Source organism: Pseudomonas kulmbachensis (genome assembly GCF_963681935.1).
GTDB lineage: Bacteria > Pseudomonadota > Gammaproteobacteria > Pseudomonadales > Pseudomonadaceae > Aquipseudomonas > Aquipseudomonas kulmbachensis.
The window spans coordinates 4,398,190-4,440,000 of record NZ_OY817088.1; the positions used below are offsets into that span (position 1 = coordinate 4,398,190).

General features: G+C 55.4%; 25 protein-coding genes, 1 tRNA gene and 5 rRNA genes (1 of these 31 only partly in view). 13 read left to right on the forward strand and 18 right to left on the reverse strand.

The genetic code is table 11. The annotated features are described in order from the left end of the window. Window positions 1-63: 63 nt before the first annotated feature. Together U5A05_RS20390 and U5A05_RS20395 are read left to right on the forward strand one after the other, a co-directional pair. Entirely contained in the window at window positions 64-759 is a 696-nt protein-coding gene (locus tag U5A05_RS20390) for a glutathione S-transferase N-terminal domain-containing protein (protein WP_321834535.1), read from the forward strand. Window positions 760-1,277: 518 nt separating this feature from the next. Continuing rightward, a complete protein-coding gene (locus tag U5A05_RS20395) occupies window positions 1,278-2,504 on the forward strand; it encodes an MFS transporter (protein ID WP_321834536.1) in 1,227 nt (408 codons plus the stop codon). A gap of 435 nt (window positions 2,505-2,939) precedes the next feature. On the opposite strand, the gene U5A05_RS20400 is transcribed toward U5A05_RS20395, so the two are convergent. Together U5A05_RS20400 and U5A05_RS20405 are read right to left on the reverse strand one after the other, a co-directional pair. After that, window positions 2,940-3,015 (reverse strand) — tRNA-Phe (locus U5A05_RS20400). 119 nt (window positions 3,016-3,134) lie between these two features. After that, the gene (locus U5A05_RS20405) at window positions 3,135-4,535 is read right to left on the reverse strand and encodes an FAD-binding oxidoreductase (protein WP_321834537.1); all 1,401 of its coding nucleotides are present in this window, start codon (window positions 4,533-4,535) and stop codon (window positions 3,135-3,137) included. Between the two features lie 134 nt (window positions 4,536-4,669). Between U5A05_RS20405 and U5A05_RS20410 the strand changes: the two genes are divergently transcribed. The 6 genes from U5A05_RS20410 (at window position 4,670) to U5A05_RS20435 (ending at window position 11,805) form a co-directional block, all read left to right on the forward strand. After that, window positions 4,670-5,386, forward strand: a complete 717-nt coding sequence (locus U5A05_RS20410; RefSeq protein ID WP_261739680.1) for a GntR family transcriptional regulator — start codon at window positions 4,670-4,672, stop codon at window positions 5,384-5,386. A 283-nt stretch (window positions 5,387-5,669) separates the two neighbouring features. Next, window positions 5,670-6,197: a fimbrial protein gene (locus tag U5A05_RS20415; RefSeq protein WP_261739681.1), complete on the forward strand. Its 528-nt coding sequence runs from the start codon at window positions 5,670-5,672 to the stop codon at window positions 6,195-6,197. Window positions 6,198-6,296: 99 nt separating this feature from the next. Next, complete coding sequence (locus tag U5A05_RS20420) at window positions 6,297-7,037, forward strand: fimbrial biogenesis chaperone (protein WP_261739682.1); 741 nt, start codon at window positions 6,297-6,299, stop codon at window positions 7,035-7,037. Window positions 7,038-7,054: 17 nt separating this feature from the next. Continuing rightward, window positions 7,055-9,667 carry a fimbria/pilus outer membrane usher protein gene (locus U5A05_RS20425; RefSeq protein ID WP_321834539.1) on the forward strand — a complete coding sequence of 871 codons (2,613 nt, stop codon included), beginning with the start codon at window positions 7,055-7,057 and terminating at the stop codon, window positions 9,665-9,667. 60 nt (window positions 9,668-9,727) lie between these two features. Beyond that, window positions 9,728-11,041 carry a fimbrial protein gene (locus tag U5A05_RS20430; RefSeq protein WP_261739684.1) on the forward strand — a complete coding sequence of 438 codons (1,314 nt, stop codon included), beginning with the start codon at window positions 9,728-9,730 and terminating at the stop codon, window positions 11,039-11,041. 2 nt (window positions 11,042-11,043) lie between these two features. Further along, window positions 11,044-11,805, forward strand: coding sequence for a fimbrial biogenesis chaperone (locus U5A05_RS20435; protein WP_261739685.1), 762 nt, complete (start codon window positions 11,044-11,046; stop codon window positions 11,803-11,805). A gap of 11 nt (window positions 11,806-11,816) precedes the next feature. Here U5A05_RS20435 and U5A05_RS20440 read toward each other — a convergent pair whose 3' ends face one another. The 5 genes from U5A05_RS20440 to U5A05_RS20460 all read right to left on the reverse strand — a co-directional run bounded on the left by U5A05_RS20440 (window position 11,817) and on the right by U5A05_RS20460 (window position 20,916). Beyond that, entirely contained in the window at window positions 11,817-12,464 is a 648-nt protein-coding gene (locus tag U5A05_RS20440; protein ID WP_261739686.1) for a response regulator, read from the reverse strand. Between the two features lie 67 nt (window positions 12,465-12,531). Continuing rightward, entirely contained in the window at window positions 12,532-15,753 is a 3,222-nt protein-coding gene (locus U5A05_RS20445; protein WP_321834540.1) for an ATP-binding protein, read from the reverse strand. A 174-nt stretch (window positions 15,754-15,927) separates the two neighbouring features. Further along, window positions 15,928-17,118 (reverse strand): response regulator cyclic di-GMP phosphodiesterase PvrR, encoded by a 1,191-nt coding sequence (gene pvrR / locus U5A05_RS20450; protein ID WP_261739688.1) that lies wholly within the window; start codon window positions 17,116-17,118, stop codon window positions 15,928-15,930. Next, on the reverse strand, window positions 17,108-19,939 hold the full coding sequence (locus tag U5A05_RS20455; protein ID WP_321834543.1) for an ATP-binding protein: 2,832 nt from the start codon (window positions 19,937-19,939) through the stop codon (window positions 17,108-17,110). The genes pvrR and U5A05_RS20455 overlap by 11 nt, the downstream gene beginning before the upstream one ends. 92 nt (window positions 19,940-20,031) lie before the next feature. Further along, window positions 20,032-20,916, reverse strand: coding sequence for a Dyp-type peroxidase (locus U5A05_RS20460; protein ID WP_261739690.1), 885 nt, complete (start codon window positions 20,914-20,916; stop codon window positions 20,032-20,034). Window positions 20,917-21,130: 214 nt separating this feature from the next. Between U5A05_RS20460 and U5A05_RS20465 the strand changes: the two genes are divergently transcribed. After that, complete coding sequence (locus tag U5A05_RS20465; RefSeq protein WP_321834544.1) at window positions 21,131-22,549, forward strand: short-chain fatty acid transporter; 1,419 nt, start codon at window positions 21,131-21,133, stop codon at window positions 22,547-22,549. A gap of 120 nt (window positions 22,550-22,669) precedes the next feature. Here U5A05_RS20465 and can read toward each other — a convergent pair whose 3' ends face one another. Continuing rightward, on the reverse strand, window positions 22,670-23,314 hold the full coding sequence (gene can / locus U5A05_RS20470) for a carbonate dehydratase (RefSeq protein WP_261739692.1): 645 nt from the start codon (window positions 23,312-23,314) through the stop codon (window positions 22,670-22,672). A gap of 151 nt (window positions 23,315-23,465) precedes the next feature. Between can and U5A05_RS20475 the strand changes: the two genes are divergently transcribed. Next, window positions 23,466-23,849 (forward strand): serine kinase/phosphatase, encoded by a 384-nt coding sequence (locus U5A05_RS20475; protein WP_321834547.1) that lies wholly within the window; start codon window positions 23,466-23,468, stop codon window positions 23,847-23,849. A 129-nt stretch (window positions 23,850-23,978) separates the two neighbouring features. Here the strand turns inward: U5A05_RS20475 and rimI are convergent, their stop codons facing one another. Further along, a complete protein-coding gene (gene rimI, locus U5A05_RS20480) occupies window positions 23,979-24,431 on the reverse strand; it encodes a ribosomal protein S18-alanine N-acetyltransferase (RefSeq protein WP_261739694.1) in 453 nt (150 codons plus the stop codon). Continuing rightward, on the reverse strand, window positions 24,424-25,200 hold the full coding sequence (locus U5A05_RS20485) for an energy transducer TonB (protein ID WP_321834549.1): 777 nt from the start codon (window positions 25,198-25,200) through the stop codon (window positions 24,424-24,426). Before U5A05_RS20485 ends, rimI begins: the two co-directional genes overlap by 8 nt. 144 nt (window positions 25,201-25,344) lie before the next feature. Here U5A05_RS20485 and mksB point away from each other — a divergent pair, with 144 nt between their 5' ends. Genes mksB through mksF form a run of 3 tightly spaced genes read left to right on the forward strand, consistent with a single transcriptional unit; the run spans window position 25,345 to window position 30,099 of the window. Next, entirely contained in the window at window positions 25,345-26,622 is a 1,278-nt protein-coding gene (mksB, locus tag U5A05_RS20490; RefSeq protein ID WP_261739696.1) for an Mks condensin complex protein MksB, read from the forward strand. Next, window positions 26,612-27,262: an Mks condensin complex protein MksE gene (gene mksE / locus U5A05_RS20495; protein ID WP_321834551.1), complete on the forward strand. Its 651-nt coding sequence runs from the start codon at window positions 26,612-26,614 to the stop codon at window positions 27,260-27,262. Before mksB ends, mksE begins: the two co-directional genes overlap by 11 nt. After that, window positions 27,259-30,099 carry an Mks condensin complex protein MksF gene (gene mksF / locus U5A05_RS20500; protein ID WP_261739698.1) on the forward strand — a complete coding sequence of 947 codons (2,841 nt, stop codon included), beginning with the start codon at window positions 27,259-27,261 and terminating at the stop codon, window positions 30,097-30,099. Before mksE ends, mksF begins: the two co-directional genes overlap by 4 nt. A gap of 56 nt (window positions 30,100-30,155) precedes the next feature. On the opposite strand, the gene U5A05_RS20505 is transcribed toward mksF, so the two are convergent. The 8 genes from U5A05_RS20505 to U5A05_RS20540 form a co-directional block, all read right to left on the reverse strand. Beyond that, on the reverse strand, window positions 30,156-32,459 hold the full coding sequence (locus U5A05_RS20505) for a PqiB family protein (protein ID WP_261739699.1): 2,304 nt from the start codon (window positions 32,457-32,459) through the stop codon (window positions 30,156-30,158). Beyond that, on the reverse strand, window positions 32,452-33,075 hold the full coding sequence (locus tag U5A05_RS20510) for a paraquat-inducible protein A (RefSeq protein WP_261739700.1): 624 nt from the start codon (window positions 33,073-33,075) through the stop codon (window positions 32,452-32,454). The genes U5A05_RS20505 and U5A05_RS20510 overlap by 8 nt, the downstream gene beginning before the upstream one ends. Continuing rightward, window positions 33,062-33,721: a paraquat-inducible protein A gene (locus U5A05_RS20515; protein WP_261739701.1), complete on the reverse strand. Its 660-nt coding sequence runs from the start codon at window positions 33,719-33,721 to the stop codon at window positions 33,062-33,064. Before U5A05_RS20515 ends, U5A05_RS20510 begins: the two co-directional genes overlap by 14 nt. Before the next feature lie 186 nt (window positions 33,722-33,907). Continuing rightward, a 5S ribosomal RNA gene (gene rrf / locus U5A05_RS20520) occupies window positions 33,908-34,023 on the reverse strand. Window positions 34,024-34,184: 161 nt separating this feature from the next. After that, window positions 34,185-37,076: ribosomal RNA gene (locus U5A05_RS20525) — 23S ribosomal RNA — on the reverse strand. A gap of 327 nt (window positions 37,077-37,403) precedes the next feature. Continuing rightward, window positions 37,404-38,940: ribosomal RNA gene (locus tag U5A05_RS20530) — 16S ribosomal RNA — on the reverse strand. A gap of 470 nt (window positions 38,941-39,410) precedes the next feature. After that, a 5S ribosomal RNA gene (gene rrf / locus U5A05_RS20535) occupies window positions 39,411-39,526 on the reverse strand. Between the two features lie 161 nt (window positions 39,527-39,687). After that, a 23S ribosomal RNA gene (locus U5A05_RS20540) occupies window positions 39,688-41,811 on the reverse strand (it continues 767 nt past the right edge of the window). The 16S, 23S and 5S rRNA genes sit together here, the layout of an rRNA operon.

The following is a 41,811-nucleotide window of genomic DNA, read 5'->3' on the forward strand; positions in this document are numbered from 1 at the left end:
CGCATTTTATCGGCTCTTGATGCTTGAGAAGATGACATCGTCATTACTTAGGAGCGATCTACGATGTTGACCTTATTCTATGCTGCTGGCGCGAGTTCCATGGCGCCGCATATCCTGCTTCATGAGGCTGGCGTGCCGTTTCGAGCCGAACGGGTCGACCTGGCATCCAAAACGTGGACTGACGGCGATTACAACCTGATCAACCCGAAATCTTACGTCCCAGCCCTGCGCCTGGAGGACGGTGACATGCTGACGGAATGCCTAGTCATTCTCACTTATATTGCTGACCTTGCCCCCGCAAAAACATTGCTTGCGCCACCAGGCGATGTCCGGCGTCACCATGAAATGGAATGGCTCAGTTTTATCGCAACCGAGCTGCACAAGAATTTCATCACGCCTGAGCGTCACGGCGGCGTAGCCGCCAACTTTCTGTCGAAGACGGTCGAGGGGCAAGCTGCGACCCAAGTTCACGTATCACCGCGCCTCGACTATGTTGACCGCTGCCTGGAAGGCCGTTGCTTCCTGATGGGTGAGACGTTTACAGCGCCGGACGCTTATCTATTCGTAATGCTGAGTTGGGCGCGTCGCATCGGTCTTGATCTTGCACCATGGCCAAACCTCGAAGTATTCGCGACGAGGGTGACATCGATGGATTCGGTGCAAAAAACGATACAAATAGAGGGGCCGCCCCATTCGTTGCGACCTGCTGGAGATGAACTTCGCATAGCCTCCGGCCGCCAACACACGTTGCGTGGGTAGACCCGCGCCAGCGCGGTTTCGGTGTCCGCGCGCATATCCATGGCGTCGGTGACGAGCCAGATCGCATCAATGCGGTTCATCGCCACAGGTCGCGAAGACAGGTCCCGCAGGCGGCTGCCCTACACCGGTCGGCTAACTGATGACTGGTGTAGAGGTGTAGAGGTGTTGCACAGACTTGTCCACGCGTTTGCATTCAATCTGACCAGTCATTTACGTTGCATCTGACCACCGATTGCATTGGATTTGACGATCATGCTTCGTAACGATAATCGCCGGAGAACTACACATTGCTGCTGATGGCGGCGACAGGCAGTCATCGGCCAATCTCTGCTGTTCATCAATAGCAGATTTCGGCCAAAAGCGGACGCTCTCCTCAGAGCGGCCCATCGATTGCACTGATGATTACTATCGAAAGGCCCGCCTGTTTGGTTGCCAAAACTCACTCATATAATCGTCTCCGATTTCTCCCCGCTTCTCCGCCTGTCTTCAGGCGACATTCCCCCTTGGAACCCAGCACCATGCCAAGCGCCAGCCAGGCCCATCACGGCCTACCCGAACATAATCAACAGAGTGTCAAACAGCAGTGGCTGGCGATTCTCTCGGTCGCAGTGGGCGCCTTCGCCTTGGTTACCAGCGAGTTTCTCCCGGTGGGTGTGCTCAACGATGTCGCCAGCGATCTCGGTATCAGTGCAGGCCACGCCGGTCTGATGGTTACCCTGCCCGGCATAGCAGCGGCCCTCGCCGCCCCCTTGCTGTCTGTGGGCATTGGTGCCTCGGACCGTCGCTATCTGCTCATCGGCCTGACGCTGCTGATGATCATCGCCAACTCGGTCGTGGCCTTCGCCAGCGACTTCAGCCTGCTGCTGTTCGGTCGCGTACTACTGGGCATCAGTATTGGCGGTTTCTGGGCGACTGCCATTGCCCTCAGCGGCCGCCTGGCCCCCAAGGGAGTTGGTGTAGCCCAGGCTACCTCGATCATCATGATCGGTGTGACCTTGGCCACCGTACTGGGCGTGCCCGTAGGTACTTGGCTGAGTGGCCTGATGGGCTGGCGCACGACCTTCCTGGTAACCGCGCTGGTGGGCGTACCGGTACTACTGGCACAGATCTTCCTGCTACCGCGGCTCAACCCGGACAAGGCCATCCGCATCAGTGACCTCCCGGCCTTGTTTATCAATCCACAAGCTCGGGTTGGATTGATCGCTGTATTGCTGATTGGCCTGGCGCACTTTGCCGCGTACACCTACGTTGCCCCCTTCTTCAAACAAAGTGCTGGCTTCGATGGGCCGACTATTGGCTCACTGCTGTTGCTCTATGGCGTGGCAGGGGTAATGGGTAATATTTTCGCCGGTTTCGCCGCCAACCGTAGCGTGCGGTACACCCTGTTGCTGGTCGCACTGATGATCGGCAGCAGCACCGCCCTTTTCCCCCACTTCGCCACCGGCATGACCGGCGCAGCGATGCTGATCGCGCTCTGGGGCTTTGCCTTCGGCGCCTTCCCGGCCTGCGCCAGTATTTGGATGTTTGTCGTAGCGCCCAAGGATGTCGAACGCGGCATGCCACTATTTGTCGCCTTGTTCCAGGTAATTATTGCGTTGGGCTCGTTCTTCGGCGGGCAGATCGTCGACCAACTGGGCAGCTCGGTGCTGTTGAGTCTAGCTACGGCCTTAGTAGGCTGCGGTTTTGTTACGGTGCTTGTGCTGGGGCGTAACGTCAGTAATAGCCTAGCGGCCCAACCCGGCTAGCCAGACCCGAGCAAGTAGCTGATATTAATTTTGAGCATTCCGGAGTTTTCCAGAGTGATGCGAACGGAATACAAAAGGGTCGGATCATTTTGTCCGGCTGACGGGTTGCAACAGGTCGAATAATTACGGTCCGACTTCGACCGCCGCTATTCATAATTGCGAGCGTTGCGTCAAAAGGACCAAGGCAACCGCCACGATGAAGAGCGCCGTGTATCTCCCTGTGTATCCCGGTTCAAAAACAGAACCAAAGGGACACAAGCCAGAAATCAAATGACTCTGCTTGCCAGCCTCCCGACAGGGAGTGTCTGTATTGGCCCTCGCGGCAACAAGCAGCACGGCGTGTAATCGCGCAAACCCACTACTACGCCAAGTAATACTAAGTACCCAGAAACAAAAAACCCCCGAAGCCTTTAGGCATCAGGGGTTTGGAAGTAATGGTGCCCAGAGACGGAATCGAACCGCCGACACGGGGATTTTCAATCCCCTGCTCTACCGACTGAGCTATCTGGGCAACGGCGCAATTAAACGTTTTTTACGCTAGGGGCGTCAAGCACGAAATAAAAAAAGCTCAATGAATACCTGTGCTTACGATTGTCCGTTATTTCGGCAAGCGCCCATGCATGCCATGCATCAAGCCTCAGGCAGGATTTTGCCCGGATTCATCAACCCAAACGGGTCGAGTGCCTGCTTGACCAGGCGCATGACGCCGAGTGCGGCGCCGTGTTCCAGCTGCATGAACTTTACCTTTCCCGAACCGATACCATGCTCGCCGGTGCAAGTGCCGTCCAGGGCAATGGCGCGCTCGACCACTCGTTCATTGAGTGCTTCGGCTTCGGCCATTTCTGCTTCGTTATCCGGATCGACCACCAGCCCCAGGTGGAAGTTGCCATCACCCACATGTCCGACCACTCCGACGAAAAAAGACACCTTGGCTACGTCTTCGGCAGTTTCAGCGATGCATTGAGTCAGCGCCGAAATGGGTACGCACACATCGGTACTCCAGATCCGCCCATTCGGGCGCATGGACTGCATGGCATAGTGAACATTATGGCGGGCACGCCACAGAGCATTACGGGCATCGCCATCGGCGGCCGCTTGAAAACCCAGAGCCCCGTTACTTTCGACAATTTCCCGCGTCAGTTCGACCTGCTCCGCCACGCTGGCCGCAGAGCCAGCAAACTCGAAAAACAGGGTTGGCATTTCAGCCAGTCCCATCTGCGAGAAACGGTTTACCGCCTGCACCGTGCGCGCATCGAGCAATTCAACCCGTGACACCGGGATGCCGTATTGAATGATCGACACCACCGAACTGACCGCCGCCGCAATCGTCGGAAAGGTGCACACCGCCGCGCTGGTGGTTTCCGGAATGCCGTAAAGCCGCAGGGTAACTTCAGTGATGATACCCAAGGTGCCTTCCGAGCCGACGAACAGCCGAGTGAGGTCGTAGCCAGCGGAAGACTTTCGTGCACGCCCCCCCGTCTTGATCACCTGGCCATCGGCAAGTACCACAGTGAGGTTCAATACGTTCTCACGCATGGTTCCATAACGCACCGCATTGGTCCCTGAGGCACGGGTAGCCGCCATGCCCCCCAAAGTGCTTTCACCTCCGGGGTCGACCGGAAAGAACAGTCCCGTGGTGCGCAGTTCGGCATTGAGCTGCATCCGTGTGACCCCAGCTTCAACGGTCACATCCAGGTCCTCCGGACGCACAGCGATGATTCGCTGCATGCGACTCAGGTCGATGCAGACCCCACCCAGCGTGGCGCCTACATGCCCTTCCAGCGAGGTGCCACCGCCAAAGGCGATGATTGGCACTCGATGCGCGGCACAGAGCTTAACGATGGCTGCGACCTCGGCAGTGGACTCGGCGTAACACACCGCGTCCGGCGGCAAGGTCGGGTGGTATGACTCCCCCCGACCATGTTGCTCGCACTCGGCACGGCTAGTGCTTACACGCTCACCGAGAAGCTCGCGCAGGGCATCGAGCAAGGTGTACATAAGAGAAGGCTGAAGCGCTTGGGAAGAGGCCATGAAAACGTCCATATTATTGTTGGGGGACGAATCTAAGGTACAACAACTAGTATACAAGTTAAAAGCTTGCGTTCCGTTATCATGGTGGCCCAACAGCCTGAGCCATAGCTCGGCGAAAAAACTGCGTAGACCCAATGAGCAAATCCGTAGAAAAGTCCCTCGCCGTACGCTTGGCCGACAACATTCGTGAAGCCATCGTTTCGGCACGGTTTGACCTGGGCGAAGCACTTTCCGAAGAAAGTCTGGCCGCAGCCTTTGAAGTCAGCCGCACGCCAGTGCGCGAAGCGTTGGCCCTGCTGCAGACCGAGGGGCTGGTGAACGTGGTGGCCAAGTCCGGCAGCTACGTGTTCAGCCCTACCGAAGACGACATTGTCGAACTCTGCGAGCACCGTGTAACCCTCGAAGTAGAGGCTTCACGCCGTGCCTTTGAACGCAACCCTGAAGCCACCCTGCAGGCAATGCGTGACGCCCTGGCACAAATGATCAGTGCGCTGGAGCAGGATGACAGGCTGAGCTATGGCGCCGCCGACACCGAGTTCCATCTGAGTTTTTTCAAATTCAGCGGCAATCGTTATCTGGTCGATGCCTACGAACGCAACCTGGGCCGCGTCGCGGCCTTACGTACGCACCTGGCCCGGCGTGCCAGGCACGAGCCGGACCGCTCGTTCAATGATCACCGGCGGATGATCGAATTGGTTGAGGCGGGTAAACATGGCCCGCTGGCGACCCTGCTCAGCCGGCATATCCTACGCACCCGCGAGAGTTACATCGCGACCCTGCGAGAGCGTCAGGAATTGCAGGGCCAGAACAGTGATCGAGTGGAAAAGATTCGTCGCAAGCTGCGTTTGTAGTGAGCAGACCGAAGGCCGGCATATGTCTGTGCAGACTTCCGTTATCCGAATGCAGCTGCCCTTCAACCAACTTCGGCGCCAGCACCGGACCTGAAAATGGCTCACCGCAAGGCAAGCCATTTTCAGGTCCGCCAAAAAACATGCCCCTGTTGGCCACCCGGCAGCCTTTTAAGAATCGTCTGATTATCGCTACCAGCACTCCTCGATAACCTGAGCACGCTCCTGACCGACCTGACGAGAAAAGGTTGGATTCGAGCTTTGTCTAACTATCGAGATTAATGAAATGAAACGTACTGCTCTGTTCATCGCACTGTCGGTTTTGCCAGCAATCTCTTTCGCTGCCAGCCAAAACACCATCACCTTCAAAGGCCAGGTTTCTGATCAGACTTGCCAGGTTTCAATCAACGGCAACTCCGGCAGCCCAATTGTTGTTCTGCCGACCGTTGCTGCTAATGATCTGGCAACTTCTGGCCAATTCGCCGGCGAAACACCGTTCACTATCGCAGTTACCGGCTGCACTGCACCGACCGTCGGCGACCTGAACATCAAGACCACGTTCCTCGGCGCCGACGTTAACGCTGGCGGCAACATGAGCAACACAGGTACTGCTAAAAACGTTGCTATCCAATTGCTGGATGCCTCTGGCGGTAACCCAATCTCCCTGAGCGGGATGACTTCAGTTTCTGGCCTGGTCTTGAAGAAAGACGAAACCGCAGCCAGCCATGACTTCGCAGCTCGCTACATCAGCACCGGCGCTGCAACTGCCGGTACCGTGTCTGCCTCTGCTCAGTACGCGCTCGACTACCTGTAAGCGTAACGCTCTGACCTGCCGCTTTCGCCTCTCGCGAGGCGGCGGGTCCGCACCACACCCCCCCCTCATCGATACCCAGCCTTTCGGAAGGAGTTGGCCATGGCCTGCCTGAAACGCTTAGCCCTGTCTGTCAGTTTTTTGATGATTGCCGTTTTCGCCAACAACGCGCTGGCCAGTGTAGTCATCAGTGGTACCCGGGTGATTTACCCCGCTCAAGCTCGTGAAAAAGTCCTGCAGCTTACCAGTCACGATGCGTACCCCAACCTGATGCAAATCTGGGTGGACAACGGCAACCCGGCCTCTACGCCGCAGACCGCTGATGCCCCGTTTATCGCAAGCCCGCAGATTTTCCGGATGAACCCCAAGGCAGGACAAGTCGTGAGATTGGTGTACACCGGCACAGACCAACCTCAAGACCGCGAGTCTGTGTTCTACATCAACTTTATGCAGATGCCGGCACTCAAGAGCAGTGACATGCAAGCCAACAAACTGATGCTGACCGTAAGCAGCAGGATGAAGGTCTTCTATCGTCCGGAAAGCATCGTTGGTGCCCCCGAAGACATCGCTAAATCAATGACCTTCAAGCTGCAGGGCTCAGGCTCCAGCTTGAGTGTGCTGGCAGAAAACAACAGCGGATATCACGCCGTAGTGCGTGAAGCCAACCTGGTGATCGGCGGCAAACCTGTCGGCCTGACCAAAGCGGTAATGCTCGCCCCTTACTCCACGCAGAAATGGCCAGTGGCTAACAACGGTACTCGCGCCAGCAGTACAGATCAGTTGCGCCTGACGCTGGTGAACGACTTTGGGGCAGATGTCACCTCCGACTTTCCTCTTCAGTGACCCTCGGAAATACAAACATGACCGTTGCTCACGTCACTCGCTGTCGGTTCCTGCCGCGCACACCTTATAGCCTGTTGGTTTCAACTTCGATCCTGCTTATCGGTCTGGCCGCCAGCACTGCGCAGGCCGAATCCGAAACAGGAATAGATGAATACCAGTTCGACGACAACATGATGTTTGGTGGTGGTTCGCTGTCGCGCTTTAACAAAATCAACGCTATTGATCCGGGCAGTTACACCGTTGACCTGTTCATCAATAATCGTTTTGTTGAGCGCATTCCCGTGCAGTTTGAGGAAGTGGCCAAGGACGATGTTCAGCCTTGCTTGCCCCGCGCGCTGCTCGAAGGCGCCGGTGTATTGAACACTGCCATTACCGATACGCCGGACCAGCAATGCCAATTACTGAGCAATACCGTACCCGGCGCCAGCAGCTATTTTGATTTCTCCCAATTGCGCCTCGACGTGAGCATGCCGCAAAGCCTTATGTCGCGCGAACCCCGAGGTTTTGTATCAACACAAAGCCTGGATGCGGGTGACACCATCGGTTTTATCAACTACAGCGCCAACCAGTACCACGTCAGTCGTAGCGGAACGAACGCCAAAGATACCGACTCCAGCTACCTGTCACTCAACAGTGGGTTGAACATGGGTCTTTGGCGTCTGCGCCAGCAAGCGTCCCTGCGCTACGACTCACAAAATGGCAGCGACTGGAACGCCACCCGAACCTACTTGCAGCGCGCATTGCCGAGCCTGCGCAGCGAACTGACAGCAGGTGAAGGCTATACCTCGGGTCGATTCTTCTCTGGAATAGGTTTTCGCGGGGTACAAATAGCGTCCGATGAACGCATGTTGCCAGAGTCGGTGCGCGGTTATGCTCCGACCGTCCGCGGCATCGCCAAGACCAACGCCAAGGTCACCGTGCGCCAGAACGGCAGTGATATTTATGAAACCACTGTGGCGCCGGGACCGTTTGAAATCAGCGATCTTTACGCGACCAACTACAACGGCGACCTTGAAGTCACGGTACAGGAAGCTGACGGCAGCATCAGTCGATACAGCGTGCCGTTCTCGGCGGTACCTGAATCGCTGCGTCCGGGTACTTCACGCTATAGCGCTGCTATCGGCAAAACCAGTGACGTCGGTGACAACGATGCGTTCGGTGAAATCACCTATCAGCGTGGCCTTACCAATAGCGTCACCACCAACACTGGCTTACGAGTTGCCGATGGCTATCAAGCCTTGGTACTCGGCGGCGTATATGCCAACTGGCTGGGCGCCTTTGGTCTGGACACTACTTACTCCAGGGCCGACATGCCGCAAGAAGGTGTGGTGGATGGCTGGATGGCGCGCTTGTCTTACAGCCGCACGTTCACGCCGACCAACACCACCTTGTCGATTGCTGGCTATCGTTACTCCACTGCGGGCTACCGTGACCTAGGCGACGTGCTGGGGGTGCGTGAGTCGCTGCGCTCCGGAGAAAACTGGGAATCTTCCAGCTACCTGCAACGCTCGCGCTTTGAAGTTTCAGTTAACCAAAGCCTGCAATCGCTCGGTTCGGTTTATGTCTCGGGCTCGACCCAGGACTATCGCAATGGTCGCGAGCGCGACACTCAGTTGCAAATGGGCTACTCCAATACCTTGAGCAACTCCGTCAGTTTCAACCTTTCGGTCTCGCGCCAGTCCACCGGCAGCTATCAGCAAATCCGCCAAGGCGGGTATGACGGTCGCCCTGACGAAAATGTCAGCGGTGGCAGTTGGAACGGTTCTACGCCTGGTACGACAGAAACTGTCTCGCTGCTCTCCGTATCGTTCCCTTTGGGCAGTCCATCGAAGAGCAACACGCCAACCCTCAGCAGTTCCGTCAGTCATAGCGCAAACTTCGGCAACGTGTATCAGACCTCTGTTTCAGGCACCGCAGATGCTGAGCAAACACTGAGTTATGGCGTGGATATTTCCCGCGATGACGAACAAAAACAGAACACCTTTAGCGGCAATCTGCAGAAACGCCTGCCAAAAACCAGTCTCGGCATGAGTGCGTCCAAGGGCCAGGACTACTGGCAGACCTCCGGCAGCGCCCGAGGTGCAGTTGCCATTCATAGCGGCGGCGTAACACTTGGCCCCTACCTGGGCGATACCTTTGCCCTGGTAGAAGCCAAAGGCGCCAGCGGGGCAAAAATCATGAATGGCCAAGGCACCACGATTGATGACGCAGGGTTCGCACTGGTGCCTTCGCTTACACCCTATCGCTACAACACCGTGGCGATCAATCCAGAAGGGATGAACCAGAAAGCCGAGCTCGATGATGGTCAGCGTCGGGTTGCGCCCTATGCCGGTGCGACAGTCAAGATCAAGTTCAAAACCCGAAGCGGTAACGCACTGCTGATCAAGGCACTGCTGGCCAACAACCAGACCGTACCCATGGGTGCTGATGTGCTGGACGAAAACGGCAACGTCATTGGCATGGTCGGCCAGGGCAGCCAAGCGTATCTGCGCAGCGAACAACCCAAAGGCACATTGACTCTGCGTTGGGGTGATCGCCCGCAAGAACAGTGCTCGCTCACCTATGACGTGACGGACCGAGATCTGGAACAGCCCTTGTTGCGCGTCACCAGCCAGTGCAATGCGCACTGATTATCAAGCGCCGGCCCTATTCATGCCGGCCTTAAACCAGCACCAGAATCGAGGCTTCTTATGTTTACCTTACGCCCACGATTGAATCAGTTACTGCTGCTTATACTGACCCTGACGGCACTGCCAGCCGTGCAAGCCAACTGCAAACGTATTTATAACGGCAACGCGGTACTCGACGGATACACGGCACAAATCACCTTCGGACGCATCAACCTGACCAGCACCTATCTGCAACCGGTCGGCACGGCACTGGGCACGACGATCACCGATAGCGCCACCGCCACGGGGCTCAACAGTGAAACCGTACTTTGGGAGTGCGACCTTGCGGACAAGGACGAACTCTATGAGCTGTTTGCTACTAACGGTGATGACCGTGTCGGCGGTTATTGGGAAATCGGTAACGGCGCAGGCACATCGACCAATGATGGCCTGCCCGGTTACTACGCCACTTACTTCCCGTATGTCGGGCTCAAACTGACCCACCTCAATTCAGGCAAGGTGTTCACCCGGTATTGGCAGCAAAGCAAAATTACTCAATACGACGTGGTAGGCAACAAACTGCAGATCAAGCCCAAACACCTGAGCATGGTGCAGGCCGAACTGGCGCGGGTCTCCAGCTTGCCACCCAAAAGCGGCAGCGGCAGTAACTTTTGCGGCAACCAGGCGGCCGAGAGTGGCAGCGGAACTTACAGCTACACCTGTACCCAGCCCAATGGTTATATCCAGTTTCAGGGCCCGGGCTACAAGTCCGACACGGTGGGCTCAGACTCCAACACCAACTATGTATTTTGGGGCGCTAAAAACGGGGTTGGTTTTGGTATGCGCAGCGCAGCCTCCATCAGTTATGCCGCGACATGTGTTGCACGCAACGTGACGCCGCTGGTCACCTTTGCGCCTGTCACCGCTCAGGAACTCAACAACGGCATGACCCGCGAAAGCGATTTCAGAATTGAGCTTGAATGCAGTAATCAGGTGGTGTCCGGGGTTGGCAACAACCAGACCGCACTGGGTGTTCAAGCGTCTGCCGCGGCCTACGCCAAAGCCGCAGAGCTTGGGTTGCTCACCGGAGCACAAGGCGTCACGCATCTGGTTTCCAATGGCTACGGTACTGACCCAGGCATTGCGACCGGTGTCGGCATTGCACTCAGTAATAACGGCAAGCCCATGAACTTTCTTGGCAGCGAGATGGCTGGCAGCGGCAACGCAGGCGGCTGGTATCCCGTTCAGGAGAGTGCGACTGCCAATGGCAGTTCCGCATCGGGTTACACCCACTACACAAAAACCCTCACGGCGATTCTCAAAGCATTACCTGGGCGCAAGGCATTACCGGGAACCGTGAATGCAACAGCCTATGTTCTCGTCAAGGTGCAGTAATCATGATCGCCAAAATGATGACTACCGCCTCGCGCCTGCTGCTGCTCAGCGCTGCAGTGTTGATCACGCTCCCGGCACAGGCGGGCATCATGGCTTCAAGTACCCGGGTGATTTACGAACAAGGACAGAATGAACGCTCGCTGATGCTGGCCAACATCAACGCATACCCCGTGGTAGTACAAACTTGGGTCAATGAGGGCGAAGACCAGCAAACGCCCGAAAACAGCACTTCGCCGCTGATCACCCTGCCCTCGGTATTTCGTATGCAAGCGGGCGCGGTACAGGGTTTACGCATTGTGCATAACGGCGATGCACTGCCCTCGGATCGAGAGTCTGTGTTTTGGCTAAACCTCTATGAAATCGCGCCCAAAGCCGCCAACAAGTCGGCCGAGCAAACGTCTGTGGCACTGGCCATGAATACGCAGATGAAGATTTTCTATCGCCCGAAAAATCTGCCCTCTCTTCCCCAGGACATGGCCAAGAGCCTGTCTTTCAAGCTGGAGAAACAAGGGGATCAATGGCAACTGGTACTGCGCAACCCAACGCCTTACCACGCCTCGCTGGCATCTTTGAAACTGATCGATCAAGGCCGGGAAATGGCAATACCTCCACTCCCGGAGATGATGGCACTGCCGTTGAGTGAAAAGCGTTATCCCCTTGCGTCCAACAGTCTGGTAAGCCCGGCAGGTCTTAAGGTGAACTTTACCTGGATCGATGATGGCGGGCATTTTCAGACCATGACGACCCCGCTGCTCACCCCCTGACTGAACCTTACTCAGATCAGATTCATGCTGATGCAGAACGTCAGCAAAGCGTGGTCGTTTTCCACGTCGAGTTTGCGCATGGCCGTGATCTTCTGAGAGCTCACGGTCTTTACACTTCGGTTCAACAAATGAGCGATATCCCGCACATTCATTCCTGAAGCAAAGTGCCTCAACACCTCGAACTCCTTGACTGACAAGCTGGCGATACGGGTCTGCACCGCATCGGAGCGCTCAATCACACTGGCGCTGCCCTGGCCGGCTTTGTTGTGCCATTTGGCGCCACTGGACAATGCGTTAAGCGCCAGCAGGATTTCGTTCAGATCGCCGCTCTTCAGAATGATCCCCCCCACGCCCAAGTCATACAGACGCGACAGAATCAAGTTGTTGGTGAGCATGGTCAGCACCAGAATCTGCACCTGTGGATAATTTCGAATCAGGTACTCAATCAATTTGACCCCGTCACCATACGTTTCATCACCCGGCATGTTGTAGTCGGTAACGATGATGTCCGGTTTCAGGCGCTGCACCTGCTCGATCAGATCTGAAGATGTCAGGGCCTGGCCCACCACCTCATAGCGTTCATCACGCTCGATCAGCTCGCATACCCCCATCAGAACGATCGGGTGGTCATCAGCCAATATGATTTTAGTTTTTTTCACGGGCGCATCCCTGTCAAAAGAACGATCACGCGAAGAGACGCTCAATCGGTGGTGTTGGAGAAAAATTTCAGATCGCCGCTACTGCGCGACGAACACGTGCCAGCAATGCTTCAATCTGAACCAGCAAAGGTGCATCCAATACATGATTCTCAAGTCGCTGCTCAAGTTCACCGCAGCCGCTGGCCAGATCATGCGCCTGAACAACTGCCAGAGCCCCACGAATACAATGCAAACGAGCTTTCAGGGCATCGATGTCATGGCTGACCAAGGCGTCAATCGCCGTCTGGATATCCGCGCTCATGGTGTTGATAAAGAGATCGCGCATTCTGGCGCTGACCACAATCGGCTGTTGCGCAAGATCATCTGCGCAGCCCTGCCCTGTTTCTGACAGCTCTTGCGCAACTCCGCATAGATCAACGTCACAAACCTCGACCAATTCAGTCCATATTTTCTGCAAGGTCATGGGTTTGACCATTCGAGCGTTCATACCCACGGCAATGCAACGCTCGGCCTCCTCGCGCATCGCGTTGGCAGTCACACCGATAATGGGAATCCGGGTATCTTGCTGGCGAATGGCATTGGCCAGTTCATAGCCGTTCATGATCGGCATGTTGACGTCAGTCATCACCACATCAAATGCGTCAGGCGACCACAGGCTTAACGCCTCCTGACCGTGAGACGCCAGCACCACACGACAACCGAGCTCTTCAAGCTGTTCTTTGAGAATGGCCTGGTTGATCGGGTTGTCCTCAGCAACCAATACCCGTAACGCCAGCTTTTCACGAACAGCCGGTGCTTTCCCGATCTCGCGAGTGATTCGTCCTTGCTGAGCCAACAGCACGGCGCGACCAATTCCGCGAACCATGTGCACGCTGACTTTCCACCCCTCAACTGTATGCTCGGGTTGCCCCGCGCCAGAGATGCCCAGCACCCGTGGCCCTGGCCACTCCAGTGGCGCACTGCGCCCTGGCAGCAGATCTACCAGCACCGATCCAGTTACTGTATTGAGTGCCCCCGGCGACGCTACCAGTGCATGGGCGCCCCAACGGTTGAGCCAGGCACAAACGGCTTCCGCCAGCTCGTTGACAGGCGCACGAACATAAACCGGCGCAGGACGCAGTTGCAGGTCGCTGGCGCCCGGTAATGCGCCCTCGAGTATTGGCACGCTCAATATCAGGCTGAAACTGCTCCCCAGGCCGGGTTCACTGACAACCCTCAATTGCCCGCCCATCAACTCACTCAAGCGCTTGCAAATCGACAGGCCCAAGCCGGTGCCGCCTGAAGCATGACCGTTAAAAACCTGATAAAACGGCTCAAACAGACGCTCCTGCTGCGGCTGCGAAATACCCACACCGGTATCAGTGACTTGCCACTGCAACGTCACCTTGTCCGCTTCCCGACTCAACACTTTCAAGCGCAAGACGACGCGACCGTAGTCGGTAAACTTGACCGCATTATTGAACAGATTATTGAGAATTTGCCGCAGTCGAGACTGGTCGCCCTCCAACTGATCCGGCACATCCGCATCAACGCAGGCGTAAATCTGCAACCCTTTGCTTTCAGCTGCCGCGGCGTAGGCGTCTACCACTTCCTCAACCATGTCCAGCGGACAAAAACGCTCCGGTTCGAGCGCCATTTGTCCGGACTCAATCTTGGACACATCCAGAATGTCACTGATCAACTGCAACAAGATCGAAGACGAGCGCGAAATGGTGTTCAGATAGATGCGTTGCCGAGTATCAAGATCCGTCAGTTCCAGCAGCTCCAGAGTGCCCAGCACGCCATACAGTGGGGTGCGTATTTCGTGGCTCATGGTCGCAAGGAATGTGGTCTTGGCGTGACTGGACTCTTCCGCCTGGTGTTTAGCCAGGGTCAAGGCGGCGGCATCATCCTTGTGCCCGGTGACATCGCTGAAGGCACATACAATGACATCCTGCTCTTGATAACGCGTACTGCTGAAGCTGACATGCAAGTAGCGCTCACCCACCTTGACACAGGCCTCTCCCATGTCGGCTTGTTGTTCGTGAATTAGCCGAGAGATGTACTGCGAGTTACCCAGCCAGGCTTGTGCACGCTTGTTGGCCAGTAACATATGATTGTCCGACTGGCGCACCACGCACAAACCGGTGGGAGCAGTGTCGATCACCGCACGGCTGAAAATCTCACTTTCGATCACTCGCCGGTGCGCTCGCTCCGCTGGCCGAACAACACGCAATCGATACCAGCGATTGACCAGCCAACCCACATAGATAGAAAACAACGCTATGCCCAAAATGCTCAATAACGTCCATTTGGCATAGCGAAAAAAGCTCTCATAACTGATTCGGTACACTGCTGACCAATGTTCCCCTTGCGTGTTGGAAACCTTGATTTCCAAGCCTTGGGCATTGAAGCGCATACCGTCGGGGCTATTGTGGGTGCCACTCAAGCGCCCGACCAGCACCGCCCCCGAGGGCGCAATCAGTGTGAGGTCATAAAAGGCGGGGGTGGCAATGCTCGTCGGGATGTTGGTCAAACGCCGAATGTTGATCAATGCCGCGAGCAACACTTCACGATCATTGCCCACGACCTCTAGAAACTTGGGCGGCAGATTGATTTTGATAACGGCAAACACCATAGGGTTGCCTTCGCTGACACTGTTGGTATTGACCCAGCGCACCTGCCCCTCCGGGAGCGAAGCCTTGCGTTCCTTGAACAGCAACGACAACTGCTGACTGGTCTCCAAAAATTCATCCAGACTCAAAATTGCCACGTGCCCACGGCGAGCGCCAATCGCTGGTACCGCCAAGGTGAATGCATTATTGGAAGGTAAAAGAAACAACTGCGGGGCGGGGTACACAGACCCCGACCAAAAACCGCTATAGAAATTGGCTAAGTGCATACCCAGCGAAAATGCCGATTGATTCGTGACAACGGGGCTGGACGAAGTGCTTTGCGTCAGATTAAAAGGCGTCGAAAACGAAAACTCCTTGCCTTCAAATATATTCACCCCGTTGCTCTCGAACACCTGCTTGCTTTGCAAGGGCATGATGTTCGCGGTCAGGACATCCGGGGCATCCCTGACTGCGCTATTAATATTGGTCAAAAACGAGTGGTTTTCATTGAGACTCTCCACTAACCGCGCGAAGTGATACTCAATCTTTTCCACTTCAACTTCGACCAAACGCTGTAGGGCCCATACACAAGTGCCCACTAACAGCACCGCAACTCCGATCAAAATCAGGACGCCACGGTTCAATCGCATGGAGCTCAAGGCGAGTTTGCCCAGTGAGGCATTGTCAGAGGTCATGTTACTTCCTGTATTTCGCGGGGACAGACTTGAACTCAGGCTCAAAGCTTAGACGAGCAAGGGAGGGGCCAAGTAAGTGACTTCAATTACTGTTGGCGTGAATATACCCGCGATGAGTCAAGTACTGATCACGCATGCCTTAAGTGCGCTGCCCACGCGGGGTGACGAAGTGCCTCAATAAAGACGCGGGGGCGAATCCTCATGTAACAGATGCCCAAAGCGGCCCGATGATACGGCACGAGAGATCAGAAACCCCTGTACACGATCACAGTTGAGCTTGCGCAGCAGCGCCAGCTCCTCCTGACTTTCGACCCCTTCTGCCACGACCTCCAAACCCAGCTGGCGCCCCAGCGCGACGATACTGGCCAGCGCAGAGGCGAGGTTTTCGTTTTCAACACAACCATGCACCAGCGCCCGATCAATCTTGAGCTCAGTGAACGGCGTAGAGACCAGATTGAAATACGAGCTGAAGCCTTGGCCAAAATCGTCCTGTGCCAGACCAAAGCCCTTCATGCGTAAACGACATGCCCCTGCGTAATATTTGCTGATGTCCTGAGTGGTGGAGCATTCCATCAACTCAAAGCCCAACTTGGCAGTAATACCGCCCTGGGTACGCACGTAATCGTGCAGTTCGTCGGCCAGGTCATCGTCATCGAGCAAGTGCGTAGGCAGATTGATCGATACCGGTATGTCATACCCTTGACGGGCCCAATTGGCTTGGGCGGCAATGGTTTGCTTGATGAACAGCAACAGCAGTTCTTTCTCCAGCCCCAACCTGACCAGTGACGGTAGAAAATCGGCAGGCATCAACAACCCCAACTCAGGATGTTCCCACCGTGCCAAGGCTTCCGCAGCGACAATCAGCCCATCGTGCAAGGACTTCTTGGGCTGGAACCAGGCCTGTAACGCACCGCTCTGCATGGCCTCGTGCAACGTTTCACGGGTCAGTGTCAAAGGCACATTCGCGGGTGACTTGTCACTTTTGATCAGTTTGTCCAGGTTGCACATCAGGGTTCGAACAGCCGCTGGGTTGACCGGTTTCGATAACTGCCCGATCACATCAACCCCCATACTTTGCGCCACCAGACTGGCACTCACGATCATGCGTCGCGAGGCAGCGCTCATGATCGCCAAAGCCGGTTTGCAAGGCAGCGCCGATAGCCGTTGTATCAGTTGCACGCCGTCCATGCCCGGCATCAGCAAATCGGTGAGTACCAGATCAAAGGACTGCTTTTGCAACCAATCAAACGCTTCCTTGCCATCTCTGGCGGCTTCGACACGAATATTGCCCAGGTCGTGGAACAAGTTGAGCAGGTATTGATGCTGGAAAGGATGGTCCTCGACGATCAGAACGCTATAGGACATTAGACACTCTCTCTGTTTGCTCAAGGCAGATGAACAAGGCGCTGAGGCCAAAGGGTTTTACCAGGCACTCGTCCATGCCCACCGCCAAACACCTCGCACGCTCTTCCTGCTGGGCATTGGCCGTAGCGCCAATGATGGGCACCTGGTTATCGAAATTTCGCAGTTGAGTCGTCAATTCGTAGCCGTTCATGCGCGGCATGTTCACGTCAGTCAGAACCCTGTCGAAGGTCGCGTGCTTCCATAGCTCCAGCGCCTCCAAACCATCGGATGCCATCACCACCGTACAACCCAACTCTTCTAGCTGTTCCTTGAGAATCAACCGGCTGATGGCGTTGTCTTCAGCGACCAGAACATGCAGCCCCAGCGGTTTATAAACGCTGGAACCCGGCTCAAATGGCCGGGCGTAGGGGTTGAGACCCTGAGCCTGACTGACGGCACGGCGCAGGTCGTGCAAATCACTCAATTTGACGTGCCATTGCGCGCCCTCGCGTTCGCCAGGTGCAAAACACCTATTGCCGCACGCAATCACTACCGGGCCGGGCCATTGCACCTCAGGGCTGCGTTCGTATTCGCCGGGATACAACTCGACCAGCACAGCATTGCTGTCATGAATGTCCATCCCGGGACGCAGCACTTGTGCCCTGGCACCCCAGCGTCGCAGCCAGCCGCAAATGTTTTCGGCCAGTTTCGGTATGGATGACCGGACGAATACTTTTTCAGGTAACAACTTGACTGAGTCGTCCAGTTTCGGAGCTCGGCACTGTTCCAGAGGCAGTGCGAGAGTAAAGCTGCTACCCAAGCCCGGCTCGCTGACGACACTCATGGTGCCGCTCATCAAGTACATCAAGCGCTGGCAAATCGACAGGCCCAAGCCCGTGCCACTGATCACATTGGCCCGGGAACCGGCCTGGTAAAAAGGGTCGAACAAGAAGGGTTGATCTTCCTGCGCGATCCCCTGCCCCGTGTCAGTCACTTGCCAGGACACCGTCACCCGCTCATCGCTGCGGCTATCCACCGTCACTCGCACCACAATCTGCCCGCTATCGGTGAACTTGACGGCATTACTCAGCAAATTATTCAGAATCTGGCGAATCCTGGGTGCATCGCCGAGCAACTGTTCCGGTAACTGCGGATCGATATGCGCATATAGCTGCAAGCCCTTGCTTTGCGCTGCCGCCGAGTACCCGCTGACCACTTCCTGGATCAAATCCAGAGGGGCAAATTCGCTCACCTCCAGCGCCAGTTGTCCTGCCTCTATCTTCGATACATCCAGCACATCACAAATCAGTTGCAGCAGCGTAGAAGACGAACTTTGAATAGCCTGCACATATTCTTGCTGACGGGGGGTTAACTGGGTGCGCGCTAATAGTTCAAGGGTGCCCAAGGCGCCATACAACGGTGTGCGAATCTCGTGGCTCATGGTTGCCAGAAACTGCGTTTTGGCATCATTGGCCTTGTCCGCCACACGCTTGGCCTGCTCCAGGGCGATCTCGACATCCTTGTGTGCGCTGATGTCACTAAATGCGCAGAGGAGCACGTCCTCACCTTTATAACGTGTGGCTACAAACCTGATATGCAGATGGCGTCCAGCAACCGAGAACTCATCGAAACGGTTTCTTTCGCTGCTGTCATACGCTCGGTCAATCCAGTCATGGCATAACTGATCACGTTCACGGCCATGTCCCAACCACTGTTGGGCCAGAGTATTTTCCAAAACCACCGCGCCAGTGGCCCTTCGCAACACACACAACGCAACGGGTGCCGTCTGAATAACTGTACGACTGAATGCTTCGCTCTCGATCAGCGCATGTTTTCGATATATCGCGGGGTTAATCAGTTGGCGTTCGATACGTTGCACCAGCAACCCCAACCCCAATGCACTGCCAAAACCAATTAAAAGGGCAATAAGCAACGGCTCACGCAGAGACGTTAACAAGTGACCGAACTCCATCGAGTACACCACTTGCAGGTCCGCATAGCCCAGTTGGTTACGCATGATCAGGTAGTCGGGCCACAACCCGTCGCCCGTAAAACCAAATTGACGATCACCGCCAAAGCCTTGCAGCGCTTGTGTCAGGCCTGGATTCAAGGCACTGGCAAATATCTCTTCGCCCTGAGCATTAATCACCACAAAGTCACCTGCGTGCTTGCGGTCCATGGCCGTCGAAATTTCGGCCCCCTCAATTTCCAGGCCCAACCACCCTGAATGAGGGTCACGCTGATCGAGCAAGGTGAACAGGTACAAAACCGGGCTGTCAGCAATGACGAAGTTAGGCGTGGCGTTAAACCAATACTCGCCCTTAACGGGCATCGGCGTTTTTTCCAGCTCTTTTAGCTGACGCAATACATTCTGGTCGACGGGTATTGGCTGCAGCGTGTATCGGGTCAGGCGCACTGCCTGCGCATCAGAGCCGGCCTTTACGTACAGCAGATTGATGTTCTCTTCGCGTAGATACTCAAGTTCACGACGGGTCTGCCACAGGCTCCAGGAATGCATACCTTCGCCCAGTGTCATTTCAACCTCATCCGCCAGTTCCATGGGCGCAGCTGGTGAGACGGGCTTGTTACGCACCGCCGCCAGGCTGAGGTTTTTGAGGAGCATTTCATGGCCGGTGAAAAAGCGCTGGGCTTCGAGTATCGCCCCGCTCATATAACCCCGGCGCTGGGAGATCTCCCGGTCGAAACTGGAGTTGATATACACATACAGCCCGCCTAACAACGACAGTAACAAGGCGACAAAAAACGAACGCAGCAAAGTACGCGCTGCGATTGAGGTCGAGAACGAGGCATCCTGGGGACGGAAAAAATGTTTTAACTTCATGCTGCCAGCCTATTGAGCTGGCAGTTTTTGAAACATCAGACAAACCTTAAAAAACCGGTTCAGCTGTAAGCACGCTTGATTAAACCTGAAGTTTAAGCCGGGCGAACCGCGCTCAAGTCCATCCGCCCATCCTTCATCGGCGGGCACCAGTAATAGCCACCATTCAAGGGCCGGCTAAAGCTGTACAGACCATCAACGATGCCATCTTCCATGCCGCTCATGCGACGCAACTGGACTTCAAACGCGTTCAAGGTCCGGCTAAAGGACACAAACATCAGCCCGGCCTTGCCATTTTCTGTCCACGGCATGGAGCGACGCACGGTAAAGGCTTCAGGCGAGAAACTCTCTTGAGCAGTGCGCTTGACGTGGGCCGAGGCCGGCGCGTCTTCAAGCTCTTCGTTATCGCTCTTGCGACGACCAATCAGGTTGTCTTGCTCGGTTTGCGGGCGAGCAGCAAAACCGTTCAGGTCATGCTGCCACTGCTGCACGGCAACAAAACAGCCTCCGTCCAGCCCTGCACCGGCGTTAGCAACGATAGCCGCATCGACCGCCGCTTCATCCACCGGGTTTTCAGTACCGTCTTCATAGCCGGTCAAGTCACGATCGGTGTTGTAGCGAAAGCCTTCAGTCACTTGCAGCAAGCTCAAAGCAGGCGCCAGCGCCGCTTCGATGGCCTGACTGCGGTGCAGCAACTCGCCGCGGTCATCACCCAGCAACCACAACCACAGCGCGTGCTGGGTCGACGGGTTTTCAACCATTGCATTGAGAGCCGGGAACACTCGCAGCCCTGGAATTTTTACGCCCAATGCCAACACCAGCGGCGACCCAAAGCCCGCTACTACGCTTTTGCCGTCCACCCACTGCGACAAAACGTCGAGCGCAGCCGGCAGTGCTTCTACAGACTTAAGGGCGAAAAACATGTAGCGCGCCTGTGACGGCACGGGTTTGGCAAGAATGCCTGGCTGGTAGAGACTCATAGAAACTCCTTTGGGAAAGGAAAGAGTTTACCCCTCAGCAGCGCCTTTTCGGACAGCGAGGGTTATTTTTGTTGCGAAGCCCGTTTTGTATTAATCCATCGGCAAAAACCCTCGATTGATTTAATGTGCTCTTCCTGTGGTTGCACCGGCTTTTCATCCCTGAAAGGCCGGGTGCAGACAACACAATAATCATAAGAACAATGAGGTATGCCCCATGGCCGCTGAGATTACAGACAGCCGCTCTGCCCGCTTTGCCCTGCGCTGCTCGAACTGGGCCGAGCGCTGGTTTCCTGACTCCTGGGTGTTCGCTGCTGTTGCGGTGATCACCGTTGCACTGGCCACGATGTTTATGGGGGCCAAACCCACCGATGCCGCGAAGGCGTTCGGCGATGGTTTCTGGAGCCTGATCCCGTTCACCATGCAAATGGCCTTCGTGGTAATTGGCGGCTACGTGGTCGCCAGTTCACCGCCTGCGGTCAAACTGATCGACAAACTGGCACAAGTGCCGAAGAACGGACGCCAGGCTGTGTGCTGGGTGGCGTTGATTTCGATGGTCGCCTCATTGCTGAACTGGGGCCTGTCCCTGGTATTTGGCGGTCTGCTGGTGCGGGCACTGGCCCGGCGTACCAACCTGCGCATGGACTATCGCGCCGCCGGCGCTGCGGCGTACTTGGGGCTTGGCGCAGTGTGGGCATTGGGGCTGTCGTCTTCTGCCGCGCAGTTGCAGGCCAACCCGGCCAGCCTGCCGCCGTCGATTCTGGCAATCACCGGGGTTATCCCCTTCACCGAAACCATCTTTCTCTGGCAGTCCGGTGTGTTGCTGGCAGCCCTGGTGGTGGTATCACTGATCGTTGCCTACGCGACTGCGCCTGGCCCTGAATCCGCTCGTGACGCCGCAGCCTGTGGTATCGATCCGAGCTTCAGCACGCCAGAACTGCCGCCACGCACACGGCCCGGTGAATGGCTGGAATACAGCCCGCTGCTGACCATTTTGCTGGTGCTCCTGGCGGCCGGCTGGTTGTTTCACGAGTTCTCGACCAAACCGGCGATCAGCGCTATTTCGGGGCTTAACACCTATAACTTTCTATTCCTGATGCTCGGTGCTCTGTTGCACTGGCGCCCGCGCAGTTTTCTGAATGCTGTGGCCAGCGCCGTGCCCACCACCACCGGGGTGATGATTCAGTTCCCGCTGTACGGCTCGATTGCAGCGCTGATGACGGTGGTCAAAGGTACTGACGGGCAAACCCTTGCTCATCACATCTCGACGTTTTTCGTGCAAATCGCATCCCACGACACCTATGCGTTATTGATGGGCGTGTATTCGGCAATTTTGGGATTTTTCATTCCGTCGGGCGGCGGCAAGTGGATTATCGAAGCGCCCTATGTGATGCAAGTGGCCAATGATCTGGGTTACCACCTGGGTTGGTCTGTGCAGATTTACAACGCCGCTGAAGCGCTGCCGAACCTTATCAATCCGTTTTACATGCTGCCGCTGCTGGGCGTGCTGGGGTTGAAGGCGCGAGACTTGATCGGCTTTTCGTTTGTGCAATTACTGGTGCACACACCGCTGGTGCTGTTTCTGCTGTGGGCGCTGGGGACTACCCTGACGTATACGCCGCCAGTGATGCCGTAAGCGAACCCGCAACCAAATGTGGGAGCGGGCTTGCTCGCGATTCAGGCGGCGCGGTAATGCAGGAAAACCGCGTCGATACCATCGCGAGCAAGCCCGCTCCCACGGGTTATGCATGCAACCTCAGATCGAGCCCACCGGCCGCAGGCGATACTGCGGAGGCAATTGGTCCAGCCCGCTGATGGTGGTGTTCAGGCTCTTCCAGCGACCGTCCTTGATCCCGTAAATGCAGCCGTGAACCGACAGCTTCTGCCCGCGATGCCAGGCATTCTGCACGATGTTGGTGTGGCCAACGTTCGCCACCTGCTGAATCACATTCAGCTCACACAAACGGTCGACGCGCTCTTCCTCGGTCGGCAACAGCGCCAGCGCTTCACGATTCTCGTAATACAGATCGCGAATGGAACGCAGCCAGCCATCGATCAGGCCCAGTTGCTGGTCCTTCATGGACGCGCGCACGCCGCCACAGCCATAGTGGCCCGTTACCAATATATGTTTGACCTTCAACACATCGACCGCGTACTGAATCACCGACAGGCAATTGAGGTCAGTGTGCAGCACGACATTGGCCACGTTGCGGTGCACAAACAGATCGCCGGGTAGCATGCCTACAATTTCGTTGGCCGGTACGCGTGCATCCGAACAACCAATCCATAGGTATTCCGGCGTTTGCTGGCGAGCCAGCTTGGCAAAAAAGTCAGGATCTTCCTGTTTGATCGCATCGGCCCAGCGCTCGTTGTTATCAATCAGATCTTGTAGTTCGTTCATGCTGTGAAGCCTCAAGAGTTGATGCGCTGTTATGACAGCCGACCAGCGGTCGGGGTCACGTTGATACATGTCATTCCGGCGGTCAGCCGGGTGGAATCTTCAACAATGACTACAGTCATCGTATTAAGGCCCTACAGTATGAGGAATTGCCATGAATGATTCACGTCGCCCTTACGGGGCACCGCAACCCGCACCGATAGACGATATCGAGGATGCCATGGGCTCGGTTGAGCCACTGAATTTTGATGATGACGACACTTACGAGCCCATCAGCGATTTGTTTATCGACGATGAAAGAGTCAAGCACAGGGCGGTGCTCAATGATGAGCTGGAGTTGGGCCTCAATGACGACGACCTGGAGCAGGAGATGCTCATCCGCGAAGACGGTGCCCGCGATGCCAAGGAAGCCGCCCAGAGCCCGAATGCTGCCGCTGACTGGGATTTGAGCCTGGTTGACGAAGACGACATAGGCGCTGGCAAAGGGCTGGATGAAGCAGAACTGGCGGAAATTGATCCTGTGGGTCGCAAGCATTGAAACGTATGCGGGAGCACACTCTCATTGCCGCACTAAACACTGTGGGAGCGGGCTTGCTCGCGATGCTATCGACGCGGTGATTCAGACATACCGGGTCGAAAGCCAGCTCCCACAAATGGCTTGTTGCAGTTAGTCGACCAGCGTACAGGCCATTACCACTGCATCTTCACGACCACCCACTGCCGGGTAGTAATCACGGCGGCGGCCGATTTCGTTGAAGCCATAGCGCTCATACAACTTGAACGCAGCCGTGTTGCTGTCGCGCAGTTCGAGGAAGCACTCGCGGGCCTCATGCTTGTAGGCAATCGACATCAGCTGTTCAAGCAACTTGAGCCCCAAGCCACGCCCCTGACTCTCGGGTTTAACGGTAATGTTCAGCAAATGCGCTTCATCGAGGATGATTTGCACCACACCGTGGCCAACTTGCTGCTCACCTTCAAACATCAGCCAGATATGATATTTACCCAGGCCATCGAGAAAAATACCGCGTGTCCACGGGTGACTGAAGGCGGCGTATTCAATTTTCAATACCGCTTCAAGGTCCGCCTCGGTCATCGGGCGAAAAGTTACAGCATCACTCATCGTTTTGTTTCCAGCGCGCCAAAAGCCTGCGCATGGCTTGCCACACATCCGCTTTGCGTTGTGGCTCATCCATTAATAGTTCCAGACCCGGCAACGCCCATGCGCAGCCCAGTCCTTCGATTTCGAGTTCACGGTTGAACGATTCGGCATCGACCTCACCGGCAAACCGCACCGCTGGCAGCCCCACCAGCCACAAGCAGGCACATTCGGCCTCTTCCAGGCGGGCCATGAGAAAACCCTGCACAAACTCACGCGCAGCGTCAGGCCCTTGATCAACATTGCCGCGCCTGAGGAGCGGCCAACGCACCGGCTCGCCAATGATTTGCGGGCTATCGGGCAGACCCGCAGCGCGCAACATATCCTTTAACAATAAATAGGCTGGGTCACGACTCTGGAACGCACTGCCTGTGGGTAACTCCACCAGCACCAGGCAGCGCCCGGCGCGCAACAATTGCAGGGCAAAACGCGGCGGTGGCAACTGCACAACCTTGGCCGGTACGGGAGCCGATTGATCTTTCTCCACTGCCTTGCTGGCAGGGCGCGGGGTGACCGAAGGCCGAGGCACTTCGATCCGTGGGCGCTCTGCGGGCTTGCTCGGTGCGGCCGCTGCCTTGACCACAGGCCGAATGATTTCAGGCTCTGCAGGCGGTTCAGGAAGCACCAGCAGTTCTGGCCGCGAAGGTGCGGCAAACGGCAATTCAGTGCGCGGCAACCAACTGACCACTTGCATGGCAGTCAAAAAAGCGCGGCGGCGGGACTCGTTCAACAAGGGTCGGCCATCTGTGGATAACTAAAGAGGGGGGATTCTACCGCCCTTCTGCCCTTCCCGCCCGCAGTTGATCCGCCAAGTGATGACTCGACCTCACGTTGCAGTACAATCGCGGCCTTTCATTGCCAATTGACCGGCCCTCCCATGATCGAACCCAAGCGCGTTTTACGTGCCCTCGCCGAGCACTGGGCACTTCTTGAGCCTTTGTGTGAACACTTCGACCAAGGCACCCTGAGCCTGAACGAATTGCGTCTGCAACTGGCCGCACATCAGGTGGACAGCACGCCACAAGACATCACCAGCGTGCTCGATGCCTGGATTCGTCTGGACATTCTGGTGCCGGTCGCAAAAAGCCCGAACCGTTTCGAGCTCAACGCACAAATTCACGACTTTCTGGCCTATCTGCGCCACGAGCACCGTCTTGGCCTATGCCTGGAAATCGAAGCCTACCTGCGCCATCTGGAGCGTTTGGCCGGATATATCCAGGATGCGTTCGACATCCGTGACAGTCATGACCTGGCGCGCCAGCTGCGTTTGCTCGATATGCGTGTACGTGACGTATTGAAGAAGCTGGCCAACGACGAACAAGCGCTGGTGGCCGTGGCCGAGCGGGCCAAGACCAGTGATCGGCAAATACCACTGCGCCAGCGTTATGCAGAAGTCCTGGCGACGTGGGACGAATACGTCGAACCGATGATTCAGCTGGTCAACGCCGACGGTGCCTTCGAACAGGGCGTACGTAAAGTTGAAGTCGTGCTGCTGCGCATGCTCAGCGAGCAACAGCGGCTCGGCCATCTGGTAGACGACGATATGCTGCTGCGCACCCATGCGCGCATCCTCGAAATGCAAACCAGCGCCCAGATGACCCTGCGCCATGCCCGCGAGCTGTTGCTGCCGCTGCGTGAAGAGGCCCGTCGGCACAACGCCGTAACCCGTGGCGCGGCACTGGCGCTGGCCGCCATCCGACGCAAGGGGCTGGACGCGGTACCGCAAGCTTCGATGCCGATGTTCACGCGCCCGCAAAGCACCTTTTTGGGCAGCGCCAGCCAAGTCGAAGCCTATGTCTACGCCCTGGCCCGCTTCGAGCCAAAACCGACGAAATTCCCCAAGGCGCATAAAGTCCACCGGGGCGAAACACCCAAGGCACCGCGCACCGTCAAGGAAATGCTCGATCGTTGCAGCGACGCGCTGCCGATGCCGGACTTGATGACCTGGCTGCTGGCACAAGAGCCGGATGGCGACACCGACGAACTGTTGTACTGGTTCTCGCGCCTGTCCCGCGAAAAACGCTTTGTGCGCGAACGTCTTGAGCGCCGCGATTACCACACCCACGAACATCTGGTCAGCCTGCGCTCCTTCGCTCTGCTTTCCCACAGCGAAGATGCGACCCAGACTTCTGCGAGTCCTCTGAATGCATCTTGATCTTTCTGAACTGTCCCAGCTGGCACCGATTTTTCGTGAGCTGTTCAAGGGCTATCACGTCAGCCGCCGCGATCCCGAGCTGTACGCACAACTGTCGAACTTCCAGGATCAATACCGCGCGCTGTTCAAGGCACTGGGCTTTGAGCTGGTGTGTGATACCCGTGGTTTTTATTACTTCGTGCCCGACACTGCCACCGCGCAAGTGAACAAGACTGCGCAACGCCTGGCGCTGTTCACGTTCATCATCGTCGAGCATCTGGCCGATCAGGGCCGCGACCCGATTGCCGTGCTTGACGGTGGCAGCCTGGGGCGCGACGAGCTACCCGCGCTGCTGGAAAAATACCGCGATCTGTTTGTGCAGGCCGAAGTCACCACCCATGAAGAGCTGGAAGAAAAGATCATGCGCCGCATGACGCAGCTCGGCTTTGCCAGTGAAGAGCCTGGCATCTACCGCTTCCTGCCACCGATGCACCGCTTTCTGGATGTGTGCCTGTCGGTGCAACAAGACCGCGATCTGGCAGCCAGCTTGCACAGCATCTTGCCTTTGCCGACACCGGTTCTGGTCGATGACGATATTGACGACGATGAAGCCGCATTGGCTCGTGCCATTGCCGATGAACAGCAGGAGATGGACGCATGAGCCAGGAACGCTACGGCATTCGCCGCTTTGCCCTGTTGAACACGGCCGGTTACAGCCTGGGGCTGTTCCCGCTGGAACATCCCCTGTCGGTCTACGGGGCGAATAACCTCGGTAAGTCGGCATCGATCAACGCCTTACAGTTCCCGATTCTGGCACGCATGTCAGACATGAGCTTCGGCAAGTACAGCCTCGAACAATCGCGGCGCTTCTATTTTGCCTCAGATACCAGCTACATCCTGGTCGAAGTCTCCCTGCCCCACGGTCCCCATGTGATCGGTGTGGTAGGACGCGGCCCCGGCGGTGGATTCGGTCACCAGTTTTTCGCCTACGCGGGCAAACTGGACCTGGGGCATTACCAAAAAGACGATACCTGCCTGCGACAGAAAGAGCTGTTCAACAACCTCGAGCGTAACGGCCTAAAAGCCTACGAACTGAAGCCCGATGAACTGCGCCGTTTGCTGGTCGGCGGGCATACGTCTATTCCGCTGGATCTGACCCTGATCCCGCTGCGTTCCACCAGCGAGCAGAGCCTCAAGACCTTCCGCGCCCTGTTTATCAACCTGCTGCATATGCGCGAAATCACTGCCGCCAAACTCAAGCAGCTGTTTCTCGATGCGTTTGAGCACAGCCTGCGTTCGGGTAGCGTTGATTACATCGCCGCGTGTGAAGAAGCCTTCCGCGACGTACGACGCATGGAGCAGGACTACAACGCACTGGTCGGCGCCGGGCCATTGGTGGAGTCGCTGGCGGCCGGTGTTCGTCAACGCGACCTGCTGCGCGGCAAACTGCATCGCTTGTCGCCACTGCTCGACTCGTTGCTCGGCACCTGGCAGGACTACGCCGGGGCCCGCAAGGAAGAGTTGCTGATCCAGTCCGAGCACTACCGCAACGAACAGGACTCATTGCAAAACGATCAGCGCAGCAGCACCCAGGAGTTGATGCGTCTGGAGCGGGAGATCGCTGGCACTCAGCGCTGGCTCGGCGAGTTGTCGGTACTCAAGCATCGCTTCGCTCTGGTTGACGATGTGAAGGTGCTGGAACAGCAACTGCTGAGCGCCAAGGACGCCCATGACGAACTGGCGGGTGCCTTGGCGCAATCGCGTCAGTTCAGTGCCGAGGATCTGGACGAACGCTTGCGTGACCTGGAAAAACGTCTGAAGTCCGTCAAGCAGCAACTCGATCACGCGGACAACAACAGCTATGCCCGTCTGCGCGAAGAGTTTTCGCAGCAGGACGTGGAACGCCTGATGCGTTTGTTCAACAGCGCGCTGTTCAGCCTGCCATTGGGTGAGCACGGGATTGCGCTGGATGACAGCGATGCCTGGGTCAAGTCGCTGGAGTTGATCCTCGATGGCTTTAAAGGTGAGCGTTTTGAAGCGCCAGGGCTGTCCATTGATCTGAGCCATATCGAGCCCCCTGCCCTGCAGGCGCTGGCTGACCGTGCGGCATTGCGCGAGCAAAAAGAGCGTCTTGAAAAAGAACTCAAGCAGCTGAAAACCCAACAGGCCGTGACCTCGGATCGCGCCGCGAGCAAAACCGAAGCCGAGTCGTTGTATCAGCAAGTGCTGGATGCGCAGAAGGCGCTGGAAGACTTCCGCCGCAGTCAGACATTAAGTGCCGAAGAGGGCGAGAAACTCGAGCAACTGGCCCAGGCCGAAGCAGCGCAAGACGAGTTGAAGCGCTCCAGCGATGCCTTCACCGAACGGGTTCAACAGTTGTCCGCCAAGCTGCAACTGGTAGGTCGCCAGATCGGTGACATGGAAGCCAAGCAGCGCACGCTGGATGACAGTTTGCGTCGTCGTCAGTTGCTGCCTGCTGACTTGCCGTTTGGTACGCCATTTATGGACCCGGTCGACGACTCGATGGACAACCTGTTGCCATTGCTCAACGACTATCAGGACAGCTGGCAAGGGCTGTTGCGCTGCGACGGTCAGATCGAAGCCTTATATGCGCAGGTGCGCCTCAAAGGTGTGGCCAAGTTCGACAGCGAAGACGATATGGAGCGGCGCCTGCAGTTGCTGATCAACGCTTACGCGCACCGTACCGAAGAAGCCCTGACACTGGGCAAGGCACGTCGGGCAGCGGTAACCGACATCGCCCGCACGCTGCGAAACATCCGCAGCGACTACGACAGCCTCGAGCATCAACTGGCGCTGTTCAACCGCGAGATCAACAAGCGTCAGGTCTCCAACCTCAAGAGCTTCCGCATCGTACTGGCGCCCAACAAGGAGGCGCTCAAGCATATCGATCAGATTATCCACAGCGCCGGTCAGTACGAAGAAGGCGAAACCCTGTCCGTGTTCGACCTCAGCCAGAGCGCCGAGCAGGACAACAAGAACGAAGAGGCCAAGGAATATCTGGCGCGGCTGGTGGCGGCGAATCACAACCAGTTGGGTCTCAAGGACCTTTTCGAGCTCGCGTTCGAGATCACCAAGGTCAATGGCCAGCCGGTGATCCATACCGATATTGACGGTGCCGCATCCAACGGTACGACCATGACGATCAAGGCGCTGACCAACATGTATTTGTTGCTGCACTTGATGGACCGCGATCAGGCCGGGCGTATCCGCTTGCCGTACTACCTGGATGAAGCCGCGGACATTGACGAGAAAAACCAGACCGCGCTGCTGGAGACCAGTTTGCAACTGGGCTTCGTACCGATTCTGGCCAGTGTGAAGCCGCAAGTCTGTGCCCATGTGGCCATCGACCTTGAGGGCGGCAGCGGACCGAACGGGATTTACATCGATGAAGACGACTGGAAGTACATCCGTCGTCATGACGAGGTAAAACCTGATGCGGTGACGGCTGTGCAACAGCCCGAGCTGGATGAAGTCTGAGGCTGAATCCTGAGCATAAAAAAACCGCGATCAATGATCGCGGTTTTTTTTGCAGGTTATTTACCTAGCGGGATCTTCGGCGCCCATTGCAGCCATTCGTCTTCGAACTTGTCGAACAACGGGAAAGTCTGCTCAGGACGGGCCTGATTGCCCATTTTGTCATCATCCGGGGTAGCGAAAGCAATGCCGCCCTGAACCAGGGTTTCCAGCGATTCGGTGCGAATCGTTGCGCCCTTGAACAAACCGAAGTCGACACCAAAACCGCTGCTGTTCCAGAAGCGACTACCGCTGCGCACCAACGGCGCATAACGCGGTTCGATCAGGATGTGTACCAGTACGCGATCGGCAGTGCTGCCCAGTTCATACCCGGTCACCTTGCCCACGGTGACCTCACGATAGGTCACAGGTACACCTTCCTTGAGCGAACCACGGCGCGCAGCGCTCAATACCAGACTCAACCCGGCCTGTGGAACCGCGGCATCCGGTGCCTGCTCCAGAGCGACAAAACTGGTCTGGCGACCCAATTGTCTGCTCGCGGGTTGCACCTCAAGGTACTGGCCAGTGACCAGGGTTTCGAGGTTGGCCGTTTTCATCAATCCCAGTTCCGGTTTGACCACCCAGAATTGACTACCAGCCCGCGCAATGCGCTCCGGGACTTCGGTGATACGGGCCTGAAGCAACACGGATTGCAGATCTTCACTTAGATCGACGCTTTCGATTTTGCCAACATCCAGCCCCTTGAAACGAATCGGCGTGCCTGCGCGCAGGCCATCGGCACGGGCTACTTTGATCGTCACCGCTACGCCCTGCTGCATGGCAGCGTCGCGGTCAGTGAACAGACGGAAACGCGGGATGCGTTTTTGCAACGGAGCTTTGGCTTCTGGGGTTTCAAAGGCAATCCCGCCAGCCATCAGGCTTTGCAAGGATTCACTTTTAACCTGAATGCCGCCGGTCAAGCCGCCGGTCAGCGTGATACCGCTGGCATTCCAGAAACGGGTCGAGGCATTGACCAGGTTTTCGTATTCCTTTTCGATATGGACGCCGATCACCAACTGCTTTTTAGTGCGGGAGAACTGATAGCTCTGAACCGAACCGACCTTGACCTGCTTATAGAGAATTGGGCTGCCGACATCCAGCGACCCCAGGTTCTCGGTGAAGAGCACCATGTGCAGGCCCGGTGAGCGCAGATCCAACGGTGGTGCTTTGGCCCGGGCGATAAATTCGCGCTCGGGGGTGCTGCCCTTGTCACCAGGGCGAATCGCGATGTAGTTACCTTTGACCAACGCCTCTAGCCCGGTAATACCGGCCAGCGAGATCGATGGCTTGACCACCCAGAACTGGGTGCCTTGCACCAGGTAGTCTTCGGCTAACGGGTCGAGGGTCAGTTCGGCGCTGGCGCTGGTCAGGTCCGGGTCAACCTTGAGGCCCTTGAGGCTACCCACCTGAATACCTTTGTACATAACAGGCGTGCGACCGGCTTGCAGGCCTTCAAAGTCGCTCAGTTTGACTTTGACCTTGATTCCCGCCTGGGCAGCATCGAAATCTTCATAGAGACGGAACGGCAGGTTTGAATCGGTGGGTGGGCTGTCTTTGCGGTTCTCTGGTGTAGCGAACGCAATACCACCGGCCACGATGCTCGCGAGGGATTCGCTGCGCAGCTTCACACCCGACAGGTTGGCGTCGATGCTGATGCCGCTGGCATTCCAGAAACGCGTATGTTTGCGCACCAGATTGGCGTAGGTCGGCTCAATAAAGACTTTGATTTCGACGGTACTTTGGTCCTCTGACAGCACGTAGCTCTTGATCTGACCAACCTGGATTTGTTTGTAGAACACCGGGCTGCCACGGTTCAGCGAGCCGAGACGGTCAGCCTTGAGCGTCAAGTGCAGGCCGGGAACGGTATCAGACAGAGGCGGCTCCTGTGAGAGAGCCTTGAACTTGCGAACAGGCTCGCCATCTGAGGGGCTGACAGCAATGTAGTTACCCGAGACCAGGGTTTCGAGGCCGGTAATCCCCGCCAATGACACGCTGGGCTTGACCAGCCAGAAGCGAGTATTGGTCTTGAGATACTGCTCAACGTCCTTGTTCATCTCGACCGTGGCAATCACACCCTTGCTTGGACCATCTTCATCCAAAGCCAGAGTCTTGACCTTACCCACAGGCATGCCTTTGTAGACCACTTCGGTCTTGTTGGCGACGATGCCTTCGCCACTTTCAAAACGCACCTGAATATCGATACCGGTCTGGCTGTAGGCACGCCATCCGAGCCAGCCACCGATGATCAGGGCAATAAGCGGTAGGATCCAGATCGCCGACCAATTGGAAGCCGGGCGGGTTTTAGCAGTAGGCAGGTCACTCATGGTCGTCGTCCGACTCCGTATTATCCCAAATCAGTCGGGGATCAAAAGTTACAGCTGCAAGCATCGTAAGCACCACCACACTGGCAAAGGCCACTGCGCCAAGATTGGCTTCGATGCTGGCTATGCGTCCAAAATTCACCACAGCCACCAAAATGGCTATGACAAAAATATCCAACATTGACCAGCGGCCAATGAACTCAATAAAGCGGTACATGATGATACGTTGCCGAGCCGACAGAGGCTGATGGCGCTGTACCGAAAACAGCAGCAGCGCAATGCCGACCAGTTTGAAGGTCGGCACCAGAATACTTGCCACAAACACAACCGCTGCAATCGGGATCATGCCGTGCTGCACCAGCTCGATAACCCCCGCCATGATAGTACTCGGAGAGCCTTGGCCCAGTGAGTTGATCGTCATGATCGGCAGCAGGTTGGCCGGGATGTAGAGAATGGCCGAGGTCAGCAGCAATGCCCAGGTACGCATCAGGCTGTCGGGGCGCCGCGCATGGACCAGGGCCCCGCAGCGAGTACAGGTTTGCTCATCTGTTTCAGGATCTTGCCTGTTCAGCTCGTGGCACTCGCCACAGATCAAAATACCTGCATCAATCGCCCGCATGAATATCCTCCCCGGACAGCGCTTGCCAAATCTGGTGAGGCGACATCACCACTTCCAGCCAGACCTGTACCAGCAGTAAGCTGATAAAACAGACCAACCCCAGGCCAAGGCTCAATTCAGCTAAATCGGCCAGTTTCACGATCGCCACCAGTACCCCCATCAGGTACACCTCGAGCATGCCCCAATCACGCAGGTGGTGATAAATACGGTAAATAAGCAATCCGTAACTGCGGCCTATATTCCAGCGAATACTGAGAAGTACGGCGAGCTGACAGAGCAATTTAAGCAGCGGGATCCCCATGCTGCACAGGAACACCACGACCGCGATGCCTTGCATGCCGGTATTGAACAAACCAAGCACACCACTCCAGACCGTGTCTTGCGACGCCTGGCCCAGTAGGTTGAGCTGCATGATGGGCAAAAAGTTCGCAGGGATGTAGAGCAACAATGCGGCAATCACAAGCGCAAGGCTGCGTTCAACCACCTTGTACCTATGGGCGTAGAGTTCGTAACCGCAGCGCGGGCATTGGGCTTTCTCACCGAGAGCAAGATGCGGCTTGCGCATCAACAGATCGCACTCATGACAAGCCACCAACTCGTCCAGCGGTAATTCTGACACCCTGCAGGGGTCAACCGGATCTGGCATATAGGGAGTCTCTGGCTCAGAAAATGACTGGGCTTATTCTAGTGCGCGGACTACAAAATAACTGTGCCTATTTGTAGGACTTTAGCCGCAGTACAGCTGAAGAGCGATATTGCGCTAGCCGCAACTTTTCTCGGCCCAAAAACAAACCCCCTGTCTGCGTGAGCAGACAGGGGGTTTGGAATTTAATCTTGACGATGACCTACTCTCACATGGGGAAACCCCACACTACCATCGGCGATGCATCGTTTCACTACTGAGTTCGGGATGGGATCAGGTGGTTCCAATGCTCTATGGTCGTCAAGAAATTCGGTAGCCAGGTCGTTTGCCTTTCGGCTCACGCTCCAGCGAATGGGTATGTAATAGAGTGGTGTTTTGTGAGTCGCAAACTTTCGGTTTGTATCGTCTTCACACACCGCAACTTGCAGGCTCTTGTGTTCAAGGGCGCAAATTGCTTGGGTGTTATATGGTCAAGCCTCACGGGCAATTAGTATTGGTTAGCTCAACGCCTCACAGCGCTTACACACCCAACCTATCAACGTCGTAGTCTTCGACGGCCCTTTAGGGAACTCAAGGTTCCAGTGAGATCTCATCTTGAGGCAAGTTTCCCGCTTAGATGCTTTCAGCGGTTATCTTTCCCGAACATAGCTACCCGGCAATGCCACTGGCGTGACAACCGGAACACCAGAGGTTCGTCCACTCCGGTCCTCTCGTACTAGGAGCAGCCCCTCTCAAATCTCAAACGTCCACGGCAGATAGGGACCGAACTGTCTCACGACGTTCTAAACCCAGCTCGCGTACCACTTTAAATGGCGAACAGCCATACCCTTGGGACCGGCTTCAGCCCCAGGATGTGATGAGCCGACATCGAGGTGCCAAACACCGCCGTCGATATGAACTCTTGGGCGGTATCAGCCTGTTATCCCCGGAGTACCTTTTATCCGTTGAGCGATGGCCCTTCCATACAGAACCACCGGATCACTAAGACCTACTTTCGTACCTGCTCGACGTGTCTGTCTCGCAGTCAAGCGCGCTTTTGCCTTTATACTCTACGACCGATTTCCGACCGGTCTGAGCGCACCTTCGTACTCCTCCGTTACTCTTTAGGAGGAGACCGCCCCAGTCAAACTACCCACCATACACTGTCCTCGATCCGGATAACGGACCTGAGTTAGAACCTCAAAGTTGCCAGGGTGGTATTTCAAGGTTGGCTCCATGCAGACTGGCGTCCACACTTCAAAGCCTCCCACCTATCCTACACAAGCAAATTCAAAGTCCAGTGCAAAGCTATAGTAAAGGTTCACGGGGTCTTTCCGTCTAGCCGCGGATACACTGCATCTTCACAGCGATTTCAATTTCACTGAGTCTCGGGTGGAGACAGCGCCGCCATCGTTACGCCATTCGTGCAGGTCGGAACTTACCCGACAAGGAATTTCGCTACCTTAGGACCGTTATAGTTACGGCCGCCGTTTACCGGGGCTTCGATCAAGAGCTTCGCGTTAGCTAACCCCATCAATTAACCTTCCGGCACCGGGCAGGCGTCACACCCTATACGTCCACTTTCGTGTTTGCAGAGTGCTGTGTTTTTAATAAACAGTCGCAGCGGCCTGGTATCTTCGACCGGCGTGGGCTTACGCAGTAAATGCTTCACCCTCACCGGCGCACCTTCTCCCGAAGTTACGGTGCCATTTTGCCTAGTTCCTTCACCCGAGTTCTCTCAAGCGCCTTGGTATTCTCTACCCAACCACCTGTGTCGGTTTGGGGTACGGTTCCTGGTTACCTGAAGCTTAGAAGCTTTTCTTGGAAGCATGGCATCAACCACTTCGTTAACTAAAAGTTAACTCGTCATCAGCTCTCGGCCTTAGAATCCCGGATTTACCTAAGATTCCAGCCTACCACCTTAAACTTGGACAACCAACGCCAAGCTGGCCTAGCCTTCTCCGTCCCTCCATCGCAATAACCAGAAGTACAGGAATATTAACCTGTTTTCCATCGACTACGCTTTTCAGCCTCGCCTTAGGGACCGACTAACCCTGCGTCGATTAACGTTGCGCAGGAAACCTTGGTCTTTCGGCGTGGGTGTTTTTCACACCCATTATCGTTACTCATGTCAGCATTCGCACTTCTGATACCTCCAGCAAGCTTCTCAACTCACCTTCACAGGCTTACAGAACGCTCCTCTACCGCATCACCTAAGTGATACCCGTAGCTTCGGTGTATGGTTTGAGCCCCGTTAAATCTTCCGCGCAGGCCGACTCGACTAGTGAGCTATTACGCTTTCTTTAAAGGGTGGCTGCTTCTAAGCCAACCTCCTAGCTGTCTAAGCCTTCCCACATCGTTTCCCACTTAACCATAACTTTGGGACCTTAGCTGACGGTCTGGGTTGTTTCCCTTTTCACGACGGACGTTAGCACCCGCCGTGTGTCTCCCATGCTCGGCACTTGTAGGTATTCGGAGTTTGCATCGGTTTGGTAAGCCGGGATGGCCCCCTAGCCGAAACAGTGCTCTACCCCCTACAGTGATACATGAGGCGCTACCTAAATAGCTTTCGAGGAGAACCAGCTATCTCCGAGCTTGATTAGCCTTTCACTCCGATCCACAGGTCATCCGCTAACTTTTCAACGGTAGTCGGTTCGGTCCTCCAGTTAGTGTTACCCAACCTTCAACCTGCCCATGGATAGATCGCCCGGTTTCGGGTCTATTCCCAGCGACTAGACGCCCTATTAAGACTCGCTTTCGCTACGCCTCCCCTATTCGGTTAAGCTTGCCACTGAAAATAAGTCGCTGACCCATTATACAAAAGGTACGCAGTCACCCAACAAAGTGGGCTCCCACTGCTTGTACGCATACGGTTTCAGGATCTATTTCACTCCCCTCTCCGGGGTTCTTTTCGCCTTTCCCTCACGGTACTAGTTCACTATCGGTCAGTCAGTAGTATTTAGCCTTGGAGGATGGTCCCCCCATATTCAGACAAAGTTTCTCGTGCTCCGTCCTACTCGATTTCACTGTAAAGATGTTTTCGCGTACAGGGCTATCACCCACTATGGCCGCACTTTCCAGAGCGTTCCGCTAACATCAATACAGCTTAAGGGCTGGTCCCCGTTCGCTCGCCACTACTAAGGGAATCTCGGTTGATTTCTTTTCCTCAGGGTACTTAGATGTTTCAGTTCCCCTGGTTCGCTTCTTAAGCCTATGTATTCAGCTTAAGATACCTAACTTATGTTAGGTGGGTTCCCCCATTCAGACATCTCCGGATCAAAGTCTGTTTGCCGACTCCCCGAAGCTTTTCGCAGGCTACCACGTCTTTCATCGCCTCTGACTGCCAAGGCATCCACCGTATGCGCTTCTTCACTTGACCATATAACCCCAAGCAATCTGGTTATACTATGAAGACGACATTCGCCGAAAATTCGCATGTTCAATTAAGAACTCATTCACAAATTTTACCTTAGCCTGAATAAACACCAGTGAAAGTGTTATCCAGTCTAACTTTCTATTACATACCCAAATTTTTAAAGAACGATCTAATCAAAAGATCAGAAATCAACATTCACTCTCTTTCGAGAAAATGTTCATTTCTAAGCTTTACGATAGAGAAGCCGTACAACCTAAGCGGCTTCTACCGTCTTTTACAGTGAATCAAGCAATTCGTGTGGGAACTTATGGAGCAGCTGATGTCGTCGATTAAGGAGGTGATCCAGCCGCAGGTTCCCCTACGGCTACCTTGTTACGACTTCACCCCAGTCATGAATCACACCGTGGTAACCGTCCTCCCGAGGGTTAGACTAGCTACTTCTGGTGCAACCCACTCCCATGGTGTGACGGGCGGTGTGTACAAGGCCCGGGAACGTATTCACCGTGACATTCTGATTCACGATTACTAGCGATTCCGACTTCACGCAGTCGAGTTGCAGACTGCGATCCGGACTACGATCGGTTTTATGGGATTAGCTCCACCTCGCGGCTTGGCAACCCTTTGTACCGACCATTGTAGCACGTGTGTAGCCCAGGCCGTAAGGGCCATGATGACTTGACGTCATCCCCACCTTCCTCCGGTTTGTCACCGGCAGTCTCCTTAGAGTGCCCACCATTACGTGCTGGTAACTAAGGACAAGGGTTGCGCTCGTTACGGGACTTAACCCAACATCTCACGACACGAGCTGACGACAGCCATGCAGCACCTGTCTCAATGTTCCCGAAGGCACCAATCTATCTCTAGAAAGTTCATTGGATGTCAAGGCCTGGTAAGGTTCTTCGCGTTGCTTCGAATTAAACCACATGCTCCACCGCTTGTGCGGGCCCCCGTCAATTCATTTGAGTTTTAACCTTGCGGCCGTACTCCCCAGGCGGTCAACTTAATGCGTTAGCTGCGCCACTAAGAGTTCAAGACTCCCAACGGCTAGTTGACATCGTTTACGGCGTGGACTACCAGGGTATCTAATCCTGTTTGCTCCCCACGCTTTCGCACCTCAGTGTCAGTATCAGTCCAGGTAGTCGCCTTCGCCACTGGTGTTCCTTCCTATATCTACGCATTTCACCGCTACACAGGAAATTCCACTACCCTCTACCATACTCTAGCTTGCCAGTTTTGGATGCAGTTCCCAGGTTGAGCCCGGGGATTTCACATTCAACTTAACAAACCACCTACGCGCGCTTTACGCCCAGTAATTCCGATTAACGCTTGCACCCTCTGTATTACCGCGGCTGCTGGCACAGAGTTAGCCGGTGCTTATTCTGTCGGTAACGTCAAGACAATCACGTATTAGGTAACTGCCCTTCCTCCCAACTTAAAGTGCTTTACAATCCGAAGACCTTCTTCACACACGCGGCATGGCTGGATCAGGCTTTCGCCCATTGTCCAATATTCCCCACTGCTGCCTCCCGTAGGAGTCTGGACCGTGTCTCAGTTCCAGTGTGACTGATCATCCTCTCAGACCAGTTACGGATCGTAGCCTTGGTGAGCCATTACCTCACCAACTAGCTAATCCGACCTAGGCTCATCTGATAGCGCAAGGCCCGAAGGTCCCCTGCTTTCTCCCGTAGGACGTATGCGGTATTAGCGTCCGTTTCCGAACGTTATCCCCCACTATCAGGCAGATTCCTAGGTATTACTCACCCGTCCGCCGCTCTCAAGAGAAGCAAGCTTCTCTCTACCGCTCGACTTGCATGTGTTAGGCCTGCCGCCAGCGTTCAATCTGAGCCATGATCAAACTCTTCAGTTCAAACATCTTTGGGTTTTTAAGAAACCCTAAACTTGGCTCAGCAATCGTTGGTTACATCTTTGATTTCTCGCGGAGTAACTTGTGATGCTGATAATCTTGTTGACTATCAGTCTGACTCCACAAGCACCCACACGAATTGCTTGATTCAGTTGTTAAAGAGCGGTTGGTTAGCTTTCGCTGAACCGAGGCGCGCATTCTACAGCAGCCTCTGTTGCTGTCAAGCGGTTATTTTAAGATGTTTTCAAAGTTTCCTCTGTAACATCAACCACTTGCGCTTTCGATCTCTCGTTAGCGGGAGGCGAATTCTACAGCGTTACACGCTGCTGTCAACACCTTATTTCCTGCTACGTTCAATCTACTTGTTAGCCAGGCAAATGGCCTGGTTAACAGCACACGCTTTTTACAAAGCTTGTACTTATACAAAAACAAAATCCCCGACTGCGTGAGCAGACAGGGATTTTGGAATTTAATCTTGACGATGACCTACTCTCACATGGGGAAACCCCACACTACCATCGGCGATGCATCGTTTCACTACTGAGTTCGGGATGGGATCAGGTGGTTCCAATGCTCTATGGTCGTCAAGAAATTCGGTAGCCAGGTCGTTTGCCTTTCGGCTTACGCTCCAGCGAATGGGTATGTAATAGAGTGGTGTTTTGTGAATCGCAAACTTTCGGTCTGTATCGTCTTCACACACCGCAACTTGCAGGCTCTTGTGTTCAAGGGCGCAAATTGCTTGGGTGTTATATGGTCAAGCCTCACGGGCAATTAGTATTGGTTAGCTCAACGCCTCACAGCGCTTACACACCCAACCTATCAACGTCGTAGTCTTCGACGGCCCTTTAGGGAACTCAAGGTTCCAGTGAGATCTCATCTTGAGGCAAGTTTCCCGCTTAGATGCTTTCAGCGGTTATCTTTCCCGAACATAGCTACCCGGCAATGCCACTGGCGTGACAACCGGAACACCAGAGGTTCGTCCACTCCGGTCCTCTCGTACTAGGAGCAGCCCCTCTCAAATCTCAAACGTCCACGGCAGATAGGGACCGAACTGTCTCACGACGTTCTAAACCCAGCTCGCGTACCACTTTAAATGGCGAACAGCCATACCCTTGGGACCGGCTTCAGCCCCAGGATGTGATGAGCCGACATCGAGGTGCCAAACACCGCCGTCGATATGAACTCTTGGGCGGTATCAGCCTGTTATCCCCGGAGTACCTTTTATCCGTTGAGCGATGGCCCTTCCATACAGAACCACCGGATCACTAAGACCTACTTTCGTACCTGCTCGACGTGTCTGTCTCGCAGTCAAGCGCGCTTTTGCCTTTATACTCTACGACCGATTTCCGACCGGTCTGAGCGCACCTTCGTACTCCTCCGTTACTCTTTAGGAGGAGACCGCCCCAGTCAAACTACCCACCATACACTGTCCTCGATCCGGATAACGGACCTGAGTTAGAACCTCAAAGTTGCCAGGGTGGTATTTCAAGGTTGGCTCCATGCAGACTGGCGTCCACACTTCAAAGCCTCCCACCTATCCTACACAAGCAAATTCAAAGTCCAGTGCAAAGCTATAGTAAAGGTTCACGGGGTCTTTCCGTCTAGCCGCGGATACACTGCATCTTCACAGCGATTTCAATTTCACTGAGTCTCGGGTGGAGACAGCGCCGCCATCGTTACGCCATTCGTGCAGGTCGGAACTTACCCGACAAGGAATTTCGCTACCTTAGGACCGTTATAGTTACGGCCGCCGTTTACCGGGGCTTCGATCAAGAGCTTCGCGTTAGCTAACCCCATCAATTAACCTTCCGGCACCGGGCAGGCGTCACACCCTATACGTCCACTTTCGTGTTTGCAGAGTGCTGTGTTTTTAATAAACAGTCGCAGCGGCCTGGTATCTTCGACCGGCGTGGGCTTACGCAGTAAATGCTTCACCCTCACCGGCGCACCTTCTCCCGAAGTTACGGTGCCATTTTGCCTAGTTCCTTCACCCGAGTTCTCTCAAGCGCCTTGGTATTCTCTACCCAACCACCTGTGTCGGTTTGGGGTACGGTTCCTGGTTACCTGAAGCTTAGAAGCTTTTCTTGGAAGCATGGCATCAACCACTTCGTTAACTAAAAGTTAACTCGTCATCAGCTCTCGGCCTTAGAATCCCGGATTTACCTAAGATTCCAGCCTACCACCTTAAACTTGGACAACCAACGCCAAGCTGGCCTAGCCTTCTCCGTCCCTCCATCGCAATAACCAGAAGTACAGGAATATTAACCTGTTTTCCATCGACTACGCTTTTCAGCCTCGCCTTAGGGACCGACTAACCCTGCGTCGATTAACGTTGCGCAGGAAACCTTGGTCTTTCGGCGTGGGTGTTTTTCACACCCATTATCGTTACTCATGTCAGCATTCGCACTTCTGATACCTCCAGCAAGCTTCTCAACTCACCTTCACAGGCTTACAGAACGCTCCTCTACCGCATCACCTAAGTGATACCCGTAGCTTCGGTGTATGGTTTGAGCCCCGTTAAATCTTCCGCGCAGGCCGACTCGACTAGTGAGCTATTACGCTTTCTTTAAAGGGTGGCTGCTTCTAAGCCAACCTCCTAGCTGTCTAAGCCTTCCCACATCGTTTCCCACTTAACCATAACTTTGGGACCTTAGCTGACGGTCTGGGTTGTTTCCCTTTTCACGACGGACGTTAGCACCCGCCGTGTGTCTCCCATGCTCGGCACTTGTAGGTATTCGGAGTTTGCATCGGTTTGGTAAGTCGGGATGACCCCCTAGCCGAAACAGTGCTCTACCCCTACAGTGATACATGAGGCGCTACCTAAATAGCTTTCGAGGAGAACCAGCTATCTCCGAGCTTGATTAGCCTTTCACT

Coding starts and splice junctions, on each gene's coding strand:
- can (WP_261739692.1), bottom strand. CDS start 23,314: ATGAACGAACTACAAGATCTGATTGATAACAACGAGCGCTGGGCCGAT.
- U5A05_RS20425 (WP_321834539.1), top strand. CDS start 7,055: ATGACCGTTGCTCACGTCACTCGCTGTCGGTTCCTGCCGCGCACACCT.
- U5A05_RS20390 (WP_321834535.1), top strand. CDS start 64: ATGTTGACCTTATTCTATGCTGCTGGCGCGAGTTCCATGGCGCCGCAT.
- U5A05_RS20430 (WP_261739684.1), top strand. CDS start 9,728: ATGTTTACCTTACGCCCACGATTGAATCAGTTACTGCTGCTTATACTG.
- rimI (WP_261739694.1), bottom strand. CDS start 24,431: ATGAGTGATGCTGTAACTTTTCGCCCGATGACCGAGGCGGACCTTGAA.
- U5A05_RS20395 (WP_321834536.1), top strand. CDS start 1,278: ATGCCAAGCGCCAGCCAGGCCCATCACGGCCTACCCGAACATAATCAA.
- mksF (WP_261739698.1), top strand. CDS start 27,259: ATGAGCCAGGAACGCTACGGCATTCGCCGCTTTGCCCTGTTGAACACG.
- U5A05_RS20465 (WP_321834544.1), top strand. CDS start 21,131: ATGGCCGCTGAGATTACAGACAGCCGCTCTGCCCGCTTTGCCCTGCGC.
- U5A05_RS20510 (WP_261739700.1), bottom strand. CDS start 33,075: ATGCGGGCGATTGATGCAGGTATTTTGATCTGTGGCGAGTGCCACGAG.
- U5A05_RS20435 (WP_261739685.1), top strand. CDS start 11,044: ATGATCGCCAAAATGATGACTACCGCCTCGCGCCTGCTGCTGCTCAGC.
- U5A05_RS20420 (WP_261739682.1), top strand. CDS start 6,297: ATGGCCTGCCTGAAACGCTTAGCCCTGTCTGTCAGTTTTTTGATGATT.
- U5A05_RS20445 (WP_321834540.1), bottom strand. CDS start 15,753: ATGACCTCTGACAATGCCTCACTGGGCAAACTCGCCTTGAGCTCCATG.
- U5A05_RS20405 (WP_321834537.1), bottom strand. CDS start 4,535: ATGGCCTCTTCCCAAGCGCTTCAGCCTTCTCTTATGTACACCTTGCTC.
- U5A05_RS20515 (WP_261739701.1), bottom strand. CDS start 33,721: ATGCCAGATCCGGTTGACCCCTGCAGGGTGTCAGAATTACCGCTGGAC.
- U5A05_RS20475 (WP_321834547.1), top strand. CDS start 23,466: ATGAATGATTCACGTCGCCCTTACGGGGCACCGCAACCCGCACCGATA.
- U5A05_RS20415 (WP_261739681.1), top strand. CDS start 5,670: ATGAAACGTACTGCTCTGTTCATCGCACTGTCGGTTTTGCCAGCAATC.
- U5A05_RS20460 (WP_261739690.1), bottom strand. CDS start 20,916: ATGAGTCTCTACCAGCCAGGCATTCTTGCCAAACCCGTGCCGTCACAG.
- U5A05_RS20505 (WP_261739699.1), bottom strand. CDS start 32,459: ATGAGTGACCTGCCTACTGCTAAAACCCGCCCGGCTTCCAATTGGTCG.
- U5A05_RS20455 (WP_321834543.1), bottom strand. CDS start 19,939: ATGAAGTTAAAACATTTTTTCCGTCCCCAGGATGCCTCGTTCTCGACC.
- U5A05_RS20410 (WP_261739680.1), top strand. CDS start 4,670: ATGAGCAAATCCGTAGAAAAGTCCCTCGCCGTACGCTTGGCCGACAAC.
- mksE (WP_321834551.1), top strand. CDS start 26,612: ATGCATCTTGATCTTTCTGAACTGTCCCAGCTGGCACCGATTTTTCGT.
- pvrR (WP_261739688.1), bottom strand. CDS start 17,118: ATGTCCTATAGCGTTCTGATCGTCGAGGACCATCCTTTCCAGCATCAA.
- mksB (WP_261739696.1), top strand. CDS start 25,345: ATGATCGAACCCAAGCGCGTTTTACGTGCCCTCGCCGAGCACTGGGCA.